This window comes from Sphingomonas sp. JC676, from assembly GCF_014489075.1.
Classification (GTDB): domain Bacteria; phylum Pseudomonadota; class Alphaproteobacteria; order Sphingomonadales; family Sphingomonadaceae; genus Sphingomonas.
In genome coordinates, this window is record NZ_JACTGR010000009.1 from 1 (window position 1) to 42,857 (window position 42,857).

The following is a 42,857-nucleotide window of genomic DNA, read 5'->3' on the forward strand; positions in this document are numbered from 1 at the left end:
GCTGTAGACTCATAAATCGCGAATGTCCGAAGGTGGTGGATTGCGGACCGGCGGGCTTTTGGGAAGGAAGCTTCGTTAGGGGACGTGAACGGATTCAATTTCTAGGGTCGGGCCGGCAGTATCATATAGCTTGGCGTGGAGCGTAAGGTCGCTCACCTGCTCCTTCGTGGTCGTCAGATCGACGAGCAACTGCCAATAGCCGTCCATCCATCGATAGACCGCGCTCTTCCATACAGACGGATGTAGCGGAGCCAGACTGTCACCATAGGCCAAGACGCTGTCGGCAATGAACCGGGCCGTAGAGGGATTGATCGGGGAGACGCCAACAATAGTTCGATCGAGCAGAGCGTAGTCCCCCGCCACAAAGGCGTCGGCAATCTCGCGAAAGATGGCATGCCACTCCGGCGGAATGGGATGTTCGGCATCATCCTTCGCAAACATTCCCGGGCGCTCCTTGTGTCCGCTTTTGGCGATCCTGCAGCTTGCCGTGTATGTCCGCAACTGGGGCGCAAGCGGACGTCGATCGCGCGCGGCCGCAGGGCGGCGGCTTAGCGCCCAGTAGCGGTCGCGCATGAATGGTCGCGGCAATCCCGGAAGCTGCCGTAAACTGCTCAAAGTGGCCAAGTGGCGTTTCAACTTCGCAAACGATTGCTATTCGCTTGTCAGAAGCATGTGTGCGCTTAGCAGGCGGTCATCGACTTGGCCGCCCTAAGCGGCGATAGGTGGTTGAAAGCAGCGGGACCGGCTTCAGGCCGTTGGCGGATAGCTCCTCCCAGTGCCCGGTAAGGTGACATCGAGCCGTATCCGCGCGCAAAGCCTGTCCGTCGGCGAAAAATCTAGAGACATGTGATTAGCACCCCCAAAAATCTATTCCAACAGCCTTCCGACCAAATCTACTAAATAGTTACCCATTCTTTCTAAATCGTCTTGGCTTACCTTGTCCTTGTTCGCCAGGAACCAAGTAGATTCGACAAACAAGCCGTTTGTAACGATGCCCACTTTGCAGGTTAGTGGCTGCCGCTGACTGGACCTGCCACAAGTGGCAACCGGCCAATGGGCGCTCGTTGTCACAAGTTGTTTTGAGTACATATTTGAGGTTATGCGATGAAGCTCAAGCTTTTCTGGAAAAGGCTCGATATCGAGAGGGACCGGCGCACTTTGAGATTTGGTAACCGCTCGTGTCCTAGGTTGTAGGAGCTGGTAATTCACCCCAGGCCTGACGGCTGACAGAAATATCGATATACCGGAACTATTGCTTCCCAGCGCGGCCGGCACAATACACGAAGTGGAGACATCCCGAGAAGATTTTGCGGAGCAAGCGGTCAATGCTGCGTATTCAACAACATTAGAGCGCTTAAGTGCCCTCGCGTCCGAGATTTCCGAACTAGGTGAAACGGCAATCCGGGTGCTGCCTAGGCCAATCTCGAACGGGGCCTTAACTATAATCTCTTCATAAGTTTTATTTCTACACGATCCCGCGAGGATTAGGCTTGCCGCAACTGCCCCTGTAATGCGCATGTCCATAACTAAGTGCGCCCCCCTGGCATGACTTTAGAACGGTGTCGTGACGGGCGTCAATTCGGCCGTAGTGGTCCGTGCTTGTAAAGTTGGTCTCCCAAAATGGTTCTGCCCTAAGGATCCTGAGCCGCGGCAGCGACGGTGTGGGCATCTCGCGCGAAAAGCCTCATAGACGGGGCACTTGAGGAATTTCCGCAGCATCAGGAACTGACGGCGCTACTGGGTACCCCGCGTATTGAATGAATGGCAGCGTTTGGCAGTCGACGACCGAAAACCAGCCAGACCGCAAACGGCCCAAAAGCTGCCCGACAGCAACGCGCCTAGTTTCGGTCATCCAACAGCGTTCGGCAAAGACCTGAAAGCAGCCGTAAGACCAGCTTGGTCGGCGAACAGTCGCTAATTTGATTAGCAGCCGTCCGCCCACCATGCAGGAGATGACGGATCAAGATGTCGTCAGGACCTGATAAACGCGAGCAGGTCAGGATTGAGGACATCCGCGTGCGTGGTCAGCATGCCATGGGGGTGTCCCGGGTAAGTCTTTAGCGACCCTTGTTTGAGCAGGTCGACCGCACGGGGCACCGAACTCGCAAACGGAACGACCTGATCGGCCTCGCCATGCATCACCAGCACCGGCACGATGATCTTCTGGAGGTCTTCGGTGTAGTCCTCGAGCCAGGAGTTGACCGTCGCCAGGTGAGCGAGCGCCCCGCCAGCCATGCCCTGGCGCCACCAGTTCGCAATGACCGCCTCCGAAGGCTCCGCCCCATCGAGATTGTAGCCGTAGAACGGATTTTCGGGGACGAAACGGAAGAACTCCGACCGATTGCCCAGCACGCCTTCCCGGATCGCCTCGAACCACTCGGGCGGCTGACCGGCCGGGTTATCCTCGCTTCGGTACATGTTCGGTGTGAGGGATGCGACCAGGACCGCCTTCGCGACGCGCTCTTGGTATCGGGCGACATAGCGCGCCACCTCACCGCCGCCGGTCGAGTGCCCGATATGAATCGCGTCGCGCAGGTCGAGGTGTTCAGTCAGGGCCGCGAGGTCGGCAACCCAATGGTTCATGTCGTTGCCGGTGCTAGGCTGGTCGGACCGGCCGTGGCCGCGCCGATCATGGGCGATTACCCGGTAACCCTGGCGAAGGAAGAACAGCATCTGGGCATCCCAGTCGTCCGCCGACAATGGCCAGCCGTGGCTGAAAACGATCGGCTGACCCGATCCCCAATCCTTGTAGAAGATGCTCACGCCGTCCTGTGTCGTGATCGTAGGCATTGCTTGGTCCCTCGATGAGCCGTGAATGTTCGGAGAAGCCCTGGGTAAAATCAGCTTCAAAACCCCACAAAGACTTTGTACGCCTCACTTATGCTTGCGAGGCATAGGAGGAGTGGCCGTGGAGCTTCGTCACTTGCGGTATTTCGTGGCGGTCGCGGAGGAGGGCAGCCTCCTCAACGCTGCTCAGAAACGTCTCAATACGTCGCAGCCGTCGCTGAGCCGTCAGATCCGTGACCTCGAACTCGAGGTCGGGGTAGACCTATTGGAACGCCAAGCCCGGGGCGTCTCACTCACGCCCGCCGGCCGGGTCTTTCTCGATCACGCCAAGCTCGCCATTCTGCAGGTTGAGGCGGCCATCGATGGAGCGCAACGAGCGGCACGGCCGAAGAGACCAGTACTTTCGATCGGGTTTCTGGTTGGGCTAGAGGTCACTTGGCTCCCGCATCTTTTGCGTATAATTCGCGAGGAAGCACCGGAAACCGAAGTTACGCTCTGTAGCCTGTCCTCTCCCGACCTTGCGCTCGCATTGATGCGCGGAAAGTTGGACATGGCCTTTCTTCGGCCGGAGAAACAGAGCCTGGGAATTTCGTTCAAACTGCTTGCGCAAGAGCCGCTGATCGCCGTCCTACCGGCAAGTCATCGCTTGGCGTCCAACAGGAGAATCACGCCGCAGGATCTCGCTCGCGAAACGTATGTAAGTTCGGCGAGAACGTCGCCGGTGCTGCAGTCTGTTATCGACCGTTACGCCTCAGCGTCGGGGATCGTCCTCAAGCCAATGTATGAAGGCGAGAACATATCTTCGGCCATGTCGCTGGTCGCCTCTAGCGGCGGGATTACCCTGGTTCCTCTCTACGCCCAGAACATGCTGACGCCGAACGTCGTTGCCAGAGCGCTAGAGGGTGATAACCCAACCGTCGATCTGACTCTCGGATACTCCGAGGCAAATCCATCACCGCTGTTGCAGCGACTATTGTCGCGCGCCGATGAGCTTGTCGCCAGCGTTCAAAATCAGAGCATCATCCGGTACGCTGAAACGCCCCAATGACGCATGCCGATGGTTGCGACGCCAAGCGCCCGCGCGGATAGCGCTTTAGCAACAGGTCTTTGAATTGACTCAATCTGTTGTCGAGTTGCGCCCGCTATGCGCCCTAATAACGGTCGTTCGCACGATCCACGGGGGCCATACCGAAAGCCGTCGTTCGTTCAAGCAGCGGTTGGACGGCAGTTGCTGGGTGGTTAGTTGCCGTTCGGCCTCGTGCGACGATCCAAGAAAGTCCAAACTGTCGGGCGACTTCGCACCGCAACTAACTGTTCGGCGGCAAGGCCGAATTGATCGGATACGTAGCTCTCTGAAACAGCTTCCGCCTCGTCTGCGCTTCCACCTCGAATGTCGGGTGGCGATGATCGAAGCTCTACGAAGCTGCTGCTTTTGGGATCAAAAACGATAAGCGCGGACCATTCGGCTCGCTTCCCGCTGTTCCCATTCACGACGTCGTAAACGGCATCAAGGTCAAGCACGCTCGAACTACCATCCAAAGCCAAATAGTCGCACGGCATCATTGGCGCATCTCCTGCGAGAGATCATGCCGGTGGTGACCAATGTCCGCAACTGGGGCGGAGGCTGACATCCACGCCGATCTGGATCCGATGGGCCGCTAAGCGCCCAATTGCAGTCGTTCGAACGATCCGCGGGCCGCCCCGAAAGCCGTCGTTCGCTCAAGCGGCGGCTGGACGGCGGCTAATGGTGGAAAGCGGACCGGCGGCACTTGGGCGCCGAAGGTGTCATAGCTGCCATTCGGGTCGACGCTCCGGGAATGACCGCTATCGCCCCACTACCGCTCGATCGTTGGCCGACGCCACAGATCGGGACGGCCGCGACGTCCAGGCTGGAATGTGGTCTGTAACACCGCACGACCCTCGGCATCAAATCTCAGCACTCCGAGTACGAAACCGCGAGCAAACCCAAGATGCCTGCAGTCGCTGTAGATCCGCGTTCCTTCGCTAGAGCGATTGTTCGACAAGCGAATAGATTTCCCGTCGAAAGCGCCGACGACGACACGGATCACAGCAACATCAATATCGTCCCATTGCCCGGGCGATGGGTCTCCGGTCGTGGACCGCTCGATTTCCACCAGCAGAAAACCTGGCGGAACGCGCAACGGTTGGACATCGCTGATCACGTAGCTCTCGGCCGACGGTTCGGGACAAGCGAGCGCAGCGCGAGGGGCTATAAGAACGAGGGCAGCGACGGCTTTTTTGAGGTGATGCACCACTCGATTGGACCATATCGTTCCAGAACCAGCAAGGTGCGCTAACCATCTTTCCCCGACGTTAGCGCAGGCCGCGGCCTTCCATCGCTGCGAATGACAGGAAGTGGGTGGATAGCGGACCTAGGCGACGGACGCTCGGAATAGGTCGTAAATATCGATCTGGTGCTTTTCAAATAAGCTGGTGAGCACATCAGGACCTTTTTGCTCGGCAAATAGGCGCTCTTTCTCAGATATCGGCATCATCATCAGCCAAGCGACTTGGAAGTCATCACATACAAGCGTTTCGGGCCCCTCGTGCCAGAGGAATGGATCGATCATCATGATGTGCGGGAGCATCGGTTTGGGCATGTAGAGCGACAAGACATGCCGGTGAATGGCATCGGGGCGAGTATGGACCCCGTCCTTGAAGGCGTTGAATGCGCAAGTGGCAGCGACATTTGGGCCATGCTCGAAGACAGCCGGGAAAGCGCCGATTAGTTCGACGCGAACGGGTCCCATGCCAAGATCGTGATCGGAAAGGCCTACCGTGCCCACCGCCGTAACGCCGTCTATCGGCGAGTTCTCACATTCAGCGACAGCGATCGAGTAATTTTCGCGCTCGTCCCAATGGCGCACTACGCGCGGTTTCCGACCCCAAGTCCGAAACAATTCTTTCGCCGCTAGTTTGGCAGTTGGGGTGACTTCCATATCGCCGGTGTGCCGATGCAGCGTTATGTCTGCAAGTGGGGCGTTAGCCGCCATTCAACGCCGAGTTTCGCGAACGGCAGCTAATCGCGGTTCATCTCCCGAAAGCGGACGGTCAGCTTCCGGCCCATAAGCGGACGTTACCCGAGGTGGTCCTGGTCGTTGAACCGGGGCGCGGTGTTGGACGAGAGCACCTGCGCCCCGGCTAGCTATGATGCAGCGAAACTCGGGTGAGCGTCCTGCCGGGGCCTCGTAGACAATACGTTGCGATCGCGCCACGATTTGTAGATCGAAAACAAAATTTTTTCAGGTTTACATATTGCTGCCGCCCATTCCTTAGGGACTTGACCGACTGCTGCGCGAAGATCGAAGGGTGTGCCACCCTCCTGGCTGCTCGCGACGGTGCGGCGAAATGGCCGCTTACGGCCCACTTCCAGCCATTCGATAGTTGCATACGGAATGACCGGCTTTGGGCCGTAGGCGGACCGGCAGCTTTTGGGAACGGTAGGTCTGATAGCTGCCGTTGCGGGCCGGTCGGCGCGCATGACCGATAGCGCCCCAGTTGCGGACATTCAGAACGAGCCGCAATGTGGCGACATGAACGAACATCACGAAGTTTTCGAGCCGCTCGTCGCCCTGCGAGCGATCCTGCTCCGCGAGCGGCGGAATGACCTTGCGAGAAATGTCGAAAATATCCTCGCCATCTTGGAAGAGACTCAACCAAGCAGCTTCAATGAAGCTCAAGAGGCTTGGGTGGCGATGATGAATTTCGCACGTGGACTTCCCGATTTCGGTATTTGGCGGGAGAATCAGGAAGAAAGGTTCCGATTGAACGCTGAGTTGGATCGGTATCTTCAAGCGATCACACGCACCTTTGGCGAATGACCGCTTTCCACCACTTCCCGCCGTTCATGGCGGCCACGCCGGCGATCGGCTGCGAATGTCCAGGAGTGGGTGGAAACCCGTCGATGCCCGCGCGTTGCAGATCCTCGAGAATGTCGGCGGGTTGAAGATAGAACCACTCTCTGGCGCTACTTCCACCATGCCGTCCGATGTTATGCGCTGCATATTTCGCATGGAGCCGCTTTTCCGTTTCGGCCTCATTTTCCGCTTCGATCCACCCGACGACCTTTAGCGGGCGCGAGTTGCCGGTCTGCAAGGCGCCTCGACGGCCTAAGGTTCGTCGCGCGCCCGATCTTCATCCGCCAATCGGCGTCGTTCTCCTCCAGAATGAAGAAGACGGGCATCGCTATTTTCGCTGCGATTCAGACAAACTACGCGGCTCTTACGCGCCCCATTCCGGTCATTCAGCGACCAATGCGGTCAACCCGAAGCGGACCATCCTTCGTACAGCGTCGCTACGTAGGGCGCCTTCGGCGCGCGTGCTGGCTAGACGCTTCGGTAAGCAGCACGCGCAACCATCACGATTTCATGTTCGTAAGGATGCGGATCGTGATAGTATTCTTTTGCGTTCGACTCGAAGGGTTTCGTGTATCCCAAGGATTGAGATGGGGGTATCTATGAAAAGTATCACTCTTCTCGTCGCTAGCATTTTCCTAGCATCTAACAGCTCGCCAGTTGTGAGCGATATCCACTTGGACTGCTATAACCCACATTTTCAGGTCGATTTTTACAACGTACCCGGATCCCCTGGTTCTGCGTCCACGTATCTGGTCCAATTCAACATCAATCGGGCTTCAACTGGTCCTCAGGCCGTGTTTGTGAATCAGAACAATGATGGAATATGCGAGATCGTTGCGCCGGGCATTACCATAACGAATGGTACTTGGAACATAGACAGATCGCGCACCACCACCGATAGGTTGGATAGCCAAACTGGTCCGGGCACGACAGAAGTATTGCGCGAGATTACGGTAAGCTTTGAAACCATTGGGCCCGGGGCTCCACGCTTCGTTGTTCATGCAAGGCCAGATGTCGTCCGCTCGGGGATTACAAATATCTCGTTCTCCGTGCATCATTCACCCTGACTGACTGACCGGGGCGACATCGTCCGGTTTTCGGCCTGACTTTCGACAAGAAGTTCACCGACCACGCTTTTCTCTAGTACGGGAGCGGTGAATGGGATTTGTGCGGCGGTGGCATACGGTGCTGGCGGGGTTACTCTGTCTCCTCGCATCGCCGGCCATGGCGCAGATGCGCCACCCACTCACGCTGGACGACGTCCTTGACGTCCAGCGGATCGACCAGGCCACGTTCTCGCCCGATGGCAAATGGGTCGCTGCGGTCATTCAGCGTCCGGCGCGCGCAGGGGAGGTCTACGGCCGCACCGCCTATGAGACCGATCCGACCCGCAGCGACGTCTGGCTGATCGACGCGGAAACCGGCAAGCGCCGCGCGCTCACCAGCGGCGCGGCCGATGCCGCCGGCTATTGGTGCGCTGGCTGGTCGCCGGATGGCCGCCGCCTCGCCCTGCTTTCCACCCAGGCCGACCGCGGCGAACCGCGCGGCGGCGACAATGTCCGCCTTTATGTCTGGAATCGCGACACTGGCGCGGTGACGCGGATGGGCGACACCGCGGTGATGACCCAGACCCGCTATGGCGGCGCGCTCGACAAGCTTGATCTGCGCGGCGGCGCGATTCGGCGCAGTAAGCCGCATGCATGCAATCTCGGCGAGGATGGCGCGCCTTTCCTCTGGCTGGACGATCATCGCTTGCTGGTGGTGACGTTGCCCGAAGGGCAGGTGTCGGGGATTCTCGATCAATACGGCCGTCCCTTCGCCGACGCGGCGCGCACCGCTGCCCGACTGCGCGCCGGAACCGAGCCGACCGCGCTCGCAATGGGCAGCGGCGACGCTCGCCTGCCGCATGGCGATGCCAACCGCGCGATCCTGCGCGTCGTCGACGTCGCCACCCGCCGCGCCCAGACCATCGCCACGGTTCCCACCTATCCCTTCCGCAGCGCGCTGAGCCTCTGGGTGTCGCCCGACGGCAAGCGGCTGGCGCTGCTCGCCACCTTGGGCGCGCTCCAGCCCGAGGCCGGACGGCTCCTGCCCAACAACACGGACGACAATTGGACGGTCGAGCGTCGCCTCGGCTTCATCGACATCGCGCCGAACGCACCGGTCCGATGGGTGATGGCACGTCCCCAGGCCCGCCTTCCGCTCACCCTGTCCGGCTGGACCGCCGATGGCCGCATCGCCTATTCCGCCAGGGGCAGCCAGCGCGAGAGCGAGGCCGCGCCCTTTCTCGCATCGAACGATGGCGGCGTCGCCCCCGAGCCCAAGGGCACCCGCCCCGAACCGGTCGAGCGCAATATCGCCATGCCGGCGGACGGCACGCTGCTCGACGACCGCCCCGATCTCGACACAGTGCTATGGAGCGAGAGCGGCCGTTCAGGCCTCACCCTCCACATCTCGCACGCCTCGACCAACACGACGCGCGACCTTCTGACCCTCGATGGCCATCTCGCTTCGGTCGATTGGGGCGAGACGCGGCTGATCGACTACGCCGGCAAGGACGGCCAGCCGCTTAAGGCCGTGGCGATCCTGCCCCCCGGCTATCGGGCGGACCGCCGCTATCCGGTGCTCGTCTGGGTCTATGGCGGGTACACGGTGCGCGATCTCGAGCACGATTACATGACCGACCCGTTCATGCCGGGCATCTACAATCTCCATCTCTATGCGGCGCGCGGCTATGTCGTGCTGGTACCCTCGATGCCGCTCCGCAACCGTCGCGAGGACGCCAATAGCTATGCCAGAATCGGCGATGGTGTGATGCCGGCGATCGACAAGCTCGCCGAGCTCGGCATCGCCGATCCGGATCGGCTCGGCGTCTTCGGCCAGAGCTTCGGCGGCTACAGCGTGTTCGCGCTGCTCACGCAGGGCGGCCGCTTCAAGGCGGGGGTGGCGATGGCGGGGATCAGCGACGTCTCCAGCCTTTATGGCGAGATGGATCCGGGCGCGGTCGGCTATCTCGGCATCGCGCACGAGAAGAGCGACAACTGGGCCGAGATGGAGATAACCGGTCGCACCACGCCACCCTGGCAGGACGCGGCGGGCTATGCCGCCGTCTCTCCGCTTTCCCACGTTGAGCGCGTCACCACACCGTTGTTGCTGATCCACGGCGACCTCGACATGCGCGGTGCGCCGTCCCAGGCCGAGCGATTCTTCTATGCGCTTTACGCCCAGGGCAAGACGGCGAAGCTGCTCCGCTATAAGGGCGAAAGCCACAGCCTCGCCCAATCGCCCGCCAATATCCGCAGCATCTTTGCCGAGACGAACGCCTGGTTCGATGCCTATCTGGGAGCGCCGCAACCGCGTCCCTGAACTGCTCTGCACCGAAGATTCATGGCCGCTGTGGAACTCTATGAACGGCGGAATTTGGTGGTAAGCGGATAGTCCGGTTTCGGGTTGTGCCGCACGCCAGCAGACGTTGCCGCTACGCCAACTCGATCTCCGTTTGAGTCGCGTCGTTTGCTATTCGGCGAAGCCCATCCAATAGGGATAATCCACTGCCGACCTGAAACGCCGCCAATCCCGCCGAATCCGTGAAGACCAGCTTCACTTCGCCGGGCCAGCCAGGGCCACCCCCTTCAACCGCGTCCCAGAATGCATCAAGATTGCGTCCGAAGAAGTGCGCGTCTTCGGGGGCAATAGCATCGACGTAACGCTGCCAAAATTCTGCGGGAGATTTCGCGCCGTTACAGTCGATGTAGATGGTTCGCATTCGGGATTGATCGGTCATTGGCGGAACGACCGCAAGCGGGGCGCTTGCTGCCTGACCGCTTTTCGCCCCGAAATCTGCCTGTCGGCTTTTAGCTGAGCCTCGCGCCCCGGCGCAGCCTGGACGACGAGAAATGGTGGAAATGAGACCGGCAGCTTCTGGGGCGAATCCGGCGATAGCTGCCATTCGGCAACCTGCTCATGCGAGCGACCGCTACCGCGGAGTTGCGGACATTGAAGGTGGTTGGCAGAATGAGCGAGTGAAGGCCTACGTCATAAGAGCACCGTTCGAGATGTATGGCGCAGATGGCGGTCGAACGTCAGTTGCGATCAACCTTATTGCGGAAATTGTGTTTGGATGCCTGCGGCGTGGGGGTGACACGTTCCAATACGCCGTGGTTTGGGCAAATCCTGGCGAAGAGCCGGGTAGCATCTGGAACGAGGATGTTGCGCAACCTCACGTTTTCCAGCTGCACACAGACGAGGCTCTGAGAGAGTGGCTTTGTCGATCAATCGATCCAAACGGGACGGGCGGGGGAGACGTGAGATCAATCTCAACTTGTCGTGCCGTAAGCTTTGGATTTGACGGACAAGCGTTTCTCTGTTTGCGGCATGAGGACGATCCGCCGACTTCGCCTGACACGTTGCTTGCTGTGATTGAGGAACGCTCAAATCTAATTGTCGGGACCGACTACCTCGATGGATGGGCGCGAAGCGGAGCCAACGGCAGCTAACCATCTGTGGACACGATATTCGGGGATGACGATCGGACCTTCAAGCTGAGGTTGGCGAACGAAATCCATCGCCTCACTTTCCCATTGCCAAGCTTCCAGCAAGCAAATTGGTGTTGCGCCCATCGTCTCTCCAGCGCAGCGCGATCCATCGGGAGACGCATGTCGGGGCGGATCGTCGTAGTTGAAATGGTCCAAGGCGATCTGATCGAACATCGAGCCCTCCGCAAAGAGGGTGGGTTCGATCCCAATGCTAAACTCGGTCCCGCAATCCTGGCATCGAACTAGCGCGAGCCCGACCTCGCGGGGCCGAACCGATAGGTCCAGTGGCGAGAACGGATTGTAGCGCGGCACGCCGTTGAACCACCATTGCGGCGCTTCCGGGATGCGGTCGAGGAAATCGCTGTAGTCAGGATGCATCGTGTAATTATGGAATAGGTCATCACCGTCAGCAACCGGGGCGTTTGCCGACTGCCCGCTCTGGCGTCCATTTTGCGCTGGCGACGGCGGGGAGTGGGTGGTTAGACGACGGTCGCTTCCGAGCAGGACCAGCGCAAGGCGGTCAGTTCACAACCGGCCTTTTCACGCCCCACCCGACCTCCGAGCAACGCCGCTGCTCGCAAAGACCGCTATCGATCACTTGCCGCCGAACCCATGCGGCCCGTGTCGGCAAGACACCGGGCTCAAATGCGACAAAGAGGCGACCCGCGTCACGGGGGCGAGCCGCCCACTCACGAAGGTAGTCTTTCAAGACAATGTCAGTGACAGGTGCGCTATTCCACAAGAGGTCACCTTCCCGAGTAACCTTCAAGGAATAGCCATCGAGGAACCCGGTAGTGTTGTCGAGCGGAAGGCGCGCAGGCTCGATCTCCCGTGCCGCAGTCCGCGTGGCGGTAACTTCGGGCACTTGGCCACAAGCGCACAGCGCGACCCCGGCAACAAGAACGATAAGTTTCCCCATGCCGGCAGGATACGCAGTTGAGAGGCCGTCCGCTATCGGGTTAATCGCGAATCCGGTGGAACCTCCGCTAGTGGGCGTAAGCGGCCAATCGCTCGACGCCTGGATTGGCAGAGATTGGTGGTTAGGGCCCCGACAGCTTTCGGACGTATTGGCTGAGAAGCGGACGTTCGCGATGCCAGGCAGCATGATCCATTTTGCACCGTCACGGTGAGGGGATCATTTCAATTGTACCTCCACGGCCATCAGCGTTTGCCATCAGCAGCTTGCCATCTTGACGAAAGAGAACGCGCTGTCGGCCCAAACCCAGAAACGATGGGCGGCAATCGATGCAGTCGATGGAGAGAAGGCCGCGTTCAAACGAGTACGTCCCCACGGAGACTACGCGATGTCCCGTCGAATATCGGCCATCCTCGGAATAATACTCCCCGGGCGACACCACCACGATGTCGCTTCCGACCTCGCGGTAATGGAAATTCTTGCGGACAATTGTGTCGGCAAACTCAACCTGGCTCAGGACGGTGGCGCCGGGAAAGCGATCGACAATAACCCGTTCTGCATTGGGTCCAGCGGGGCGTGTCCGCGATACCTTTGGGTACGCGGGAGCCGATGCCGCATATCTCTCTGTGCCGACATCCGAGACTGCCGATGCACACGAATTTAGGGTCGGAGCAATCGCCACGACGACGACTAACAACCAGCGATCGTTCAGCGTTCTCCGCATACCATTACCGCCTCACCTTCCTTATGCGGTCACCCGCAACCTGGAACCCGAACGGTATGAGATGCGATGCTGAAAATCGGTAAACGCCGCGTTTGCTGTTGGGGCGCTAGCCGCCATTCCACGCCGAGTTTCGCGAACGGCAGCTAATCGCGGTTCATCTCCCGAAAGCGGACGGTCAGTTTCCGGCCCATTTCCGGTCATTCAGCGCGCTCGCGGGGAGCCTGAAAGCGGACATTCATTCAGCTTCCTCCGAATGAGTGTTAGCGACCCATTCACCGAGGTTGGTCCGGATCCGGTGACGCCGATATCACCAGCGCCGGCTTTTTTGCCCGTCCGCAACCCGACTTATCAGGCCGCCAAACCCATCCCGACAAGCATGCGCTTGAGATGCGCCAACGCCTCCGGCGGCGGTCCGGGATAGAGCCCAGGGGTCGGCTGGTCGCCGATAAATCCCATATCGGCCTTCCCCTCAGGCAGGCTGTAAAAGCCGAGCACGAAGAGATAGCGCAGCGTGTCCATGAAGGCGACGGGCTTCGCCATCCCGGCCACGGGCGCCGTGGCGGTCAGCGCATCGAGCAACGCAGCGCGTCGCGGCGGCGTGAGCGCGGTAAACACGGCCCCGTGCGCGGCATTGCCCTGCGCGTCGAGCCATATCAGTCCCCCCAGCACCTGCTCCCGGTCCTTGCGCTGTATCGGATAGGGCGCGCTGATCCACTCGTCGACGAACGCCCCCACGCCCAGCGTGCCGGCACCTGGCGAGCGCTCGTCGGCGGGAAGGATCATGTCGCCCAGCAGTTCGACCGTAGCGCGCTGCGCCTCGCTTAGCGTAAGCGGCCAGGGAACCTTGGGCGCCATCAGGTCCGGATCGCGGCCATAGCCCGAGGCCGGCGGCGGTGGAGGCAGTGTGACCGGCCAGTCCACGATCACATCGAACGGTGGCGGTGTGCCCTGTCCGGCCGCCATCGCTGGCGGCGTCCAGCGGGCGAGCGGCAGCGCCGCCGCGGTCATCATCCACTGCAGCGTTTCGCGGCGTGACAGGGTCATGCGAAGGCTCCCGATTTGAAGCGCGCGGCAAGCCGCTCGGAGGCACGCAGCGCCAGGGCGAGGATGGTGAGGGTCGGATTCTTGTGGGCGCCAGAGGCGAAGATCGCGCCGTCCATCAGCACCAGATTGCCGACATCCCAGGCCTGGCCGAAGCTGTCGACCACCGACGACCGCGCATCGGCGCCCATCCGGGCGGTGCCAAGCTCGTGGATGATCTCCCCTCCCGCGGTGATGAGCTTCTCGGGTGGCAGCTCGGGATCGAGGATCGTGGCGTTCATCCGTTTGAATACGGCATGTGCGGTCCGCTGCCCGTGCGCGACCTGGTTGAGCTCGTGCTGCGACCAGCGAAAGGCGAAGCGGAGCACCGGGATGCCGAATCGGTCCTTCACCGCCGGATCGATCTCGCAATAGGTATCCTTGTTGGGGATCATCTCGCCGCGCAGCGTCATCCCGATCGTCGCGCCCGATGCGCTGCGGACCGCTTTCTTCAATTCCGCGCCCCAGACGCGCGGCAGCGCCGCTGCGGGCGGAACGCCGAACCGGCCGCCAATCTCGAAATGATAGCCCCGCGCGAAGTCGAGTTCGCCGCGCTTCTGCTCCTGGTAGAGCCAGAAGGGGATGTAGATGTGCTGCCCGCCGATGCCGTCCTCATTGTAGCGCGGACGGTCGGCCAGCGCTGGCACATAGGCTCGGAACGACGCGCCGGTGGAATCGGTAAGGTTGCGCCCGAGCTGGCCGGAGGCATTGGCGAGGCCATGGGGCGTGTCGCCCGAATTGAGCAGCAATCGCGTCGTCTCGCAGGTGCCCGCCGCCAATATGACCGCGCGAGCCTTTACCTGGTGACGAGCGCCGGTCTTGCGGTCGACATATTCGACGCCGGCGGCGCGGCCCGCATTGGCCATCACGACGCGCGAGACCATCGCGTCGGTCACGATCGTCAGCCTGCCGGTGGCCTTCGCCATCGGGAGGAGGGAAGTCGTGGTCTGGAACATCGCGCCGATCGTGCACCCGCGGGTGCAGGGCGTCGCGTTGAAGCAGGCGCTGCGCGGTGCAACGGGATCCGGCATGTCGCGGGTCAGGACCGCCGTGTGTGCCGCCCGGACCGGAATTCCCATAGTTTCGCATGTCGCCTTGATCAGCATCTCGGGGATGCGCGGCGCGGGGGGCTGCATCAGACAACCCGGAGGCGAGTCGGGATGGTTCTCCAGCTCGATCCGCCCGCCATTGACCCCGATCATCCGTTCGACGCGGTCGTAGAAAGGCGCGACATCGTCATAGCCGATCGGCCAGTCCACCCCCAGCCCGTCGCGCGAGAAGGGCTTGAAGTCATAAGGGCCCCAGCGCGGCACATGCCGGCCCCAATGGTTGGTGCGCCCGCCCAGCATCCGCGAGCGATACCAGCGAAAATCCGTGCCCTCGCGCATGGTATAGGGCTCGCCATCGACCTCCCAACCGCCCCCCACGGTCGCATCGAAATAGCCGAACGGTTTGTCGGGCGTGGACGCCCCCCGCAGGGGAGCATCGCTCTCGGGTGCCATCATGTTGACTTCAGCCTGGGGATCATAGTCGCGCCCGGCCTCCAGCATCAGGCAGCGCAAGCCCGCTTTGGTCAGGCTGTAGGCAGCCATGGCCCCCGCGGCGCCCGAGCCGACGATGATGACATCGGCCGGCGTTTCCGCCGGATCGAAGCCAGCCGCCGTCATTGTGCGCTCGCGCCGAGCTTGCGGACCTTGATGTTGCGGAATGCCACCGGCTCGCCGTGATCCTGCAGGCCGATCACGCCGCTCGGAAAGGTTCCGAACAGCGGCATCGAGGCGAACTTCGACGCCGCGACGCGCTTGCGCCAAGCGTCATTGCCGAAGGGCACGTCGGCGGTGAGCGTGCCGTTCAGCCATTGGCGAATTCGGCCTGGCTCCACCCGCAGCCGCGCATGGTTCCAGCTCCCCGCCGGCCGCGCCGCGCCGGGTGGCGGGACCGTCATGTCGTAGAGCGACCCGGCGCGATGCGAGGGGATCTTGCCGTCGGGATGGCCGTCATCGTCGAGGACCTGCATCTCGATGCCGGTCTCGTAGATGTTCTTGGTCCCCGGCACATTGCGGGCAAGATAGAAGACACCGCTGTTGCCGCCGCGCTCGACCTTCCAGTCGAGCGTCAGCTCGAAGGCACCGTACGTGTCGGCGGTGACGAGGTCGCCCCCGCTCATCTCGCCGGTCTTCGCCGTCAGGACGAGCGCCCCGTCGCGCACTACCCAGTTGCGCGACGCGGCACCGCCGCCAAAGGATCGCCAGCCGTTCAGGTCGCGGCCGTCGAACAGCAGCTGCCAGCCTTCGGAGCGCTCCCGGGCGGTGAGCGTATTGGGCGCGGGCATCATCTGGCCGGCCAGCGCCGGCGCGGTCGCCAGCGCCAGCAGGCAAAGCCCCGCAAACGGCAATCTACGCATCAGGTCTCTCCCATGGCTCGATCGTCTCCATGCAGGAGAGCGTATTCATGCAGGCAGTGCCGCTCGGTTCCATCAGAACGATGCGCCGGTGAAGCGAAACCGCCCGCAGCCAGCACCGTAACCCTCATGCAGTTCGGCTCGCAATAATAAATGAAGTTGCTTTTGATTTTGCCGATTGTGGCGATAACCGCGTGCCTCGTTCGGCGGTTACACACCGGCGGGCGAGGCGGTCAGGTGCCATGGTTGTCAATCTGGCGCCGCGCCTCAGCCTTTCCGCGCAGCGCGCCCAGCCTGCCAGGAGACAGCGCCAGTGCGGAGGCAAACGCGTCGAGCGCTTCCCGTGGTTTCCCGAGAACGAGGAAAAGCTCGCCTAACTGCTCGCGCGCGGGCACGATCGGTCCAGGCGTGAGAGGAAGCTTCTCAAGCCCGTCTTCCTCGTCCGCAGCCGCCCGCATCGCTCGCACCGCCGCTTCACCATTGCCCGCCGCAGCAAGTTGCCAGGCCTGCGCCGACTTGAGCAAGGCATCGACCTGCACCATCCAGTACGTGTCGTTCGCTGCGCGCAGCGAATCACGGCAGGCCTGAAGCTCGCCGATGTCTTGCTCGGCGGATCCGGGAGTTGCCGCGCGAAGCTTGCCCAGGGCTCGGGCCCACCAAACCATCGCGGCGACCTGCGGAGCGGAACCTGGCATCGGGCTGAGCCGCGAGGCCGCTGCCCAGTCACGGGTCTCGATCGCCAGTCGGACGGGCATCGCGTTGCCAGCATAGCCAATCTTGAATCCACTGGCGGACAGGTCGGTCATCGCTTTGAGATTCGTCACCTCCCGCACTGCATCGGCAGTCCGGCCTCGCTGGAGATAAGCGTAGGTGAGATAGTCCATGGCGTGCAGCGCTTCGCCGACGTCCCCCTGCGCGCGGGCAGCATCGCGCGCCGCGATATTCGACGCAATCGAATCATCCCACAGGCCCAGCCGCGTGAAGATGTGGGAGGGCATGTGCAGCGCATGGGGCGCGGAGGGCGCAATCTTGGCGTAGGCGCGCGCCGCGGGCAGGCCACGCGGCGCCAGCTCGGCGCTGTCATAGGCATGGATCAGATAGTGCGGCACGCCAGGATGGTCCGGTTGACGCTTCCAGATTGGCTCAAGGATGTCGGCAGCGCGCTTCTGCCGCGCGTGCGTGCGATCGGTCGGCGGCGCGGTTGCGACCAGCGACAGGGCGTAGAAGGTCGCGATCTCGTCGTCGTCCGGATAGTCGCGTGAGACCGATGCCATGGCATCCGAATAGCGAATCGCGCGCGTAGTCGCAGGAACTTGACCTGCATCCGCGTAATAGGCGTCCAGCGCGGCGATAAGCGCCCGTTCGCGAGGCGTGGCCGCGCCCATCGCGGCGGCTCTGCCGATCTCCGCAACGCCGGCGGCTAACCCGGTGCCAGCTGGGACCTCCCACAATTGGTGATAATGGGTCATCGCGCGGCCCCAATGCGCCATCGCGCAGGTTGGGTCGCGCGCGGCGACATCGGCGAAGCCCATGTCGGCTTCCTCATAAGCGAAGGAGTGCAGGAGCGCGACAGCACGCTCGAACGCCGCCTTCACTGTCGGCGCGCAACTCGCTTCGAGATGCGCCCTGCCGAGATGCTCCGGCGCGGGATGATGATGTTCCTGAGCGCCGACCGACGTGGCCAAGGCGAGCGCAATCGGAATTGCAGCGAGCCGTGTCTTCATCGAAATTCCCCTCGGCTGGTTCTCGTCCGGCGAGGCTGACCGAATGATTGAGTTCGAGCAAGCCGACGGACGTTGCAACGGCAATTGGGTCGTAAGCCGCCCTCCGCCACTGATATCGAGCGAATGTCCGCTTTCCGGCATTTGCCCTTGCAAGCAGACAGTTGGCAAACGGCCCAAAAGCCGCCAGGCGGGAATGCGCCCAACAGCAGCCGTTCGCGGTTGCTGCGTTAGTTCCCGGAACCGGTCATTCGTACTGATGGGACGGCTTGCGAGCTCAAATCCGCTTATGAGTTAGCCGGCAGCCGAAGTCTGAACATGCAGCCGGCTGGGTGAGCCCGATATGCGGTGAGGCCACCGCCATGCGCGAGTGCGATTTGTTGGGCGAGAGCGAGCCCGATGCCCGCTCCGCCGGGCTTGGTCGTAAAAAAGGGCACGAAGATCTCCTCGAGCAGATCGTCTTCGATCCCGAGCCCATTGTCGGTCACTTCGATAATGAGCGCATCTGCATCATTAAGTCCGACCAGCCCTATGACCGGCTCGGCAGCATTTTCGACTGCGTCCGCCGCATTCTTGATCAGATTGATGATGGCTTGCTCGACCAGAGCGCGATCGAAGCTGGCTAGTCGGTCATGAGGCGCTGTGACGGCAAACATTATCCCTCGCTTTCTCAGATCGGGTCCGACCAGTTGGTCGATCTCGTTCAGAAAATCGGCGACGCGAACCTGCTGGAGAATCGGGCGCGGAAGGTCGACTATAGCGCGATAGCGCTCCACGAAATCCATCAGATGCCGGCTGCGGCGGCCAATCGTGGCGACTGCGCTCGCGATTTTCGGACCGCGATCGCCCGCTGCGGCGAGACTTTCGACGCTCTCCGCCATCGACGCGATCGGCGTGAGCGAGTTCATCATCTCATGCGCCAGTACCCGCGTCATCGCATGCCAGGCACTCACCTGGACAGCGTCCAACTCGCCCACCACCGATTGGAGCGACACCAGCCGTTGCGGCTCGGCCCCCGCGTGGCGGATCGAGCCGACCCAGGCCAGCAACGAGCGGCCGTCCTCGCCGGCGATCAGCTGTCGGCCGCCGACGGGGAGCTTCAGGATTGCCGCTGCGCCAGCCTCTCCCAACGCGGCAATGTCCTGAAGCCGCCCGGCGTCCTGTCGGGCGAGGAGGCGTGCCGCGCGGTTCATGAAGCGGATGCGATTGTCAGGCCCGATTACGAACAGCGAGACAGTGACGGTGTCGATCAGCGCCAGCGCAGCCTCGAGCTGCGCGGGTGCCCGAAGAACCGCAGGCTCGATCGGCACGTCCCCGGTGTCTGTCTCGCGCTTCAGCAGCCGCCAGAGATCGAAGAGGATCAGGGCCGACGTCAGGACGATCGCCAGGGCCGCGAGATAATATTGTGCCATCCACATGCGTGTGAGCGCTGCGGTCAGGATCGCGATGAAGAGCAGCCGCCAGCCGGTCGCGGAAATCCGCGCAAGGCGTGCCTCCGGCCTAGAGGCCATGCTTGGCCATACGGCGGTAGAGCGCAGGTCGGCTCAGGCCCAGCGAACGCGCCGCCTGTGTGAGATTGCCCTTGTGGCGCTGAAGCGTCTCGATCAGCGCCGAACGCTCGAGCGCATCGAGCGTGGTCGGCGCGCGCATCGTCCGCGTCCGCGTCGCAGCCGTGGTCACGGCCGCGATCAGGTTGTCATTCTTCCACGGCTTCAGCAGAAAGTCGTGCGCTCCCGCCTTCAGGCTCGTGACCGCCAGCGTGACGGCGCCATAGGCCGTCATCACGACCACCGAGACCATCGGATCGATCGTGCCGATCCGCTCCAGGGCATCGATTCCTTCGGCTCCGCTGCGCCGGCCCGCGGCGAAGTTCATGTCGAGCAGCACGCAATCATAAGCGATCTGCCGCAGGTAATCCTCGGCGACGTCGAGCGAGGAAGCGGCGTCGATTCGCACCGCATGATTCCACAACGCCAACTGTGCCGCCTCCAGCACATCGGCATCATCGTCGACGATCAGCACGGATGGCGTGGGTTCCATGCCCCTCAGGTTAGCGGGCGCCGGGGCGCCGTCAAACCCGTCCGGAATCGGACGCCTATCGCCGCGCCCGCCCAAAGCGATCCGGGTAACTATCTGTATAAGCTAGTTTTTTATAGAGCGGTTATTCGGTTATCCTGATGCGATGCCTTCTCGTGGAACGCCAATGCTGACCCTGACCGAAATCACCAAATCCTACAGCACGCCGGAGATCGAGACGCGCGCGCTGGACGCCGTCTCACTGGAGGTGGCCGAGGGGGAATTCCTGGCGGTGATGGGGCCATCGGGTTGCGGCAAGTCGACCCTGCTGAATGTGCTCGGCCTGCTCGACCGGCCGACGCAGGGATCCTATCGGCTGTCCGGCAGCGAGGTAATCGGTCTGCCCTCCGCGAAGCTAGCGCGGCTGCGCGGCGAGCACATCGCTTTCGTCTTCCAGAATTTCAACCTGATCGACGATCTGACCGTGGCGGAGAATGTGGAGGTCTCGCTCCTGTACCGTCGCGGCTCGGCGGCGGCGAAGGATCGCATCGGCCTGGTGCTGGATCAGGTAGGAATGACGCATCGAGCCAATCATCGGCCGCAGCAATTGTCCGGGGGGCAACAGCAGCGCGTGGCGATCGCCCGGGCACTTGCCAGCAATCCGAGCCTCATCCTGGCGGACGAGCCGACCGGTAATCTCGACAGTGCCAACGGCGAGCAGGTGATCGAATTGCTTCAGCAAGTCGCCCGCTCGGGAACCTCGGTGGTCATGGTCACCCATTCGCATCGCGATGCCGCGGCCGCGCAGCGTATCGTGCAGATGCTCGATGGGCGCATCGTTGGGGAGACGCGGCTGTGAGCGGGAGGGTCGGCGTTTGGGCCCGGAGCCGGCATTTCGCGACGGCCTATGTCCGCAATCTTCGCGCGACCCGGTTGCTGTCCGCGATTGCGGTCGCAGGGCTGGCGGTCGGGCTCGCCGGGGCGCTCATGCTGGCGCTCGTTGCGCGCGACGCGCTCGGGTTTAACGCCTTCGTGCCGGACCACGAACGTACTTATCTGGGAATCTCCATATTGAGCGGGCCGGGAATGGCGCCCGTGGTCAACGACACGAACAATAGCGGCGCGGCCGGGCTGATTCGAGCGAACCTGCCCGATGTCGATGCCGTCGGCCGGCTGTCTGAGGCCGAGGTGGCGTTGCGCCGCAATGGCGAGACGACGCGTGCAAATATCTATTGGGCGGACCCCGAAATATTCGATGTTCTGCGGCTGCCGGTTATAGCCGGTCGGCCTCAGGCGGCATTGAATACGCCGGATGGTGTCGTCATGACCCGAAGCGAGGCGATCCGGCATTTCGGGCGGGAGAACGCGCTTGGTGCTGTGATCGAGGTCGATGGCGCGCCGATGGTTCTGCGCGCGGTGATTGCCGATCTGCCAGCCCGGATGACCGATCTCAACACGGGCATCTTCGCGTCCGGCAAATCCGCGAAGGCGCTGTTTTATTGGGGGGCTGACGCCCCCGGCACCTTCTCGATCGGCGCGCGCACCTATCTCCGGCTACGGGAGGGGGCCTCTCTCGCGGCGGCAGAGCGCCGGCTTGCGCCGTTGATTGACGGCCTGTTGCCGGCGATGATGCGGGGTTCCTATTCCATGCGTTTCGTGCGGATCGACGCGCTCGCGCTGCATCCAGGCCTTCGTCCCGGCGCGCGCGAACGGCTGGAAGTGGGCAGCTTGGTGGCCGCCTTCATCCTGTTCATCGCCGTCGCCAATTATGTGAACCTGAGCACTGCCCTGTCGGCGCGCCGCTGGCGGGAGATCGGCGTCCGCGCGGCGTGCGGCGCCACCCGTGGCCAGATTGCGGGGCAATTCCTCGCCGAGGCGGTGGCGACGGTGCTACTCGCCACTCTGCTCGGTGCCGCCCTGGTTGAACTCACGCTCCCGAGCCTCAACGCGCTGTTCCAGACTCAGGCGACGTTCGATTATCTCACGCATCCGATGCTGCTGTTGTGGTTGGTCGCCGGTGGAGTGGTGCTTGGCCTTGCAGCCGGAGCCTATCCGGCCTTTGTACTGTCCAGCCTGTCGCCCGCCGCTTTGCTGCGCGATCGCGGCGTCGCAATGAAGGGACGATCGGTGGTGACCGATCTGCTCGTCACGGTGCAGTTCGCGATCCTGATCGGGCTGATGATTGCCTTGGCGGTAGTCTACCAACAACGCCGCTTCGCGATGACCGACGCGTTGCGGCTCGATGTGGATCAGCTGCTCGTCATCGATGCACCCTGTCCGGCGAGCTTTCGCCAGGAAGTCGGGAAGCTCCCCGGCGTGCGCGCCACGTCGTGCGCCGGGCGTGGGCTCCTAGAATATCCGACCTTCTTCTTCGCTTCGATCGGCAACGAGCATATCCCGACTGATAATATCCCCATGCTGCCGTCGAGCTTTCCGCTGTTCGGCATCGCACCGGTCGCGGGATCCCTGTCCCTACTCCCACCGGAGGGCGAGGAGGTGATCGAACGCATCGTCGTAAACGAAACGGCGGTGCGCCGCTTCGGTTTTGGCAGTGCGAGCGCCGCGATAGGCAAGACCGTACCTATTCCCTCCGGTCCTTCCGGGCAGGAGATCGGCTCACGGATCGTCGCGGTTGTACCCGACTTCAGCCTTCTGTCGGTTGAGGCACCGATCAAGCCCACCATCTATCTCGACATGCCGCATGCGCCGGGTGGGCCTGGATTGGTGATGATCAAATTGGCGGGCCATGACATCCCCGAGACGTTGGCGGCGATCGATCGGCTGTGGCGCGAAACCGGCCAGCAAGAGCCGATCCAGCGGAAATTCGCCTCCGATCATGTCGAAGAACTGTATCGCGACCTTGCCCGCGGCGCCTGGATTTTCGGCCTTTTCTCCGGCGTCGCAGCGCTGCTCGCCGCCACCGGCATTGTTGGAATGGCGATCGCCACCGCGGAACGGCGCACCAAGGAGATTGGGATCCGCAAGGCGCTCGGTGCTCGGACGGACCAAGTGCTGATTCTGTTGCTGGCCCGGCTGAGCCGTCCGGTTTTGTGGGCGAACCTCATCGCGTGGCCCTGTGCGTGGTGGATGATGCGAAACTGGCTGAACGGCTTCGCCTACCGCGTGCCGCTCGACCTATGGCTGTTCCCCGCCGCGGCGCTGGTCGCCCTGGCCATCACGCTGGGCAGCTCGGGTCTGCAGGCATTGAATGTCGCAAGGCGGCGCCCGGTTGAAGCCCTGCGCTACGAGTGATGTGAATGTGGGGCCCTCGGGCCCGGCACACAGGCACCGCGGACAGGGGCTGTCCTTGACCGATCCGCATGGCGAAGTTGGCAACCCGGCGGCCCTTGGGCGAGAGCATGCCTTGGGTCCCGTTCTCGTGTTGGAAGCACGAGTGCCACCGCTCAGTAGCGTTCCTCGTTGCGTCCCGGATCGCGCTGCGCCGGCGCGCCGCGCCAATGTCATGACGTTGACCAGGCCCCGCTTGGGCGCGCCGCGCGACGCTGAGACATTGTTCGGCAAGCTGACCCCCCGCTCCGCACGGACCGTGCCGACGCGGTCGCCACTCGAAAACTTGCGAAGTTCAAACAAGGCGGCAAGGCCTTACCTCATTGATACGCCGCCCGCGCTCCTACACATAGAGCTAGCCACGCTGGTGGGCCTGAGCCTGCTGGCGCTGGGCTTATGCGTGTGGAATGCCCTCTCGTAGCCGCCCCAAGCGCGGGGTGTCCCGGCGCCACACGGGAGACGGTAGGTAGAGGATGAATTGCCTTGGTTGGCTCACCCCCCGGCGCGCCCGCACCAGTCCCGCTGCGGCTACGGAGTGACTGAGTAAATGGCGGTGAGCGCTGGACAAGCCCAATAGGTACAGACCAATCCAAATTGGCTCATTTACCGAGCGATTTCTCAAAGTTTCCAGAACCCCGTCTCACCTTCCTGAGACTGCGCCACACCCTTCGTTCGCTGCGTCCTAAGCGCGCAGGAGACGCAGCGCCCCATGCTGTTGAGAGTTGCAGCGTCCGCGACCAGTGCGCGCTCTACGACCATTCTCTCGCCAATCTCGCGGCTGGCCATGGGATTGCGGGCGGTGCGCAGGATAGACAGCACCATGCGCGTCATTTCCCCGCGCTTGCTCCAATCGGCAGGCGGGCGGAACGCCTTGGTCTTGATCGCCTCCACCGCCATTTCAGGGGCGATGATCCGAACCGTCGCGTCGATATGCTCCAGGTCGATAGCCAACCCGCGCAGGCGTTAGTGCTCAAAGAGCGACCCAGATCACGTCCTGCGTCCCATAAACTGAATTTCCCCGGTGCCGCCCTCCCGCGGCGCCGGCCGAGGAAGTCGACCGATTAAACCCTTGGTCGCGGCCCTGCCGCTCACGCTGCGGCGATCTGCTGAGGCGTGAACGGCCGTCTCCTGTCTGAAGATTAGCCTGACCCTACCGGCGTCTCCGGCTGCAGGTCATAGGACCGCTGGACGAGCGGGAAGCGCGTGCCGAGGCCGTCTGTGCTCTTAGGTTTGCAAGCGGAACGTCCGCTCCGGGCATCTCACGATCAGATAGCTATCTGCTGGCGAGCGGTTTGCTCGAGGGTCAGGATTCAGACGTGACCAGATGATCGCCACCGGACTTCTCTCCGCTGATCAGCGCCTGGAGACTTCATTCATGGAAACGAGGCGAAGATATCCACCCTCGACCATGGCCTCGCTGCTGCGGACCAACCGCTGCACCCGAAGGCGAAGATAGTCAGACCGTCCCCGCCATTCTTCCCGGACGGCACTGCTTCCGTACAGCGCCTCGGCGATTTCACGCTGCTCGGCGCCCGCCTGTAATGCATCGATCGTGCGCAGCATCTCGATCCATCGCGGTGCCCGCGTGTCGCGAGGAAAGAGTTCGGCGGGCATGCGACCAAGCCGCCACAAGGCCGCGAGACGACGCAGGGTCAGAAGCTTCGTCTCCAGGTCCGCAAAGCCGTCGAGCGCGTATCGGAGGCGCACCGGCCCTTCGAGCAGGCTGCCGCTGCGAACTGCCAAATGGATTTGCCGCGCGCCCTCGCTGAGCACGAGATGCTGTTCGGCCCCCGATATGTTGAGCAGAGTCACCTCGACACCGGCGGTACGGATATCCAGACTGTCAGGCTGGCCTTCCCTCGCCGAATGGGCATCGACGGTCACTACGCCTCGATCATGATCCGCATGCCACACCGTGCAGGCGGTGCGGGCATCGCGTTCGGGTCGTTCCTGGAAAGCAAAGGCCCCAGCGCGCCGCACCTCCGGGCGGCGCATCGATCGTCAACGGGCCAGAGCGCGACCGCCGGGCACGCATGCGCAGCGCGCGGCGGGCTTCGGCGCGATAGACGGGGTTCCGCCGCAGGAACTCCCAGGCGAAGCCGGGCCGACCTAGCGCAAGCAAGGGTCGGTAATCAGCGTTATCGCGCCAATCCGGCTTCGCATTCGCAGGAATAAGCAGCTCCCCGTCTATAATGACGAGGCCAGCCGATCATGCGGGCTCCAGCGAATTGGTTAACGAATCGCGCCGCGACTCGGCCGTCGCGAGAACACGCAAAAACTTGCGCAATTATGCGCAGAAACCAGGTGGTGTTTCGGCGTGGCGCGGCCAAGGTCCCAGTTCGAACTGCCGTCCGGCCGCCGACTTTCGCGTCGCAGCCATAAGATCGGCAACGCCAGCCATGCCCCTTGCCCGGTTCCGGCACCGCGGGCAGGTTGACCCGGTCGGGTGCCGTCAATCAGGGGCGATTCTGGAGCCGGGGTTATGGCAGCGGATCAGCCCTAAATAGCGGGCCTTGCACAAAGGTTTCCAACACCCGACCCCCCTTTCCCCGGCAGCTTGCCACGAGTCCGGGGATGCGCCAGCATGACCTGGCCGCCGAAGCATTGGCGGCAGGGGCGTGGAAACCCCTGTGCAGGATCAAGAGACCCGCGTGCCTCATACGCCTCGCGGGCAAGTGTTTGTCGCACCGGCCCCACCCGGTTGGTAGCGCAACCGCACAGGCTCTCCACCAGCGGCTCTGCCGGTCCCCTTGTCCGTTTGGGAGAGCAGCCATGGCCGGTTCGGGGCCTGACAAGAAAGAGCGGCCCGTAGCGAGTGGAGCGCAGACGAGTTCCGCGCTCGACGAACTATACAGGCGCCACGCGGGGTGGCTCGGGCGGATGCTGGCGTGGCGGCTCAGGGCCACGCCGCTCGATGTCGATGACATCGTCCAGGAAACCTATGTCCGAATGGCGCGCTATGCGGCGCAAGAGGCGCCGCGCCATCCAAGGGCGTTGCTGCTCAGGATCGCGGTCAATCTCGCGCGCGACCATATGCGGCGAAACGTCGTACGCGGTGGCCTCGCCGAGGGTGCGCACCAACAGGACGACGCCGGATACGGCGCGATCGCACCCGATCAGCATGAAGCGCTCGAGCTGAAACAGGCAATCCTCGCGCTGCCGCCAATCTATCGCGACGTATTCGTGCTCAGCCGCTTTACCGGTTTGACCTATGAAGAGATCGCGAGCCATGCTGGTATCTCGGTGAAGACCGTCGAGTGGCGGATGAGCCGGGCATTGGCGATGTGTGCCGCCAGGCTACGCGACTAACCTGCGGGGCATCATGGGCACGGACGAAGAGCGCGCAGACGACCAAGCCGCCTCGTGGCTCGCGAGGCTCAATATGCGATCGGTCACGACCGACGAACTCGAAGCATTTTACTCCTGGCGTCGCCAGCCGGGCAATGCCGATCGCTATGCCCGCACCGAAGCGCTCTGGCGTGAATCGCGCGCGCTCGGGGACGATCCTGAAATCGCGACGGCAGTGCGCGAGGCGCTCGGCCGTCCGCGCACTGCGCGCAGCTTCTGGCACCCCAGCCGGCGCATGGTGCTGGCGGGCGCCGGACTGGTGCCCTTCGCGGTCGGAGCGACCTGGCTGCTTCGCGAGGGCGGCCGTGCCTATGAAACCGCGACCGGCGAGCAGCTCATGGTGGCGCTATCCGACGGCTCGCGGATCCGCCTCAACACCGACAGCGCGCTGCGGGTGCTCCTGGGTCACAAGGTGCGCCGGGTCACGCTCGACCGCGGACAGGCCTTCTTCCAGGTGAAGCATGATCCCGAGCGGCCCTTCGAGGTGCGTTCGGGCCAGGTCGCGGTCCGCGCGCTGGGCACCGAATTCGACGTTCGCATGGCGCCCGAGCAGGTCCTGGTGGTGCTGGCGGAAGGTGCAGTCGCGGTCGATCCTTCGAACGGAAAGGCCCCTGCCCGCCTCAGCACCCCGGGGCAAGCTGCGATCGTCGGTGCCGACGGGACCGTCGCGACCAAGCGGGTCGATCTGGAGGCAGCGACCTGCTGGACTTCTGGTCGGCTCATTTTCCGCGCGACGCCGCTGGAGCAAGCCATCGCCGAGGCCAATCGCTACAGCACGCGCCGGATCGAGCTGGGCGACCCTGGCCTGGCACAAGCGAAGGTCGATGGCACGTTCGAAACCGGCGATATGGACTCCTTCATTGCGGCCGTCTCGGCATTATTCTCGCTGAAGGCAAAAACTGTGGAAAACAAGATTCTTCTCTCCCGTAGTTGACACCCAATTGGGCCCGGCGAAAATTATTTCGCGAAGCAGTTAGGGTCCGCCGCACGCCACCGCGTTGCTTCTCCAATCGCCGCATCGTCGAGCGATCTGGGTGAACGGCCGGATATCCCGGCACGCGGGGGAGAAGGTCGTGGGGAAAAGAGGAAAAATCGCCGGGGGCAAGCGATCCATGTGGCTGGCGGCAGTCGCCGCGAGCGCATTTGCCGCTCCGGCGCCGGTCCGCGCAGCGGGCCAGGTTCAGCAGTTTCACATCCCTGCAGGTCCGCTCGACCAGGCGCTGGCCGCCTATGGACGCCAGACGCATCGCCAGCTGCTCTACACGACCGACCTCGTTGCAGGGCATCGCGCGCCTGCGCTCGAGGGGTCCTTTGACGACGACCAGGCGTTGGAGCGCCTGCTCGCCGGAACAGGGATCCAGGTCCGCAGGGCGGGCCGCGCGTTCGTGCTGGTGCAGGGACCGCCCCTACCCCAATCGCGGGCGACCCCCACGCGACCGCAGCAGCGGCGCGCCAAGCCCGTGCCTCCTGCGCCCCGGACGCCCTCGAACGGGGCGCAGGAGGATCAGGCAGCGCAGGAGATATTGGTCACCGGCTCGAACATCCGCGGTATCTCGGAAGGCACCTCGCAGGTAATAACCGTGGATCGCAGCGATATCGACCGCGCCGGCCATGGCACGGTTGGCGAGGCCATCGCTGCGCTGCCCCAGAATTTCGGTGGAACCGGCACCGAGGACAGCAGCCTGACCGGTGCCGACCACAGCACCCAGAATATCGGGCTTGGTACCAGCGCCAATTTGCGAGGGCTGGGAAGCGACGCGACGCTGACCCTGGTAAATGGTCGCAGGCTCGCGGGTTCGGGCGGCCAGGCCGATTTCACTGACATCTCGCTGATCCCGCTGGCGGCGGTCGAGCGTATCGAGGTTCTGACCGATGGTGCTTCCGCACTTTACGGCTCGGACGCGGTGGGCGGCGTGATCAACATCCTGATGCGCAAGAATTTCACCGGGGGCGAGACCCGGCTTCGCGTCGGGACCGCGACTCAGGGCGGCGCCAGCGAAGTCCAGTTCGGCCAGGTGCTCGGAACCAGCTGGACCACCGGGCATGTGCTCGCCGCTTATGAATTCGTGCACCGTGACGCGCTGCACGCGGACCAGCGCGCGTTCACCCGCTCCGCCGACCTCAGACCGTTGGGAGGAAGCGACTGGCGTTCCTATTTCTCGAACCCCGGCACGATCATGACGATCAGTCCGGCAGGCGCGCTGGTTCCCGCTTATGCGATCCCGACTGGTCAGAACGGCACCGGACTGAAGCCCTCCGACTTCAAGCCGGGCCAGAATTACGAGAATTTTCGCGAGGGCACCGACATCCTGCCGCGCCAGGACCGGCACAGCGGCTACATCACCGCCGAGCAGGAGATCGGCGCGCATTTCAGCATCTTCGCCGAGGGCCGCTACGCGCATCGCGATTTCCTCAGCTATGGCCAGGCGAGCACCGGGCTGGCGCAGGTTACTGCGGCCAATCCCCATTTCGTGAGCCCGGACGGCGCGCCCTACAGCCTGATCGCGTACAGCTTCCTGCGCGAGATCGGGCCGATCGCGCAGCCGGGCTCGGTCGAATCCTGGACAGCCACGGGCGGCCTGACAATGGCGCCGGGCAAGGGCTGGGAAATCGAGGCCTATGTCACCCATGCCTCGGAGCGCACCGAAACCGAATATCACAACATCGCCAACGCGACCTATTTCGCCGAAGCACTCGGAACGACGCCCGACGACCCGGCCACACCGTACAACACGGCGACCGATGGCTTCTTTAACCCCTATGGCGACGGGCCGGTTAACAGCCGGAAAGTCCTCGACTTCGTCAACCAGGGCTTCGCACATAATCTGACCCTGAGCCGTATGACCTCGGCCAATCTGAAGGCAGATGGCAGCTTGCTCAGCCTGCCCGGCGGGGCGCTCAAGATCGCCATCGGCGCAAATTACCGACACGAGCAGTTCGGTCGCAGCGGCGAGAACTTCTTCTACGGCACCAAGCCGACACCCCTGCACGATACGGACATCGGCCGCGGCATCACCGCGTTGTTCGGCGAAGTGGCGATACCGCTCTTCGGTCCCGAGAACGCCCTGCCCGGCCTCAAGCGCCTGCAACTTTCAGGCGCAGTCCGCTACGAGCATTATGGCGATTTTGGCGGCACGACGAATCCCAAGCTCGGGCTGATGTGGGAGCCGCTTGCGGGCCTCGTTTTCAAAACCAGCTGGGGCACTTCATTCAGGGCGCCGGTATTGCGCGAACTGCGGGACCCGCTGCTCGTATCCTATGTCCAGCTGCGCGATGCGGCAGGGGTGCTGACGCCGGTACTGACCATGTTCGGGGGCAATCCGAACCTGCAGCCCGAGACCGCGGACAGCTTCACGCTCACCGGCCATATGACGCCGGGCCGGGCCAGGCGCTGGCACCTGGATGCCACATATTTCCAGACGCATTTCCGCAACCGGATCGAACACCCGGCGGCAGACAATCTCGGCGAGGCGCTGTCGAACGCGATATTCTCGCCTTTCATCACGCGGGTCGATGCCGCGCATAACCCGGACGATCGCGCGCGCCTGCTGGCACTGATCAACGATCCGGGATCACAGATCGCTGGGCTCCTGCCGCCGGAATTCTTCCGGGCGATCCTGGACGGCCGGCTGGTCAATTCCACCGAACTCATCGTTCGAGGAATCGACCTGCTTGTCGGCGGCGATTTTCCGATGGCAGGGGGCACGGGATCGGTCAGCGTGAACGCATCGCACATGCTCGACTATCAACGCAGGATCACGCCCAAGGCGCCGTTGACGGAGCGCGTCGGCACGCTCTCCAATCCGCCCGAATGGAAGGTCCGGGCGAGCGGAGCCTGGGATTCCGGCCCGGTCGGGATCTCGGCCTCGATCAACTATGTCGCCTCCTATCTCGACGATGTCAGTGTGCCCGCTCGAAAGGTGGACAGCTGGACGACGGTTGATCTCCAGCTGCGCTTCCAGCCCAGGACGCTCGAGAACAAGGGGCTCAGCCTCGCATTCAATGTCCAGAATCTGTTCGACCAGGATCCGCCCTTTGTCGATCAGATGAGCGGGTTCGGATACGGCGCCGCAAACGCGGACCCGATCGGACGTTACGTCTCGCTGCAGATCATCAAGCGATGGTGACGCGGGCCTGCGCCCGCACTCCACTCCCCTCATTGAAAGCCAATCACATGCGTAAGACCTGGCTGGCAGCGCTGTGCCTGTTGGCAGCGCCGCACACATCCGCTCACCCCTACGGGATTGACGACCTTCTCCGGCTCGAGAGCTATGGCCAGGCCGTTGTCGACCCGCATAACCGGTGGGCGGTCGTCGAACGTCGCGATCGCTATGACTCGGCGCCGAGCTATCGCTACGATTATTGGGTCCGCCGGCTGCTGTCGAAACTGATGCTGGTCGACCTTCACGAAAAGGGTCGCGCAGTCCCTTTCTTCGCCCAGGACCGGCAAGCCGGCTATTGGATCGGCAGCTTCTCGCCCTCGGGCGACCGCCTGTCGGTCTTCCGGCTTCGGCAGGACCATATCCAGATCGGGGTGGTCGAGATGGCGACCCGCAAGGTAGACTGGCTCCAGCTCGTCCCCGACCTGCCCGACGCCCGACCCGCGCCGATCTGGCTCGACGACAATCGCCTCCTGGTCGTCACGCTCGACGATGGCGGACTGCCCGCCCTCTTCCAGGCGGGGAACTATGCGCAGCGCGCGTCCATCCGTGGCTGGTCCGATGCCGAGGCCGGCAAGATCCCTTCGTCCGATATCCTCGGAAGCGGCCGGTACCTCGCAACGGGCACGAGATATCGCGCGCGGCAAATTGTCGAGTTCGACCTTAAGAGCAATATGACGCGGAGCTTGTTCAAGGGGGACGTGCTCGACCTGGCGCTGTCGGGCGACCGCAGCGAGCTGGCTGTCCTGACAAAAGGGCCCGCGGTGCAGCCCGATCCAAACCTGCCGATCGATCCCGGGTTCGAACCGCGGCGCCAGCGCCTGTCCATCATCGACCTGGCCGCGGGGACGCGCCGCGAGCCCTGTTCGTGCGACATATTGGCGAGCCTGCTGCATTGGTCACCCCAGGGCGCCCGTTTACTCTTCTATGCACGCGGCGATGGCGAGGACTGGCCCGCAGGCCATCTCTATATCTGGGACAGGCGATCCGGATCTTTGGGCACGCCGCTCCCCGAAACGCTCAAGCCCGTCCTGCAGATTGCCGGCGGCAATGGGCGCCTGGCTCGCGCGGCCTGGGCGGGTGATCGCGCGCTCGTCCTTGCCGAGCGTGCTTCCGACCGCCGCCGCGACTGGTACCTCATCGGACAAGATGGTTCGCCGCTTGCCCTGACCGCCTCGCTTCCGGCCGTCCCGGCCGATCTGGCGGCAATCGATGCAAATCGCTTCGTCGCCGGCAATGCCGAGGGTCTCTGGCAAGGCGACTGGCAAGGCCGGCTGACCAAGGTCGCGGAGGGGCCGGTCAGGGAGGTTCGCACCGTCGCGCTGGACGGCCACAGCCTCGGCACGCGTGCCTGGTTCAACGAGATCCCGGGCCGAGCCTTTGCGGTCCAGACCGGACCAACGGAATCTACCGCGATCGTCGAGGACGAAACGGGAAGATTCGATGTGCAGCCGCTCGCCAAAAGCGACAAGGTACTGGCAACGACCTCGACCGGGCAGCTTCTCGTGTTCAGCGAGGACGAACAGGGCACCGGCGCGCTGGCTTTGGTCCGGCACGGCGAGCGCGACGTGGTAGACCGGATCAACGCGCATCTCGCAAATGTCGAGCCGGTGCGGCGCGTTGTACTTCACAGCAAGGCCGCCGACGGCAAACAGCTCAACCATTGGCTGCTTCTGCCGGCGGCAAGCGGCGGACCGCCGCCCCGGCTCGTCGTCGTCCCCTATGCCGGCTTCACTTACGGTGAGACACCGCCCTACGATTCGCTGCCCTCGACGCCGGCGGTCATGACGCAGGCAATGCTGCTTGCCGGGCAAGGCTATGCCGTGCTGCAGCCGAGCATTCCGCTTGCGGACACGCCCGGCGACCCCCTCCCCGCAATTCGCGATAAGCTTCTCGAAGCGCTCGATGCTGCCCAGGCGAGCGGACTTGTTTCGAAAGAAAAGCCCTTCCTGCTGGGGCACAGCTATGGCGGGTATACCGTCCTGGGAATGGCTGGGCTAAGCGACCGGTTCGCAGCGGTCGTCGCCGTCTCAGGTCCCTACGACATCGCCGCGATTTACGGCTCCACCGATCCACGCCTCGACTATGGCGAAATCGGCATCTCGCTCACCATTCCGATCGGATGGTCGGAAGGCGGCCAGGGCCGGATGGGCGTCCCCCCATGGGCGGCGCTTGAGCGCTACGCCCGCAACAGCCCCTTTTACCATCTCAAGGATGTGCGCACACCCATCCTTCTGGTCACCGCCGACCTCGACTATGTGCCCGAGGCCCAGGCTGACCGGGCCTTCATGGCGCTCTATCGCCTGGGAAAGGACGCGCAATTGCTGCGCTATCGCGGCGAATTTCATAGCCTGACCAGTCCGGCAAATGCCCGTGACTATTGGTCGCACGTATTCGCCTTCCTGCGCGACAATCAGGCTTCCGATTCCAGGCCCCAATAACGGGCCCAGGCTTCGAAGCTCGCATAAGCCGCGATCATGCGCGACTGGTCCGTCCAGATGAGGCTCTCGTCGCGCAGTGCGGCGTCGATTCCGGCGTCATCGAGCAGACCGTGCGCGACCAGCGTCCCGTTCAGCAGCAGGTCGCGCAGATAGGGCAGGTTCTCGGCAATCGCGCGGCGATAATAATTGGTCGCCTCGCCCTTGTTGCGCCGGTTGCGCACCATGTCGGGAAGCCAGTCCGCGAAGACCCCGCGCGCGAACGCGCGGTTTCCGCTTCCCGTGGCGAGCCGGTAGGTCGGGATTCCGAGGCAGGTCTCGACAATCGGCTGGGACAATAAAGGATGGACCAAGGCCGCCTCGTTCCCCCGCCAGGTCGGTCCGAAGAAATGCTGGCAATTGGCAACGGCCTCCAACTGCATCCGACGCGCCGGCGCGATGACGTTATCCCCGCTAAGCCATGGATGCCGCGTGCCACCGACGCTTCCAACCTTTGCTGCGGCACCAAGCTGCTGCCCGGGCAATTGAGGGATCAACTGGCGCGTTCCGGCGAGGCGATCGCGCAGCATCAGCCACTCGACATGCCAGATCGATCGATAGGCCCGCTGGGCCGCCTCGTAAGCGATCCGCGACAAGTGCGCCCGCCAACCAAAGGCCCGGGCATAATCGACCGCGACGAGCGCGGTCGGAATATTGCAGAAGACGGCATCCCCACCCTGGCCGGTGAAGATCGCTCGCGCGTCAAATGCGCGGGTCACGCCGAGGCTCGCCCGCTCGAGGATTGCATCCAGCCCATAGAGAATGGGCTCGACCGGCTGCTCTCCGCCGAACAAGTCCTCGAAGCGCAATTCCTCCGCACCAGCCGAGACCTCGACCAGCCGCATTCGCCAACGCTCGGCAACCGCGCGGGCCTCGACGCGCTCATCGCCACCCGCATGCGTGATGGCAAAATTGACGCAGCTGATGTCGACGGGCCGAGGGCTGCTCGCCAAGGCGCCGAGCACTATCGCGGAATCCAGGCCGCCTGAGAGTTCGAGCGTGACCCGGCCATGGCGCGCGCCCAGCGCGCGAATGGATCCCGAGACCGTTCTGCGGAGACGCTCGGCGGCCTGGGGGTCGTCCCGTGCCGGCTCGGCAATGATGTCCGCGAACGGCCAAAGCATGCTGGGGCCGGTGAGCACGAAACCGTCCCAATCGAATGCCCCGCCCGCCGGCAGATGATGCACGCCGGAAAGGAGCCCCCGATGCGTCAGCAGCAAGGGATTGGCCAGAGCCAAGGCCAATGCATGCCTGTCGATCCGAGGCTTGATGCCGGCCAGGTCGCGCAGCCAGCGCGGCAGGTTCGGCGCGATGAGGAGAGAATCACCCGCCTCGACCAGGAGGGCCGGCAGACTTCCGCTCGCGTCTCGGATCAGCCGCAAGGACGGCGCGGTCCCGAAGGATCGTATCGCAATAAAGCTGCCCCAGACCCGCCCCAGCAAGGCATCATCGTCCAGGCGAATCACCTGATCCGCACGGATCGGCTCGGCCCCCTCCTCGTTCAGGCTCTCCCGGTCGAACGCGGTCCCGATCAGCGTCAGCCTGGCTTGAGGATCGCTCGACACTTCCCAACGGGGCTCGCCGTCCCGACCGAAGATCATGAGCCCCGGTTTCGTCACACATAGTCGCAGCCCGGGCGCGTGCCGGGACAGTTCCGCGGGCAATCTCTCCACCCACCGGGGCGGTTCAGCACCGCGCCAGCACAAAGCGAGATAGCCCGGACCGATGTCGGGATCAGATGGCGACGATGGGGGTGAAGCTACGGACATGTTCCAGGCTGTCGTTGAGAACCACATCGCCGTGCTCGACCCAGCAATGCGCTTCGAAGGGATAGGTCTTCACCCCGAACACCCATCGGGCGGCAAAGCCCTGCGCGTGTAGGAAATGAAGGAGGAAGAGCGAGCTCGTCAGGCAGCGCGCCGTGCCGGGAAAGAATGGCTGGGCGTCCCAGGCAAGGCGCGCCAGTGCATACAGCGTCGTCAGGTCATCGCGGGCGCTACGCGCGTTTCGTCCGGCAATTTTGCGGAACCAGCGCTGCGGCTTCGCGAGCCAGATATCGCGATAGGCGGTGCCGGCAGCAGCAACAAGTCGCAGCAATCTTGCCGGCGTCAGCCGAGCCTTTGCGCCCCGCACCTGGAACAGGTCGGTTTCGGCAGTCATTGCCGGTGCCGTGGCGCGCGAAGGCGCCTCGATCATCGAGAAAAGCCCCGTGGCCTCGAGTTCATCTAGCATGGCGACGTCGGGCCGAAACCGGTTGCTGTTCGTGAGCGCGGTCTTCAGCCCCGCGGCATGCATTCGCGGCAGGCAGAAATAGGCGTTGCGGCGTGCGTCCAGCAGCACGAGGTCACCATCAACGTCGGCCAGGTAGACACCCGGCGGCATTCCGTAGAACATTCGGACTCCTCGGAGAGGTGATTCCAGAAATCCAGACCGCTGGTTGCTCAGGGAGCGGGCCAGCCGAGCAAAAGGCTGCCTGGCTCAAATGGCGGCGTGGGTAAAACGGCCTGAGTGCAACTTGTGACCTTTCCGGCGCAGACGAAGCGCAGGGATATTCCTGTCTTCATTCTCGATCTTCCGTCGCAGTTCAGATTCTCCAGACATGGGGGGCAACTCAGGGAGCTGTCCCCCATGCGTCCTTCACGGCGTCGGAATGCCGAGGACCAGGCTCCCGCCTTCGTTGGGCGGGAAGAGCACGATCGCCTTGGTGAGCGTGCTGACCCGTCCGATGCAGACGAGGCGCGGGTTGGATGAAGTCTTCATTGTCGACCTCCAGTCGTACCAGCCGCGGAATGCGGCAAACGCAGGAGGCGCGCCCCGCTTTCTATTCTCAAACCATATCCAGTCTATTTTTTGCGCGGTGACGCGCTGCCAGCGCGTAGGCCACGGGCTCCGCCCGGTGACGGCGGAGGCGGAACTCCAAACGCACCGCGGACAGCAGGGGCTTTGCGTCGGCATCGGCAAGCAAATCGAGCCTGGCAACCTCGAAGTCCGGCCCGGGATAGATCTCCGCCTCCATGCGGCGAGCCGCCGCGAGGGCATCCACGACCAAGCAGCCTGTCGCTGTCAGCTTCGCGTTGGGCGCGCGGGACAGGATTGCATAATGCAGCCGGGCAAAGGGATCATCGGGCGATGTGGAGAGCACAGCCCGGTTTGCCGGGCCTTCGGCGTCGGCTCTTGCCCTCCCAGCGCTTTGCCGCCGGCGCTCGACGCTGCGAAGCGCCGATACTAGACACATCTCGCAAAGCTCGTAGAGCTCCAGCAGGTCGAACCAGGACGGCAGAGGCACGAAATATCCGTGATGCCGCCGGTCGTCGACCAGACGCTCACCGACAAGCCGTGCGAGAGCCTCCCGAACCGGCGTGGGGCTGATCGCGAGATGTCGTGCCGCCTCAGTAACGATAATCTGATCGCCGGGTTGTCGTGCCCCACTGACCAAGTCGCGTCGCAAGCTTTGATAGGCGCGTAGATAGGGATCCCGTCGTTCGGGTGGGGCCAGCGACACTTCACTCACGCGAGAAGCATTACAGTTCGCGATGAATAATCCAGAATGGTGCGGTCTTTCTCGTAGTGAGGCCGCAAATTTGGAAAGGAATGCCTGAATCCCCTTGGAGATCGGCAGAATCGGCGCAAACCTACTAGAATGATGCGAGATTCACGCCGGAAATCGTGCGACTATCGGCAAGGCGCGCGCAGTGACTCGAAGGGTTGGCCCTGCCGGCAACTGATATGCCGGCGGCCGAGCAAGGGACCACGTGCATGAGCTTGGGACTTCGGCCTCTCGGTCTTAGGCTCGCGAGGGGGAGCATAGGTACGGCATGAAGAGCAAAGAGGAGAGAGCCGATATCGATCTCCTTTCGGCCGCGCTAAAAGGGATCCGGAGGGATCGACGCATGCGGTCGAGCGAGGTTGCACGCGCGATGGGCATGCCGCTCAGGTCCTATGAACATTTCGAGTCTGGCCGCGGCCGCTTCACGTTCGACCGGCTCGTACGGTTCGCCGAAGTCACGAACAGCGATGCCCTCGCCATCATCGCGGTGCTTGCGCTCAAGTCGCCAGAATTCGCGCTGCGCTGCGCGGACAACAAGCTCATGACGATTTTTATGATAGCGATGAGCGAATTGAACGAAGAGCTCGGCGACGACATCACCTTTCTGGAGCCTGGCATCCTGATCGGTGCCTTTACACGCGTGGCCAAGGACCTGAGCGAACATATCGCGAAGCGGGATCTATTTGCAGAGACGTGGCTCAAGGAACGCAGCTCCAAGATTCAGGGCGCCCGCCCGCTGGAAGACGGGCGACTGCGCCGCCGACCTGCGGACTGAGGCGGGCTCGAACGCAGCAGCACGTGGCGCACGCCAGCAACCAGGCCCATCGGGAAATCAAACCGAAAGTCGAACACCACCGCTCGCCGTTAAGTGCAGAGCTAGGCGGCTCCCCACGCGGCCGAATTTGTCCACGCCGCCTAGGCCTGCCGGCGGCTTTACATAAATCCGCATAAAGACTTGGCCAGGTCGCAACAAAGCCGCTCGGCGCGCGCCATGCGAGCCAAACGCGTTCAAAAAGAGCGAGTTCTTCATCCTCCTTTATGCCCACGAAAACGGGTCTGGCCAACCTTCTGCCCCGTTTGGCGGAACCGCAACCGCCGCCTCATCCGCATCCTTGACCCTTTCGGACGATTGTCCGCTGCCCGGTTATACTGTTCCAGCTATAGCGCTCATAGGTAGTGGCATTGTCATTTTCAAAGTTCTGATGATGGAGGCTACAGATCACGTCGCGCTTGCCGATCTTCCCAAGGTAATCCGGATCGCCATTTCCGTTAAAGCTCCCGAAACCTGGCACGGGGCTGACAAGATGGCCGCCGCCCGCTTTTGAGACGAAAGCAACCAGTACGCAATTCGGTCCGCAAGGCTTCGGCCATGCTTTCGGCTCGACGCCAAACATGCCGCACTGCAGGTTTGAGGTATCGACGATGTGGTCCAGCACACCATCGGCATTGAAATCGAGACGCACGGGCGGCTCATCGTGATCAATCATATCTGGACTGTTCACCGCGGCGAGCGACTCCCGAACACCCGTCAACCGTCGGCCCGCTTCCGCGCATCGACGGTCCAACTCGGCAAAATATGACTTCACTTCGACCGGAAACTTGTCGAGCGCGCCCAGTCGCCAATCCGCTGTGGCAACTTCGCTTCGGCTCCACCGTGTCGCCGAAACCATTGTCAGAATCTCGTTGATCTCGGGATGATTGTCGTCTTCGATTTCGTCCGTCACGGCATCCTGGTGGATGCGCAGCGTGGCCTTTTTGTTCGCTATGACGGTGAAGCGGTCCACCGGCACGGCGAGCGACGACACGATGCTGCCATCGGGCAGCGAGGTGTAGATGAAAAGTGTTCCGGCGCCCGAATTGTCGCTTCGTGGGTCCAGGCTGCACCAAAGCTTGCTGGTATCGACGACGAAATCCTGGACACCGTCGCCGTTGAAGTCGGCGCGGCTGATGGCATTCAACGCAGCGAGGCCCGTGCCGCGCCCCGTCGGGTACTGTCCGTCGTCAAAGGGATTGGGTGCCGCGCAGCTTTGATCGAAATCGGTCAAGTCGCGGCGAACGACGGGTGGGAGCGTCGTATCGCCGAAAACCGCGCGGCTTGTCGCTGCGTGTGCGGCGACCGGCACACGGGCGGGTATAGCAGCAGCAGCGTAGCACCCGCCCAGCGCCCCCTGCATCGCCTGGCCTGCCCCCGCGAGCGACACTGTCCCGTAGCGCACGCCGTCGATCGCGACCTCGACGCTTTCCGCGCGCGCCAGCATGTCGAGGACGCGGGTGTCGCGCACCGGCCCGGCCCAGACATTGCTTGCGCCGTTACGAACCACGCCGAGCTTGCCGGTCGATCTGCCATCACTAAAGCTTAGCAGCGCCGGATTGCGTGCCGGCGCGCGTGCCAGGCCGATTGCGATGATTGGGACGTTGCGCTCGCAGGTCAGCCCGATCCCCCGCATCAGGCCGGCCCCACCGTGCATCCCCCCGCGCGCAACCTTGTGGCCCCCCTGCTGGACGACTACCTCCCACACCTGCGCCTGCCCCTGCGCCAGTGGTAACCCGCATGCGGCAAGCGCGAGGACGGCGCAAAGCGATCCCCGAAAAGTGCGTATACTCGCCATCAGGCGGCCCTTTTTGCCAGCGGCTTGGCGATCTCGCCCAATCCAGCCAGCATCCGCTGGATCCCACAGGCGCGCATCAGCTGCACACCGCCAATACTGATAAATCTCTGGATCGAAATCTGGCAAATCAAACCGCGCCATGACCCGTCTCCCATCCACGAGAAGCTGAACTGTACATCAGCCAATTTGGGAGTCCAATCATGATTGCGCGACTTAGGCCTGCCGGCATTTGCCCCGAGGTACGCGCCGCACCTTCTCCACTTCAGCAGTGTCTGCTCGATACTGATCTCGGGCATGCCGCGCGTTTGAACGAGTTGAACCGAGCCCTACGCGGCGACGGTCACGCCCGTCATCTGGCGTCGGTCACTATCACCGTCAGCGTGCGGCCGGTGCCGCTGCTGCGTAGGGAATCGCGTGTAACGAGAAGCGTGGTGCCCGGACGCAGAACACCAAGGATCTGCTCGCGGAGGCCGTCCGGCAGATGGGCGCGCGCGCGCTCGCCGCGCGTCATTTCGGCGATTGCGCCTGGAATATGGCCGGGCAAAGCGAGGCGGAGCCAGTGCACCTCGCCGTCAGTGCTTGCACCCAGCGTGAACGCCTCGGTCGTCTCGATCGGACCATCGATGCCGATGTCCGCCGAACCGATCTCGATCCCGTTTCTCAGAACCAGAATCCGTTTGTCCTTCCCGCTGACCACGATCGAGACGGGGCCACCCGGCGACCTGTCCGGCCGCCAGACATACTTCTCGGGGCTCGAGTGTCCGTCCTCTGCGGCCGCCAAAGCGACCGGAGCAGCGGAAACTTCGGGGGCAACCGCATCGTCGGTGATGATTACGGTGAGCCCGAGCTTGGTCACTTGATAGAGCAGTTTCGCAAATGCCAATGGCAGCCGGACACAGCCGTGGGACGCCGGATATCCCGGCAAGTTGCCGGCATGCAGGGCTATGCCCCCCCAGGTCAGGCGCTGCATGAACGGCATGGGCGCATCGGCGTACAGGTTCGACTTGTGATCCGGATCCTTCTGCAGGATCGTGAAAATGCCGGTGGGCGTATCGTGGCCCGGCCGGCCGCTCGATACTGTCGATACGCCGATCGGTAATCCGTTGCGGTAGACAAAGGCGCGTTGCGCTTTGAGGCTCACGATCAACGTCACCGGTCCTTCGGGCGCAATATTGGGCGCCCATAGGAATTCGCCCGGCTTCAGCCGCTCGATGGCGCCATCGGCGGCGACCGGATCGGCCTGCGCCATGGCGGGCGGAACCGTGGTCAGCAGCAGAGCCGCTGCATGCCAGAACAGACTGTGCCTGGCTCCTGTCGCGTGCCTGTTCGCGAGCATCAATGTCGATCGAGCGAGCGGCTGACAAGCACCTGGGTTGCGTCTCCGGGATATTCGCGAACCACAAAGCCCATGTCGCGCTCGAGCTCGATGGCATCATGGTTGTCGCGGCTCTCGATCGATTCGAGCGTCCGCAGTCCCTTGGTCTCGGCATAGCGCGCAATATAGGCGAGCAGCTCCCAGCCTATGCCCTGGTGCTTGTGATCGTCGCGGATCGCGATCGCGACCTCGCCGCGATCGAAGGCCATGTCGCAGGCGAGCATGCCCGTTGCGATCATCATCGAGCCGTCGGCCGTGAACACCAGGAAGCTCTCGCTATATTGGTGATCGGGATGCGTCAGCATCGAGATCTGGCCGGGCGACACCTCGTTGATGCCAGTGAGAAAGCGGAACCGAAGGTCGGCACGGCTCACATGGCCGAAGAATTCCTTGATCGTGCCGTCATCGTCGGGACGGGCGGCGCGGACATGAAATCTGTGGCCGGTTCGGGTCGTGATGAAGGTGTCTAGATCTGGATGGGTCACGTCTTTACCTCTGGTGAGGGCACCAAACGGGCGGTTCGAGAGCGCCTGGTGTCGAAGGGTCGCGGAAGGTGGAATGCGCGCGGATCCCCGCTGCGGCGCCTTTGCGAAGGCGTTTCACTGCTTCTAGCACGGATGCGCCCATCAGCCTCGGCAATTCGGAAGTCGAGCAACCCCGAACGATTTCCATCAATTCTGTGGTTTGTGGACAGCGATGGCCCTAATTCCTGTCATTGGACAGTTTGGGCAGCCCATCGAAAAGGCCCGACGTTCAAACGAAACGCGAAGCTGCTGGATCAGCCAAGAACGCGGACGGCGAATGCCGTGGTAGCGGCGAGCCCGTCCTGGCCGACGCTATGTCCCACGCCTGGCGAAACGTGGGTCTCGACCGTGACACCGGATGCGGTCAGCGCGGTCGACGCCAATTCCATCGAGCGGAACGGTACGACATCATCTTCGGTGCCGTGGATCAGCAGCACCGGTGGACGGCTCCTGATTTGCGCGTGCAGCCGCTCAGGTGCGACGAGCATGCCCGAGATCCCGACGATGCCCGCGACAGGCTCTGGGCGCCGCAGCCCGACGTGCAGCGCCATCATCGTGCCCTGGCTGAAGCCGACGAGAAGGAGGCGATCGCTCGGCAGGTCGGCGTCTTCGAGCGCGTGCGTGATGAAGGCGTCGAGAGCAGGCGCGGCTGCGGCGGCGCCGGCGGCGCGCTCGGCCATCGAGAAGGTCTCGATCGGCCACCATTGGTAAGCGGCGGCCATCCGGGAGATCTGCGACGGTGCGTTGGGCGCTACGAATGCGGCGTGGGGGAGCGCCGGCTGGATCATGCGGGCCAGCGAGATCAGGTCGTCTCCGTTCGATCCGTAGCCATGGATCAGGATGACGAGGGCGTTCGGCTTCGAGCCCGAGAGGGCGACGAGGCGGGGACCGTCGAGCGACACGCGAATCCTTTCAACGGGTAGTGTGGGACACGAGCCTAGCGCGAGGTCGCGACATCGGACCCGCCGCTGCGGCGTAACCAGCAACCTCCGCCGCTGCCAGAACCTCCCCCTCCGTTCGGGTTGCGGAGTGCCGGGAGGGGTCGTTCGTCATTATTTGTCGCGTTCAGCACGCTTACGATCGGCCTTTCGCGCACGGCTTATCGCTGCCGCGTGCTGGCGCGCTCTCTTTTCCGACGGCTTTTCGTAATGCCGACGCAGTTTCATCTCGCGATAAACACCCTCGCGCTGCAGCTTCTTCTTCAAGGCGCGAAGGGCTTGATCGACGTTGTTGTCGCGGACGATTATCTGCATGCGATCTTGGTTTCCAGCTGATTTGACGCTTGGTCGAACCCGGCGGCTCTACAGCCAGAGGGGCTGTAAGCCAAGGAATGAGCTAAGGCCGATCACTGAGATTATTGTTGCCGCTCGCCCGTCTAGGCCATCAGCACGATTTGTCGAAGACGAAAGACGGACGGATCGGCAGCTCAGCGTCCTGGTTCCGGACGTTGGCGGCGGCTTGGGTCATGCCT

General features: G+C 63.1%; 37 protein-coding genes. 10 read left to right on the forward strand and 27 right to left on the reverse strand.

What is annotated here, in order from left to right; genetic code table 11:
* Nucleotides 1–75: 75 nt before the first annotated feature.
* The gene (locus IAG41_RS22240; protein WP_187730893.1) at nt 76–441 is read right to left on the reverse strand and encodes a hypothetical protein; all 366 of its coding nucleotides are present in this window, start codon (nt 439–441) and stop codon (nt 76–78) included.
* A 1,530-nt stretch (nt 442–1,971) separates the two neighbouring features.
* A complete protein-coding gene (locus IAG41_RS22245) occupies nt 1,972–2,790 on the reverse strand; it encodes an alpha/beta fold hydrolase (RefSeq protein WP_187730894.1) in 819 nt (272 codons plus the stop codon).
* 118 nt (nt 2,791–2,908) lie between these two features.
* Between IAG41_RS22245 and IAG41_RS22250 the strand changes: the two genes are divergently transcribed.
* Complete coding sequence (locus IAG41_RS22250) at nt 2,909–3,835, forward strand: LysR family transcriptional regulator (protein ID WP_187730895.1); 927 nt, start codon at nt 2,909–2,911, stop codon at nt 3,833–3,835.
* 787 nt (nt 3,836–4,622) lie between these two features.
* Here IAG41_RS22250 and IAG41_RS22255 read toward each other — a convergent pair.
* Nucleotides 4,623–4,970, reverse strand: coding sequence for a hypothetical protein (locus IAG41_RS22255; RefSeq protein WP_187730896.1), 348 nt, complete (start codon nt 4,968–4,970; stop codon nt 4,623–4,625).
* Between the two features lie 210 nt (nt 4,971–5,180).
* The gene (locus IAG41_RS22260) at nt 5,181–5,675 is read right to left on the reverse strand and encodes a suppressor of fused domain protein (RefSeq protein WP_187730897.1); all 495 of its coding nucleotides are present in this window, start codon (nt 5,673–5,675) and stop codon (nt 5,181–5,183) included.
* Nucleotides 5,676–6,287: 612 nt separating this feature from the next.
* Here IAG41_RS22260 and IAG41_RS22265 point away from each other — a divergent pair.
* Complete coding sequence (locus IAG41_RS22265; RefSeq protein WP_187730898.1) at nt 6,288–6,629, forward strand: hypothetical protein; 342 nt, start codon at nt 6,288–6,290, stop codon at nt 6,627–6,629.
* On the opposite strand, the gene IAG41_RS22270 is transcribed toward IAG41_RS22265, so the two are convergent.
* A complete protein-coding gene (locus tag IAG41_RS22270) occupies nt 6,607–6,903 on the reverse strand; it encodes a GIY-YIG nuclease family protein (RefSeq protein ID WP_187730899.1) in 297 nt (98 codons plus the stop codon). The genes IAG41_RS22265 and IAG41_RS22270 overlap by 23 nt on opposite strands.
* Before the next feature lie 995 nt (nt 6,904–7,898).
* Between IAG41_RS22270 and IAG41_RS22275 the strand changes: the two genes are divergently transcribed.
* Nucleotides 7,899–10,031, forward strand: coding sequence for a S9 family peptidase (locus tag IAG41_RS22275; protein ID WP_187730900.1), 2,133 nt, complete (start codon nt 7,899–7,901; stop codon nt 10,029–10,031).
* Between the two features lie 112 nt (nt 10,032–10,143).
* Here IAG41_RS22275 and IAG41_RS22280 read toward each other — a convergent pair whose 3' ends face one another.
* The 9 genes from IAG41_RS22280 to IAG41_RS22320 all read right to left on the reverse strand — a co-directional run bounded on the left by IAG41_RS22280 (nt 10,144) and on the right by IAG41_RS22320 (nt 20,082).
* Nucleotides 10,144–10,614: a barstar family protein gene (locus tag IAG41_RS22280; RefSeq protein WP_187730901.1), complete on the reverse strand. Its 471-nt coding sequence runs from the start codon at nt 10,612–10,614 to the stop codon at nt 10,144–10,146.
* A 487-nt stretch (nt 10,615–11,101) separates the two neighbouring features.
* Nucleotides 11,102–11,578 carry a hypothetical protein gene (locus IAG41_RS22285; protein WP_187730902.1) on the reverse strand — a complete coding sequence of 159 codons (477 nt, stop codon included), beginning with the start codon at nt 11,576–11,578 and terminating at the stop codon, nt 11,102–11,104.
* Nucleotides 11,579–12,321: 743 nt separating this feature from the next.
* Nucleotides 12,322–12,840 carry a hypothetical protein gene (locus tag IAG41_RS22290; protein WP_187730903.1) on the reverse strand — a complete coding sequence of 173 codons (519 nt, stop codon included), beginning with the start codon at nt 12,838–12,840 and terminating at the stop codon, nt 12,322–12,324.
* 348 nt (nt 12,841–13,188) lie between these two features.
* A complete protein-coding gene (locus IAG41_RS22295; RefSeq protein ID WP_187730904.1) occupies nt 13,189–13,884 on the reverse strand; it encodes a gluconate 2-dehydrogenase subunit 3 family protein in 696 nt (231 codons plus the stop codon).
* Complete coding sequence (locus tag IAG41_RS22300) at nt 13,881–15,587, reverse strand: GMC family oxidoreductase (RefSeq protein WP_187730905.1); 1,707 nt, start codon at nt 15,585–15,587, stop codon at nt 13,881–13,883. Before IAG41_RS22300 ends, IAG41_RS22295 begins: the two co-directional genes overlap by 4 nt.
* Nucleotides 15,584–16,324: a DUF1080 domain-containing protein gene (locus IAG41_RS22305; RefSeq protein WP_187730906.1), complete on the reverse strand. Its 741-nt coding sequence runs from the start codon at nt 16,322–16,324 to the stop codon at nt 15,584–15,586. The genes IAG41_RS22300 and IAG41_RS22305 overlap by 4 nt, the downstream gene beginning before the upstream one ends.
* 230 nt (nt 16,325–16,554) lie before the next feature.
* Nucleotides 16,555–17,916: a hypothetical protein gene (locus IAG41_RS22310; RefSeq protein ID WP_222950840.1), complete on the reverse strand. Its 1,362-nt coding sequence runs from the start codon at nt 17,914–17,916 to the stop codon at nt 16,555–16,557.
* Nucleotides 17,917–18,329: 413 nt separating this feature from the next.
* Entirely contained in the window at nt 18,330–19,553 is a 1,224-nt protein-coding gene (locus IAG41_RS22315) for a sensor histidine kinase (RefSeq protein WP_187730907.1), read from the reverse strand.
* Nucleotides 19,543–20,082 (reverse strand): response regulator transcription factor, encoded by a 540-nt coding sequence (locus tag IAG41_RS22320; RefSeq protein WP_187730908.1) that lies wholly within the window; start codon nt 20,080–20,082, stop codon nt 19,543–19,545. The genes IAG41_RS22315 and IAG41_RS22320 overlap by 11 nt, the downstream gene beginning before the upstream one ends.
* A gap of 163 nt (nt 20,083–20,245) precedes the next feature.
* Here IAG41_RS22320 and IAG41_RS22325 point away from each other — a divergent pair, with 163 nt between their 5' ends.
* Nucleotides 20,246–20,917 carry an ABC transporter ATP-binding protein gene (locus IAG41_RS22325; protein WP_187730909.1) on the forward strand — a complete coding sequence of 224 codons (672 nt, stop codon included), beginning with the start codon at nt 20,246–20,248 and terminating at the stop codon, nt 20,915–20,917.
* Nucleotides 20,918–20,991: 74 nt separating this feature from the next.
* Nucleotides 20,992–23,310, forward strand: a complete 2,319-nt coding sequence (locus IAG41_RS22330; protein ID WP_187730910.1) for an FtsX-like permease family protein — start codon at nt 20,992–20,994, stop codon at nt 23,308–23,310.
* Between the two features lie 654 nt (nt 23,311–23,964).
* Here IAG41_RS22330 and IAG41_RS22335 read toward each other — a convergent pair.
* The 3 genes from IAG41_RS22335 to IAG41_RS23580 form a co-directional block, all read right to left on the reverse strand.
* On the reverse strand, nt 23,965–24,297 hold the full coding sequence (locus IAG41_RS22335; RefSeq protein ID WP_187730911.1) for a hypothetical protein: 333 nt from the start codon (nt 24,295–24,297) through the stop codon (nt 23,965–23,967).
* 402 nt (nt 24,298–24,699) lie between these two features.
* Entirely contained in the window at nt 24,700–25,230 is a 531-nt protein-coding gene (locus tag IAG41_RS22340; RefSeq protein ID WP_187730912.1) for a DNA -binding domain-containing protein, read from the reverse strand.
* Nucleotides 25,231–25,240: 10 nt separating this feature from the next.
* Nucleotides 25,241–25,540, reverse strand: coding sequence for a transcriptional regulator domain-containing protein (locus IAG41_RS23580; RefSeq protein ID WP_410468104.1), 300 nt, complete (start codon nt 25,538–25,540; stop codon nt 25,241–25,243).
* Nucleotides 25,541–26,118: 578 nt separating this feature from the next.
* On the opposite strand from IAG41_RS23580, the gene IAG41_RS22345 reads away from it, so the two are divergent.
* The 4 genes from IAG41_RS22345 to IAG41_RS22360 all read left to right on the forward strand — a co-directional run bounded on the left by IAG41_RS22345 (nt 26,119) and on the right by IAG41_RS22360 (nt 33,295).
* Entirely contained in the window at nt 26,119–26,655 is a 537-nt protein-coding gene (locus tag IAG41_RS22345; RefSeq protein ID WP_187730913.1) for an RNA polymerase sigma factor, read from the forward strand.
* A 13-nt stretch (nt 26,656–26,668) separates the two neighbouring features.
* Nucleotides 26,669–27,628, forward strand: a complete 960-nt coding sequence (locus IAG41_RS22350) for a FecR family protein (protein ID WP_410468103.1) — start codon at nt 26,669–26,671, stop codon at nt 27,626–27,628.
* 178 nt (nt 27,629–27,806) lie between these two features.
* A complete protein-coding gene (locus tag IAG41_RS22355; protein ID WP_187730915.1) occupies nt 27,807–30,821 on the forward strand; it encodes a TonB-dependent receptor in 3,015 nt (1,004 codons plus the stop codon).
* Nucleotides 30,822–30,868: 47 nt separating this feature from the next.
* On the forward strand, nt 30,869–33,295 hold the full coding sequence (locus IAG41_RS22360; RefSeq protein WP_187730916.1) for a prolyl oligopeptidase family serine peptidase: 2,427 nt from the start codon (nt 30,869–30,871) through the stop codon (nt 33,293–33,295).
* Here IAG41_RS22360 and IAG41_RS22365 read toward each other — a convergent pair.
* The 4 genes from IAG41_RS22365 to IAG41_RS22375 form a co-directional block, all read right to left on the reverse strand.
* Entirely contained in the window at nt 33,268–34,932 is a 1,665-nt protein-coding gene (locus IAG41_RS22365; protein ID WP_187730917.1) for an asparagine synthase, read from the reverse strand. The genes IAG41_RS22360 and IAG41_RS22365 overlap by 28 nt on opposite strands.
* Nucleotides 34,933–35,065: 133 nt before the next feature.
* Complete coding sequence (locus tag IAG41_RS22370; protein ID WP_187730918.1) at nt 35,066–35,725, reverse strand: lasso peptide biosynthesis B2 protein; 660 nt, start codon at nt 35,723–35,725, stop codon at nt 35,066–35,068.
* Nucleotides 35,726–35,968: 243 nt separating this feature from the next.
* Nucleotides 35,969–36,091 carry a hypothetical protein gene (locus tag IAG41_RS23395; RefSeq protein ID WP_262408839.1) on the reverse strand — a complete coding sequence of 41 codons (123 nt, stop codon included), beginning with the start codon at nt 36,089–36,091 and terminating at the stop codon, nt 35,969–35,971.
* A gap of 67 nt (nt 36,092–36,158) precedes the next feature.
* Nucleotides 36,159–36,842, reverse strand: coding sequence for a GntR family transcriptional regulator (locus tag IAG41_RS22375; protein WP_187730919.1), 684 nt, complete (start codon nt 36,840–36,842; stop codon nt 36,159–36,161).
* A 304-nt stretch (nt 36,843–37,146) separates the two neighbouring features.
* On the opposite strand from IAG41_RS22375, the gene IAG41_RS22380 reads away from it, so the two are divergent.
* A complete protein-coding gene (locus IAG41_RS22380; protein WP_222950842.1) occupies nt 37,147–37,653 on the forward strand; it encodes a helix-turn-helix domain-containing protein in 507 nt (168 codons plus the stop codon).
* A gap of 325 nt (nt 37,654–37,978) precedes the next feature.
* On the opposite strand, the gene IAG41_RS22385 is transcribed toward IAG41_RS22380, so the two are convergent.
* The 6 genes from IAG41_RS22385 to rpsU all read right to left on the reverse strand — a co-directional run bounded on the left by IAG41_RS22385 (nt 37,979) and on the right by rpsU (nt 42,639).
* Nucleotides 37,979–39,487, reverse strand: coding sequence for a hypothetical protein (locus IAG41_RS22385; RefSeq protein ID WP_187730920.1), 1,509 nt, complete (start codon nt 39,485–39,487; stop codon nt 37,979–37,981).
* The gene (locus IAG41_RS22390) at nt 39,487–39,783 is read right to left on the reverse strand and encodes a hypothetical protein (protein WP_187730921.1); all 297 of its coding nucleotides are present in this window, start codon (nt 39,781–39,783) and stop codon (nt 39,487–39,489) included. The genes IAG41_RS22385 and IAG41_RS22390 overlap by 1 nt, the downstream gene beginning before the upstream one ends.
* A gap of 53 nt (nt 39,784–39,836) precedes the next feature.
* Nucleotides 39,837–40,823, reverse strand: a complete 987-nt coding sequence (locus IAG41_RS22395) for a L,D-transpeptidase (protein ID WP_187730926.1) — start codon at nt 40,821–40,823, stop codon at nt 39,837–39,839.
* A complete protein-coding gene (locus IAG41_RS23525; RefSeq protein ID WP_187730922.1) occupies nt 40,823–41,347 on the reverse strand; it encodes a GNAT family N-acetyltransferase in 525 nt (174 codons plus the stop codon). The genes IAG41_RS22395 and IAG41_RS23525 overlap by 1 nt, the downstream gene beginning before the upstream one ends.
* A gap of 293 nt (nt 41,348–41,640) precedes the next feature.
* Nucleotides 41,641–42,288, reverse strand: a complete 648-nt coding sequence (locus tag IAG41_RS22405; RefSeq protein ID WP_187730923.1) for an alpha/beta hydrolase — start codon at nt 42,286–42,288, stop codon at nt 41,641–41,643.
* Between the two features lie 150 nt (nt 42,289–42,438).
* Nucleotides 42,439–42,639, reverse strand: coding sequence for a 30S ribosomal protein S21 (gene rpsU, locus IAG41_RS22410; protein WP_056528936.1), 201 nt, complete (start codon nt 42,637–42,639; stop codon nt 42,439–42,441).
* Nucleotides 42,640–42,857: the final 218 nt, after the last annotated feature.

What these genes read in the sequence shown, in the direction of transcription:
- IAG41_RS22290 (WP_187730903.1), bottom strand. Translation starts at nt 12,840, where the DNA reads ATGCGGAGAACGCTGAACGATCGCTGGTTGTTAGTCGTCGTCGTGGCG.
- IAG41_RS22360 (WP_187730916.1), top strand. Translation starts at nt 30,869, where the DNA reads ATGCGTAAGACCTGGCTGGCAGCGCTGTGCCTGTTGGCAGCGCCGCAC.
- IAG41_RS22385 (WP_187730920.1), bottom strand. Translation starts at nt 39,487, where the DNA reads ATGGCGAGTATACGCACTTTTCGGGGATCGCTTTGCGCCGTCCTCGCG.
- IAG41_RS22325 (WP_187730909.1), top strand. Translation starts at nt 20,246, where the DNA reads ATGCTGACCCTGACCGAAATCACCAAATCCTACAGCACGCCGGAGATC.
- IAG41_RS22315 (WP_187730907.1), bottom strand. Translation starts at nt 19,553, where the DNA reads ATGGCCTCTAGGCCGGAGGCACGCCTTGCGCGGATTTCCGCGACCGGC.
- IAG41_RS22265 (WP_187730898.1), top strand. Translation starts at nt 6,288, where the DNA reads ATGACCGATAGCGCCCCAGTTGCGGACATTCAGAACGAGCCGCAATGT.
- IAG41_RS22280 (WP_187730901.1), bottom strand. Translation starts at nt 10,614, where the DNA reads ATGGCAGCTATCGCCGGATTCGCCCCAGAAGCTGCCGGTCTCATTTCC.
- IAG41_RS22395 (WP_187730926.1), bottom strand. Translation starts at nt 40,823, where the DNA reads ATGCTCGCGAACAGGCACGCGACAGGAGCCAGGCACAGTCTGTTCTGG.
- rpsU (WP_056528936.1), bottom strand. Translation starts at nt 42,639, where the DNA reads ATGCAGATAATCGTCCGCGACAACAACGTCGATCAAGCCCTTCGCGCC.
- IAG41_RS22380 (WP_222950842.1), top strand. Translation starts at nt 37,147, where the DNA reads ATGAAGAGCAAAGAGGAGAGAGCCGATATCGATCTCCTTTCGGCCGCG.
- IAG41_RS22365 (WP_187730917.1), bottom strand. Translation starts at nt 34,932, where the DNA reads ATGATCTTCGGTCGGGACGGCGAGCCCCGTTGGGAAGTGTCGAGCGAT.
- IAG41_RS22355 (WP_187730915.1), top strand. Translation starts at nt 27,807, where the DNA reads ATGTGGCTGGCGGCAGTCGCCGCGAGCGCATTTGCCGCTCCGGCGCCG.
- IAG41_RS22390 (WP_187730921.1), bottom strand. Translation starts at nt 39,783, where the DNA reads ATGCCCGAGATCAGTATCGAGCAGACACTGCTGAAGTGGAGAAGGTGC.
- IAG41_RS22305 (WP_187730906.1), bottom strand. Translation starts at nt 16,324, where the DNA reads ATGCGTAGATTGCCGTTTGCGGGGCTTTGCCTGCTGGCGCTGGCGACC.
- IAG41_RS22350 (WP_410468103.1), top strand. Translation starts at nt 26,669, where the DNA reads ATGGGCACGGACGAAGAGCGCGCAGACGACCAAGCCGCCTCGTGGCTC.
- IAG41_RS22300 (WP_187730905.1), bottom strand. Translation starts at nt 15,587, where the DNA reads ATGACGGCGGCTGGCTTCGATCCGGCGGAAACGCCGGCCGATGTCATC.
- IAG41_RS22245 (WP_187730894.1), bottom strand. Translation starts at nt 2,790, where the DNA reads ATGCCTACGATCACGACACAGGACGGCGTGAGCATCTTCTACAAGGAT.
- IAG41_RS23395 (WP_262408839.1), bottom strand. Translation starts at nt 36,091, where the DNA reads ATGAAGACTTCATCCAACCCGCGCCTCGTCTGCATCGGACGGGTCAGC.
- IAG41_RS22295 (WP_187730904.1), bottom strand. Translation starts at nt 13,884, where the DNA reads ATGACCCTGTCACGCCGCGAAACGCTGCAGTGGATGATGACCGCGGCG.
- IAG41_RS22240 (WP_187730893.1), bottom strand. Translation starts at nt 441, where the DNA reads ATGTTTGCGAAGGATGATGCCGAACATCCCATTCCGCCGGAGTGGCAT.
- IAG41_RS22285 (WP_187730902.1), bottom strand. Translation starts at nt 11,578, where the DNA reads ATGCATCCTGACTACAGCGATTTCCTCGACCGCATCCCGGAAGCGCCG.
- IAG41_RS22345 (WP_187730913.1), top strand. Translation starts at nt 26,119, where the DNA reads ATGGCCGGTTCGGGGCCTGACAAGAAAGAGCGGCCCGTAGCGAGTGGA.
- IAG41_RS22320 (WP_187730908.1), bottom strand. Translation starts at nt 20,082, where the DNA reads ATGGAACCCACGCCATCCGTGCTGATCGTCGACGATGATGCCGATGTG.
- IAG41_RS22370 (WP_187730918.1), bottom strand. Translation starts at nt 35,725, where the DNA reads ATGTTCTACGGAATGCCGCCGGGTGTCTACCTGGCCGACGTTGATGGT.
- IAG41_RS22275 (WP_187730900.1), top strand. Translation starts at nt 7,899, where the DNA reads ATGCGCCACCCACTCACGCTGGACGACGTCCTTGACGTCCAGCGGATC.